This window comes from Carboxylicivirga sediminis (assembly GCF_018156225.1).
Classification (GTDB): Bacteria; Bacteroidota; Bacteroidia; order Bacteroidales; family Marinilabiliaceae; genus Carboxylicivirga; species Carboxylicivirga sediminis.
The window spans coordinates 1-57,671 of the sequence record NZ_JAGTAR010000030.1 but is presented as its reverse complement, the minus strand read 5'-3'; the positions used below and the strand labels follow the sequence as shown (position 1 = coordinate 57,671).

General features: G+C 40.7%; 49 protein-coding genes and 2 tRNA genes (1 of these 51 running past the window's edge). 23 read left to right on the top strand and 28 right to left on the bottom strand.

Annotation, left to right across the window (positions count from 1 at the left end; genetic code table 11):
* Positions 1-64, bottom strand: the start of a protein-coding gene (locus tag KDU71_RS17400) for an SPFH domain-containing protein (RefSeq protein WP_212192372.1). Its footprint begins 1,265 nt before the window's first position; 64 of the gene's 1,329 nt are visible here — the first part of the coding sequence; it begins with the start codon at positions 62-64; the stop codon falls past the left edge of the window.
* A 195-nt stretch (positions 65-259) separates the two neighbouring features.
* Positions 260-2,395, bottom strand: coding sequence for a glycoside hydrolase family 97 protein (locus KDU71_RS17395; RefSeq protein WP_212192371.1), 2,136 nt, complete (start codon positions 2,393-2,395; stop codon positions 260-262).
* 326 nt (positions 2,396-2,721) lie between these two features.
* Here KDU71_RS17395 and KDU71_RS17390 point away from each other — a divergent pair, with 326 nt between their 5' ends.
* The 4 genes from KDU71_RS17390 to KDU71_RS17375 all read left to right on the top strand — a co-directional run bounded on the left by KDU71_RS17390 (position 2,722) and on the right by KDU71_RS17375 (position 8,322).
* The gene (locus KDU71_RS17390; RefSeq protein ID WP_212192370.1) at positions 2,722-3,396 is read left to right on the top strand and encodes a hypothetical protein; all 675 of its coding nucleotides are present in this window, start codon (positions 2,722-2,724) and stop codon (positions 3,394-3,396) included.
* 1 nt (position 3,397) lies between these two features.
* The gene (locus KDU71_RS17385) at positions 3,398-4,177 is read left to right on the top strand and encodes a patatin-like phospholipase family protein (RefSeq protein WP_212192369.1); all 780 of its coding nucleotides are present in this window, start codon (positions 3,398-3,400) and stop codon (positions 4,175-4,177) included.
* 22 nt (positions 4,178-4,199) lie between these two features.
* On the top strand, positions 4,200-4,964 hold the full coding sequence (locus tag KDU71_RS17380; protein WP_212192368.1) for a TIGR00266 family protein: 765 nt from the start codon (positions 4,200-4,202) through the stop codon (positions 4,962-4,964).
* 430 nt (positions 4,965-5,394) lie between these two features.
* Positions 5,395-8,322 carry a M16 family metallopeptidase gene (locus KDU71_RS17375; RefSeq protein ID WP_212192367.1) on the top strand — a complete coding sequence of 976 codons (2,928 nt, stop codon included), beginning with the start codon at positions 5,395-5,397 and terminating at the stop codon, positions 8,320-8,322.
* Positions 8,323-8,366: 44 nt separating this feature from the next.
* Here KDU71_RS17375 and KDU71_RS17370 read toward each other — a convergent pair whose 3' ends face one another.
* The 5 genes from KDU71_RS17370 to KDU71_RS17350 form a co-directional block, all read right to left on the bottom strand.
* Complete coding sequence (locus tag KDU71_RS17370) at positions 8,367-9,173, bottom strand: tRNA threonylcarbamoyladenosine dehydratase (protein ID WP_212192366.1); 807 nt, start codon at positions 9,171-9,173, stop codon at positions 8,367-8,369.
* A gap of 104 nt (positions 9,174-9,277) precedes the next feature.
* Positions 9,278-10,501, bottom strand: coding sequence for a phosphoserine phosphatase SerB (serB, locus tag KDU71_RS17365; protein ID WP_212192365.1), 1,224 nt, complete (start codon positions 10,499-10,501; stop codon positions 9,278-9,280).
* Positions 10,502-10,714: 213 nt separating this feature from the next.
* Positions 10,715-12,418, bottom strand: a complete 1,704-nt coding sequence (locus tag KDU71_RS17360; RefSeq protein ID WP_212192364.1) for an alpha-L-fucosidase — start codon at positions 12,416-12,418, stop codon at positions 10,715-10,717.
* 94 nt (positions 12,419-12,512) lie between these two features.
* Complete coding sequence (locus KDU71_RS17355; RefSeq protein ID WP_212192363.1) at positions 12,513-13,610, bottom strand: carbohydrate-binding family 9-like protein; 1,098 nt, start codon at positions 13,608-13,610, stop codon at positions 12,513-12,515.
* Positions 13,611-13,684: 74 nt separating this feature from the next.
* The gene (locus KDU71_RS17350; RefSeq protein ID WP_212192362.1) at positions 13,685-15,940 is read right to left on the bottom strand and encodes a family 20 glycosylhydrolase; all 2,256 of its coding nucleotides are present in this window, start codon (positions 15,938-15,940) and stop codon (positions 13,685-13,687) included.
* Positions 15,941-16,228: 288 nt separating this feature from the next.
* Here KDU71_RS17350 and KDU71_RS17345 point away from each other — a divergent pair.
* A tRNA-Gly gene (locus KDU71_RS17345) sits at positions 16,229-16,301 on the top strand.
* A 58-nt stretch (positions 16,302-16,359) separates the two neighbouring features.
* A tRNA-Thr gene (locus KDU71_RS17340) sits at positions 16,360-16,431 on the top strand.
* Between the two features lie 42 nt (positions 16,432-16,473).
* Here the strand turns inward: KDU71_RS17340 and KDU71_RS17335 are convergent.
* From KDU71_RS17335 to KDU71_RS17310, 6 genes are all read right to left on the bottom strand, one after another.
* Positions 16,474-16,911: an HvfX family Cu-binding RiPP maturation protein gene (locus KDU71_RS17335; RefSeq protein ID WP_212192361.1), complete on the bottom strand. Its 438-nt coding sequence runs from the start codon at positions 16,909-16,911 to the stop codon at positions 16,474-16,476.
* Positions 16,912-16,971: 60 nt separating this feature from the next.
* Positions 16,972-17,718 carry an HvfC/BufC N-terminal domain-containing protein gene (locus KDU71_RS17330; protein ID WP_212192360.1) on the bottom strand — a complete coding sequence of 249 codons (747 nt, stop codon included), beginning with the start codon at positions 17,716-17,718 and terminating at the stop codon, positions 16,972-16,974.
* Complete coding sequence (locus tag KDU71_RS17325) at positions 17,702-18,541, bottom strand: HvfB family MNIO-type RiPP peptide maturase (protein WP_212192359.1); 840 nt, start codon at positions 18,539-18,541, stop codon at positions 17,702-17,704. The genes KDU71_RS17330 and KDU71_RS17325 overlap by 17 nt, the downstream gene beginning before the upstream one ends.
* A gap of 72 nt (positions 18,542-18,613) precedes the next feature.
* Positions 18,614-19,057, bottom strand: coding sequence for an HvfA family oxazolone/thioamide-modified RiPP metallophore (locus KDU71_RS17320; protein WP_212192358.1), 444 nt, complete (start codon positions 19,055-19,057; stop codon positions 18,614-18,616).
* 87 nt (positions 19,058-19,144) lie between these two features.
* Positions 19,145-19,423: an anti-sigma factor family protein gene (locus KDU71_RS17315; RefSeq protein WP_212192357.1), complete on the bottom strand. Its 279-nt coding sequence runs from the start codon at positions 19,421-19,423 to the stop codon at positions 19,145-19,147.
* A gap of 9 nt (positions 19,424-19,432) precedes the next feature.
* Positions 19,433-19,987 (bottom strand): sigma-70 family RNA polymerase sigma factor, encoded by a 555-nt coding sequence (locus tag KDU71_RS17310; protein ID WP_212192356.1) that lies wholly within the window; start codon positions 19,985-19,987, stop codon positions 19,433-19,435.
* Positions 19,988-20,112: 125 nt separating this feature from the next.
* Between KDU71_RS17310 and KDU71_RS17305 the strand changes: the two genes are divergently transcribed.
* Positions 20,113-21,396 (top strand): Na+/H+ antiporter NhaC family protein, encoded by a 1,284-nt coding sequence (locus tag KDU71_RS17305; protein ID WP_212192355.1) that lies wholly within the window; start codon positions 20,113-20,115, stop codon positions 21,394-21,396.
* 37 nt (positions 21,397-21,433) lie between these two features.
* On the opposite strand, the gene hflC is transcribed toward KDU71_RS17305, so the two are convergent.
* From hflC to KDU71_RS17280, 5 genes are all read right to left on the bottom strand, one after another.
* Positions 21,434-22,378 (bottom strand): protease modulator HflC, encoded by a 945-nt coding sequence (hflC, locus tag KDU71_RS17300; RefSeq protein ID WP_244828550.1) that lies wholly within the window; start codon positions 22,376-22,378, stop codon positions 21,434-21,436.
* A complete protein-coding gene (gene hflK / locus KDU71_RS17295) occupies positions 22,368-23,363 on the bottom strand; it encodes an FtsH protease activity modulator HflK (protein WP_212192354.1) in 996 nt (331 codons plus the stop codon). The genes hflC and hflK overlap by 11 nt, the downstream gene beginning before the upstream one ends.
* 163 nt (positions 23,364-23,526) lie before the next feature.
* The gene (locus tag KDU71_RS17290; protein ID WP_212192353.1) at positions 23,527-25,236 is read right to left on the bottom strand and encodes a M56 family metallopeptidase; all 1,710 of its coding nucleotides are present in this window, start codon (positions 25,234-25,236) and stop codon (positions 23,527-23,529) included.
* A complete protein-coding gene (locus KDU71_RS17285) occupies positions 25,233-25,604 on the bottom strand; it encodes a BlaI/MecI/CopY family transcriptional regulator (protein ID WP_212192352.1) in 372 nt (123 codons plus the stop codon). Before KDU71_RS17285 ends, KDU71_RS17290 begins: the two co-directional genes overlap by 4 nt.
* Positions 25,605-25,798: 194 nt before the next feature.
* Positions 25,799-26,380 (bottom strand): DUF4136 domain-containing protein, encoded by a 582-nt coding sequence (locus tag KDU71_RS17280; protein ID WP_212192351.1) that lies wholly within the window; start codon positions 26,378-26,380, stop codon positions 25,799-25,801.
* Between the two features lie 185 nt (positions 26,381-26,565).
* On the opposite strand from KDU71_RS17280, the gene KDU71_RS17275 reads away from it, so the two are divergent.
* Together KDU71_RS17275 and KDU71_RS17270 are read left to right on the top strand one after the other, a co-directional pair.
* Positions 26,566-29,127, top strand: coding sequence for a M1 family metallopeptidase (locus KDU71_RS17275; protein ID WP_212192350.1), 2,562 nt, complete (start codon positions 26,566-26,568; stop codon positions 29,125-29,127).
* 198 nt (positions 29,128-29,325) lie between these two features.
* Positions 29,326-31,506 (top strand): B12-binding domain-containing radical SAM protein, encoded by a 2,181-nt coding sequence (locus KDU71_RS17270; protein WP_212192349.1) that lies wholly within the window; start codon positions 29,326-29,328, stop codon positions 31,504-31,506.
* Positions 31,507-31,509: 3 nt separating this feature from the next.
* On the opposite strand, the gene KDU71_RS17265 is transcribed toward KDU71_RS17270, so the two are convergent.
* Positions 31,510-32,247 (bottom strand): acyl-[acyl-carrier-protein] thioesterase, encoded by a 738-nt coding sequence (locus KDU71_RS17265; protein WP_212192348.1) that lies wholly within the window; start codon positions 32,245-32,247, stop codon positions 31,510-31,512.
* A gap of 245 nt (positions 32,248-32,492) precedes the next feature.
* Here KDU71_RS17265 and KDU71_RS17260 point away from each other — a divergent pair, with 245 nt between their 5' ends.
* Positions 32,493-34,163 (top strand): alpha-amylase family glycosyl hydrolase, encoded by a 1,671-nt coding sequence (locus KDU71_RS17260; protein ID WP_212192347.1) that lies wholly within the window; start codon positions 32,493-32,495, stop codon positions 34,161-34,163.
* Positions 34,164-34,229: 66 nt separating this feature from the next.
* On the opposite strand, the gene KDU71_RS17255 is transcribed toward KDU71_RS17260, so the two are convergent.
* Positions 34,230-34,751: a DUF4251 domain-containing protein gene (locus KDU71_RS17255; RefSeq protein ID WP_212192346.1), complete on the bottom strand. Its 522-nt coding sequence runs from the start codon at positions 34,749-34,751 to the stop codon at positions 34,230-34,232.
* A 141-nt stretch (positions 34,752-34,892) separates the two neighbouring features.
* On the opposite strand from KDU71_RS17255, the gene KDU71_RS17250 reads away from it, so the two are divergent.
* Together KDU71_RS17250 and KDU71_RS17245 are read left to right on the top strand one after the other, a co-directional pair.
* Positions 34,893-35,090, top strand: a complete 198-nt coding sequence (locus KDU71_RS17250; RefSeq protein ID WP_212192345.1) for a hypothetical protein — start codon at positions 34,893-34,895, stop codon at positions 35,088-35,090.
* Positions 35,091-35,101: 11 nt separating this feature from the next.
* The gene (locus tag KDU71_RS17245; RefSeq protein WP_212192344.1) at positions 35,102-35,647 is read left to right on the top strand and encodes a hypothetical protein; all 546 of its coding nucleotides are present in this window, start codon (positions 35,102-35,104) and stop codon (positions 35,645-35,647) included.
* Between the two features lie 40 nt (positions 35,648-35,687).
* Here the strand turns inward: KDU71_RS17245 and KDU71_RS17240 are convergent, their stop codons facing one another.
* Positions 35,688-36,383: a YdcF family protein gene (locus tag KDU71_RS17240; RefSeq protein ID WP_212192343.1), complete on the bottom strand. Its 696-nt coding sequence runs from the start codon at positions 36,381-36,383 to the stop codon at positions 35,688-35,690.
* A 159-nt stretch (positions 36,384-36,542) separates the two neighbouring features.
* Between KDU71_RS17240 and KDU71_RS17235 the strand changes: the two genes are divergently transcribed.
* Positions 36,543-37,076: a nitroreductase family protein gene (locus tag KDU71_RS17235; RefSeq protein ID WP_212192342.1), complete on the top strand. Its 534-nt coding sequence runs from the start codon at positions 36,543-36,545 to the stop codon at positions 37,074-37,076.
* 58 nt (positions 37,077-37,134) lie between these two features.
* On the opposite strand, the gene KDU71_RS17230 is transcribed toward KDU71_RS17235, so the two are convergent.
* Positions 37,135-38,109 carry a DUF6588 family protein gene (locus KDU71_RS17230; protein ID WP_212192341.1) on the bottom strand — a complete coding sequence of 325 codons (975 nt, stop codon included), beginning with the start codon at positions 38,107-38,109 and terminating at the stop codon, positions 37,135-37,137.
* A 27-nt stretch (positions 38,110-38,136) separates the two neighbouring features.
* A complete protein-coding gene (locus tag KDU71_RS17225) occupies positions 38,137-39,252 on the bottom strand; it encodes a hypothetical protein (protein ID WP_212192340.1) in 1,116 nt (371 codons plus the stop codon).
* A gap of 218 nt (positions 39,253-39,470) precedes the next feature.
* Here KDU71_RS17225 and KDU71_RS17220 point away from each other — a divergent pair, with 218 nt between their 5' ends.
* A complete protein-coding gene (locus tag KDU71_RS17220) occupies positions 39,471-41,507 on the top strand; it encodes a M3 family metallopeptidase (protein WP_212192339.1) in 2,037 nt (678 codons plus the stop codon).
* A gap of 38 nt (positions 41,508-41,545) precedes the next feature.
* Here the strand turns inward: KDU71_RS17220 and KDU71_RS17215 are convergent, their stop codons facing one another.
* Complete coding sequence (locus KDU71_RS17215; RefSeq protein ID WP_212192338.1) at positions 41,546-42,952, bottom strand: adenylate/guanylate cyclase domain-containing protein; 1,407 nt, start codon at positions 42,950-42,952, stop codon at positions 41,546-41,548.
* Between the two features lie 182 nt (positions 42,953-43,134).
* On the opposite strand from KDU71_RS17215, the gene KDU71_RS17210 reads away from it, so the two are divergent.
* Positions 43,135-43,953, top strand: coding sequence for an SMP-30/gluconolactonase/LRE family protein (locus tag KDU71_RS17210; protein ID WP_212192337.1), 819 nt, complete (start codon positions 43,135-43,137; stop codon positions 43,951-43,953).
* Here KDU71_RS17210 and miaA read toward each other — a convergent pair.
* Together miaA and KDU71_RS17200 are read right to left on the bottom strand one after the other, a co-directional pair.
* Positions 43,950-44,879, bottom strand: a complete 930-nt coding sequence (gene miaA, locus KDU71_RS17205; RefSeq protein WP_212192336.1) for a tRNA (adenosine(37)-N6)-dimethylallyltransferase MiaA — start codon at positions 44,877-44,879, stop codon at positions 43,950-43,952. The two genes, KDU71_RS17210 and miaA, sit on opposite strands and share 4 nt — an antisense overlap.
* A gap of 50 nt (positions 44,880-44,929) precedes the next feature.
* Positions 44,930-46,840, bottom strand: a complete 1,911-nt coding sequence (locus KDU71_RS17200; protein ID WP_212192335.1) for a RecQ family ATP-dependent DNA helicase — start codon at positions 46,838-46,840, stop codon at positions 44,930-44,932.
* A 202-nt stretch (positions 46,841-47,042) separates the two neighbouring features.
* On the opposite strand from KDU71_RS17200, the gene guaB reads away from it, so the two are divergent.
* Positions 47,043-48,512 (top strand): IMP dehydrogenase, encoded by a 1,470-nt coding sequence (gene guaB, locus KDU71_RS17195; RefSeq protein WP_212192334.1) that lies wholly within the window; start codon positions 47,043-47,045, stop codon positions 48,510-48,512.
* A gap of 88 nt (positions 48,513-48,600) precedes the next feature.
* On the opposite strand, the gene KDU71_RS17190 is transcribed toward guaB, so the two are convergent.
* Together KDU71_RS17190 and KDU71_RS17185 are read right to left on the bottom strand one after the other, a co-directional pair.
* The gene (locus KDU71_RS17190) at positions 48,601-49,698 is read right to left on the bottom strand and encodes a phosphotransferase enzyme family protein (RefSeq protein ID WP_212192333.1); all 1,098 of its coding nucleotides are present in this window, start codon (positions 49,696-49,698) and stop codon (positions 48,601-48,603) included.
* 133 nt (positions 49,699-49,831) lie between these two features.
* Positions 49,832-50,947 (bottom strand): AI-2E family transporter, encoded by a 1,116-nt coding sequence (locus KDU71_RS17185; protein WP_212192332.1) that lies wholly within the window; start codon positions 50,945-50,947, stop codon positions 49,832-49,834.
* A gap of 257 nt (positions 50,948-51,204) precedes the next feature.
* On the opposite strand from KDU71_RS17185, the gene KDU71_RS17180 reads away from it, so the two are divergent.
* The 7 genes from KDU71_RS17180 (at position 51,205) to KDU71_RS17150 (ending at position 57,539) form a co-directional block, all read left to right on the top strand.
* A complete protein-coding gene (locus tag KDU71_RS17180; RefSeq protein WP_212192331.1) occupies positions 51,205-52,629 on the top strand; it encodes a hypothetical protein in 1,425 nt (474 codons plus the stop codon).
* A complete protein-coding gene (locus KDU71_RS17175) occupies positions 52,629-53,633 on the top strand; it encodes an endonuclease/exonuclease/phosphatase family protein (protein ID WP_212192330.1) in 1,005 nt (334 codons plus the stop codon). The genes KDU71_RS17180 and KDU71_RS17175 overlap by 1 nt, the downstream gene beginning before the upstream one ends.
* A gap of 82 nt (positions 53,634-53,715) precedes the next feature.
* Positions 53,716-54,291 carry an RNA polymerase sigma factor gene (locus tag KDU71_RS17170; protein ID WP_212192329.1) on the top strand — a complete coding sequence of 192 codons (576 nt, stop codon included), beginning with the start codon at positions 53,716-53,718 and terminating at the stop codon, positions 54,289-54,291.
* A 46-nt stretch (positions 54,292-54,337) separates the two neighbouring features.
* The gene (locus tag KDU71_RS17165; RefSeq protein WP_212192328.1) at positions 54,338-54,676 is read left to right on the top strand and encodes a hypothetical protein; all 339 of its coding nucleotides are present in this window, start codon (positions 54,338-54,340) and stop codon (positions 54,674-54,676) included.
* A gap of 1 nt (position 54,677) precedes the next feature.
* Positions 54,678-55,187, top strand: a complete 510-nt coding sequence (locus KDU71_RS17160) for a Spy/CpxP family protein refolding chaperone (RefSeq protein WP_212192327.1) — start codon at positions 54,678-54,680, stop codon at positions 55,185-55,187.
* A gap of 94 nt (positions 55,188-55,281) precedes the next feature.
* Complete coding sequence (locus KDU71_RS17155; protein ID WP_212192326.1) at positions 55,282-56,184, top strand: periplasmic heavy metal sensor; 903 nt, start codon at positions 55,282-55,284, stop codon at positions 56,182-56,184.
* A 233-nt stretch (positions 56,185-56,417) separates the two neighbouring features.
* On the top strand, positions 56,418-57,539 hold the full coding sequence (locus KDU71_RS17150; protein ID WP_212192325.1) for a PLP-dependent cysteine synthase family protein: 1,122 nt from the start codon (positions 56,418-56,420) through the stop codon (positions 57,537-57,539).
* Positions 57,540-57,671: the final 132 nt, after the last annotated feature.

The window sequence follows — 57,671 nt, the reverse complement described above, 5'->3', positions numbered from 1 at the left end:
GTTTAGATATTATAAACGCTACAATACCGGCAAAAACAACCAATACTCCTAAAAATACAATCATTGTTTTACGAATTAAGTTTAAAGATTTTTTTCATTTACCCTTTAAACATAATCTATAGCCTTCATTACACAAAGTGTATTCCCAAATATTTTTACCAATACCAATATTATTTACATTAACGGTGTGTAACAGCAACAAAAAAAGCCACCTCTGCAAAAGCAAAGGTGGCCGCGTTTAACCAAAATTAAACCCCTTTTACAGGCGCTTAACGCCTCTAATATCACTCTTTTCTTTTACTTCTACAATACTAATGGCATAACCACCGCCTGGCGCACAGTACTGCGACAGTTTTGACTTACTGGTTACCACATACTTCTCAATTTGATAAGCTTTCGGATTTGTCTCCCAATGTGCATCCTTAGCATCGGCATACACGGTGGCAACATATTTTTTACCGGGCTCCAAAAAGTCAAATTGAATGTGTGAGGTACGACCTTGTTCATCATTCGTACGGCCCACAAACCAACGATGGCCATCTTTCTCTTTTCGGGCATAGGTGATGTAGTCACCTGGTTCAGCTTCCAATACTTGAGTATCCTCCCAATCGATGGCCACATCTTTAATAAACTGGAAAGCATCCATGTGTTTAGCGTATGTTTCAGGCAGGTCGGCCGCCATCTGCAGTGGGCTGTACATGGTTACATACAAGGCCAGCTGACGCGCAATGGTGGTGCGCACGTGTGAGCCATTATCAGGATTATACTGGCTTACATCCGGCTCAAATATACCCGGGGTATAATCCATTGGTCCGCCAATCAGGCGCGTAAATGGCAAAATGGTGGTGTGGTTCACATTGTTACCTCCAAAGGCCTCGTATTCGGTTCCCCGGGCACTTTCATTACCAATCAGGTTAGGATAGGTACGGCTCAAACCCGTTGGACGCACTGCCTCATGGGCGTTAACCATCACCTTGTACTCGGCTGCTTTTTCAACGGCATACTGGTAATGGTTCACCATCCATTGGCCATAGTGGTATTCGCCGCGTGGAATAATATCACCCACATAGCCACTCTTAACTGAATTATAGTTGTTATCAGCCATAAACTGATAGGCTTTATCCATATGACGTTCGTAGTTACGCACTGAGCCTGATGTTTCGTGGTGCATCATTATTCTTACGCCTTTAGCGTTGGCATAGTCGCGCAGCATCTCCACATCAAAATCCGGATAAGGCGTTACAAAATCGAACACATAGTCTTTTGATTTGCCAAACCAGTCTTCCCAGCCTTCGTTCCAGCCCTCAACCAATACTGCATCAAAGCCATGCTCTGCCGCAAAATCAATGTAGCGTTTCACTTTATCGTTATTAGCCGAATGTGTGTCGTTAGGTATTGTTTTTGAGTAGTCAGTCTCGCCCAGCTTTACACTTGGCAAATCGGTGTACGACCAGCTTCCTTTACCGGTAATCATCTCCCACCAAACGCCAATGTATTTAACCGGTTTAATCCACGATACATCGTCGTAGGCACATGGTTCATTCAGATTTAAGGTAATGTTCGACATCAATATATCAGCTGCATCATCACTGGCAATAACCGTACGCCATGGCGTGGTGCAGGGTACCTGCATATAGCCTTTATCGCCACGTGCATCAGGTGTCAGGTGTGATTCAAACACCAGGTTTCTGTCATCCAAATTCAGATGCATGCATGCATAATCCACCAAAGCAGCTTCGTGGAGGTTGATATATAAACCATCATCACTTTTCATCATCAGCGCTGTTTGCACACCAGTGTCTGAAAAGGGTGTTTGTGAAGCATTGGGCGTAACGGCTTTCTCCATCAATCCGCGTATCTCGCTTAGTTTTGACTCAGTATAATCATACTCCTGTGTATCGTAATCGCCGGGAATCCAAAATGCCTTATGATCGCCTGCCATAGCAAATTGCGTGCGCTCTTCTTTAATCACAAAATAGGTCAGAAGCTCTTGCTCAGGAAATTCGTAGCGAAAACCTAAGCCATCATCAAACAGTCGAAAACGAATCAACATCTTTCGTTGACTCTCAGTTTGTGTTAAAGTCACTGCCATTTCGTTGTAATGATTGCGAATATCTTTCCACTCACCCCAAACTGGCTGCCAGGTAGCATCGAAGGATGTATGCTCAACACCTGATACTTCAAAGCCGCTCAACAACGATTCGGCATCTTTTAACTCCAATCCCAATTGACTTTCTTTGATGACTGCTTTATCATGCAAAGCCAGCTTGTAGGCAGGAACACCATCCTTCAGTTCAAAAACCATTTTAAAGGCGCCGTTGGGTGATTTTAACTCTTCACCAAACATCATCAGCCCCATCCATACCATAAGCTGCAAAACGAATAACTTCTTCATATACTTGTATATTTTAATACGCACTTAGCTTTGAATAAGCTCATTAATAACCTATTAACTTGTGCCAAAAATAATCAGATTAGAGGGAATTCATTTTCAGCGCCCTACATGCTGTGCGACATAAAACACATTTAAGCGACTAATAAGAGGCATACAGTCAACTAAACCACAACACTTTGCAACAATCATCAACAGGCTCCTGAGCACTAACTTTTACTGTCAAAATAATTTCGCACATGATTAGCAAACGTTTGCAAAACAATCATCCGACAGATAAGCCTATATCCCGCAGGATTTCTATCTTTAAGCAATAAAACTTAAGCACAATGAAGCATCTCTTTATTCTACTTATCCTGTTGACTGCCACATGTGCAGCCTCAGCCCAAACAATAAAAGCCATTACTCAATACGGAGAAACGGTTGTTTTGTATGAGAATGGCACCTGGAAATACGAGAAAGATCTTGAAAACAAAGCCTCGCAAAGTCAGGTGGATACGCCTGTTACTGTGGCACCTGTTGCAACTACTCCTAAGGTTATTTCCGTTGACGACACTAAAAATACCACCTCAGAAAAGGTTGAGATAATGAATGCCGTGAGCAAAAAACTGGCTCGCTTCTTTGGTGAAGAAAAAGGCAGAATACGCTGTTCAGCATCTGCCACCAATAATAATGGTGAGGTTTTCATTAACTTTGAATTTATGATGCCTTTAGGTGATGCCAACCGATACTTTGGCTATACTGCTGAGGAACGCACTGTGCATTTAATCCTTTCCAATGGTGCAGAACTTACCAATACCTTCACGCACAATATCGAAGAAAAGTTTATCGATAAGTGGAATGTGTCCTATTATAAAGCCAGCATCTTATTAAGCAAGGAAGACATCGCTCAGCTATTAATTAACAATACCATGCGCCTGAAGGTGGATTGGAAAAAAATAGAAGAAGAATATACGATTGACAATATAGAAGGCATTAAAACCATCCTAACCGAAGTTATCTGACATGAAACAGCTAGGAAAAACAGGACTGGCACTTGGCGGTGGCGGAGCCAAAGGTTTTGCCCATATCGGTGTTATAAAAGCCCTTGAAGAGTTTTCCATCCCCATTCACAGTGTTGCCGGAACCAGTATGGGAGCCATCATTGGTGTACTCTACAGCGCCGGCTTTAATGCTGATACAATTATCAGTAAACTGAAGGAAGAAAAGGTATGGAATTGGTTTAACATTGATATTCTGAAAGGTGGCTTGGTCAATCTGAATGGTGTTAAAGAGGCACTACTGGAACATCTGGGGCACGAAGATTTCTCGCAATTGAAAAAGCCATTCTGCGTAACAGCCAGTAACCTTAACACAGGTAAAGTAAAAGTGGTGAGTGAAGGTCAGCAATTATTTGACTGGGTAATTGCCAGCGCCAGCGTGCCGGTAGCATTTACACCAACCGTTATTGATGGTTATACCTATGTTGATGGCGGTTTGTTTATGAACCTGCCAGCCGAACCACTGATGTTTGATTGCGATACCGTGATTGGTTCCAGCGTGGTAGCCGATAAAAAGATGGACAAGATTAAGAACACCAAGGATGTAGCCGAACGCGTGTTTAATTTATCCATACTGCAGAACGAACGCATCAGCCGCCTGCATTGTGATTTTTTTATCGAAACTAAAAAACTGACCAAATATTCAATGTGGGATTTTAATAAGTTTGATGAAATTATTGAACACGGCTATAACTCAGCCAAAAAGAAGATAGAAAACGAAATATTACCCAACATAACTAATTAAATAACACTTAAACTTAACAACTATGAACTCTCACGAGATAGATTATGAAATTAAAGGCCATGATGTTCAGTTTGTAGAGATTGAACTGGATCCGCATGAAACGGTTATTGCAGAGGCAGGTGCCATGCTATACATGGAAGAAGGCATTGACTTTGAAACTAAAATGGGTGATGGCTCTAATCCTTCGCAGGGCTTTCTGGGCAAGCTGGCAGCTGGTGCATCACGACTAATTACCGGTGAGTCACTTTTTATTACGCATTTTACCCATCGTGGTTATGGCAAAAAACGGGTGGCTTTTTCGGCCCCATACCCGGGAACCATCGTACCAATTGACCTGAGCCAAATAGGCGGTCGTGTTATTGTGCAGAAAGATGCCTTCTTATGTGCTGCATTAGGCACTAAATTATCCATGCATTTCAACAAACGTATAGGCGCCGGCTTTTTTGGTGGCGAAGGTTTTATCCTTCAAAAACTGCAAGGTGATGGCAAGGCCTTTATTCACGCCGGTGGTACATTGGTTGAAAAAGAGTTGAACGGCGAAACGCTCCGCGTTGATACGGGTTGTGTGGTTGGTTTCACAGATGGTATCGACTTTAGCATTGAACGAGCAGGAGGCCTTAAATCCATGGTGTTTGGTGGCGAAGGGCTGTTCCTGGCCACTCTACGCGGGACAGGTAAGGTGTGGTTGCAATCAATGCCAATCAATAAGCTGATAAGGGCTATTTCTCCCATGGGAAAAAACAGCGGTAAAGAAAGCAGCGGCCTGTTAAATGAGCTGTTTGAATAAATACCTCAAAGCATATGATGAAGCCGCACAGCCAATATCTGTGCGGCTTTTTTATGGCGTTTAGACAGTTGAAATTGGTAGCAGCAACTGAAACACAACATTCGTATAAATGTTATGCCTTTACTGCATAAAACGCGCATATCAAGCTCCCTTTGGGCACCTGTTATATTAGGTTACAACAATCATTCTATAGAGGTGAATAGCACAGATGCAGCTCCTTGCTCACAAAAACATATTTAACCATAAATTCTGCCAGCTAATTCGGTATAAACTTTATTGAAATGCCTGATACACCTCTGTTTCACCTCAATCATTGCTAATTAACAATTCAACCTACCAACTAAAACTTTAGTAGAATTATTTAACAAGTGTCTATATATTAATTATAAATAACTATCTTCAAATATTCTTAACATCAAAAACTAAACTTATGAAACAACTATCATGCCTGCTGCTTACAGGCTTTCTGGCACTTTTTTCGTGTCAACAACCTACCTACCAAACTCAACAACATACTGATAGTAATGGCTACAGTTACGAATCAGTTACCAACGACCCCTACAATGCCCGTATTTACACCCTTGACAATGGCTTAAAGGTCTATTTAACGCGTAACCTTGACGAACCGCGCGTGGCTGCTCTCATTGGTGTTAAAGCCGGTTCTACCTTCGAAGATCCCAATGCTACCGGTCTGGCGCACTACATGGAACACATGATGTTTAAAGGCACCAGCAAAGTAGGAACAGTTGACTGGGAAAAGGAAAGTGCCCTGTTGGAGCAAATATCTGACCTATTTGAAAAGCATCGCGCAACCGAAGATGTTGAAGCTAAAAAAGCCATCTATGCTCAAATCGATAGCCTGTCGCAAATTGCTGCCACTTATGTTGCTACCAATGAATTCGACAAGCTTAATACAGCAATGGGTTCATCTCGTGTAAATGCCGGTACCTCCTACGAATCGACTGTATACATGTGTGAAGTTCCAAAAAATGAATTGGAACGCTGGGCCAAGCTCGAACACGAGCGTTTTACCGGATTGGTGCTTCGCTTATTTCATACCGAGCTTGAAACCGTTTATGAAGAATTTAACATGTATCAGGATATGGACGGTCAGCGTGCTTTCCAAACCATGATGGAAGGTTTATTTACCAACCACCCATATGGACGCGATGTAATTGGCTTCCCTGAGCATCTGAAGAATCCTTCAATGGAAGAAATATACAAGTTCAAGGATAAGTTCTACATTCCCAACAACATGGCAATTGCACTGGCTGGCGACCTGGATTTCGAACCTACCATTCAATTGATTGACCAGTATTTTGGTAAGATGGAGAAAAAAGAATTTGCTGAACCACAATTACCAAAAGAAGAACCAATCACTGCCCCTGTGGTAAAAGAAGTTGTTGGACCTGATGCCGAAAGCATGCAAATGGCATTCCGTTTTAATGGTATTGGCAGCGATGACGAAATTATGGTGGACCTTATCAGCTCTATCCTATCAAATGGTCAAGCCGGATTAATCGATTTGGATCTTGTACAAAAGCAAAAGGTATTAAGCGCCTCATCTGGCTCATGGTTCATGCGCGACTATGGTATTCACATCTTTAATGGTAAACCAAGAGAAGGACAAACGCTTGAGGAAGTGAGAGACCTGCTGTTAGCCGAGTTGGATAAAGTGAAAAACGGCGAATTTGAAGATTGGATCATTGAGGCCATCGTGAACAAAGCACGTTTGGACTTTATGAATGCCCTTGAGTATCCGTTCTATTCGGCCTATTCGCTGATGAATGAGTTTACTTCGGGTCAGTCACACGCCGATGTGTTGGCGAGCCTGGATAAGATGAAGCAAATTACCAAAGAACAGGTAATGGCATATGCCAAAGAGAAATATGGCGACAACTATGTAATTGTTTATAAACGAACCGGCGACAACAGCGCACTTGTTAAAGTGGATAAGCCAGAAATTACAGCTGTGCCTGTGAACAGGGATTTACAATCGGACTTTGCCCAGTCATTTCTTGCCGAGGAAATCAGTGATATCAACCCGGTATTTGTTGATTTCAACAGTAAACTTCACAAAGAAGAGCTTAAACCTGGTTTGGAATTCTTCCACTCAACTAACGAAAACAATGGCTTATTCCGCCTTAACTACGTGATTGATCTAGGTAAAAATAACAACCTGCAGTTTCCACTGGCGGTTGATTACCTGCCTCTTTTAGGAACTGACCAGTACTCACCTGAAGACCTGCGCAAGGAGCTTTTCCGCTATGGATTGAGCCTATCGGTTAATGCTGGTAACGATCGTTGCTATGTGACCATTGCAGGACTGGATGAAAAACTGGAGAAAGGTATTGAATTGCTTGAGCACATTATCCATAATGCTAAAGCCGAGCAAGAGTCGTACGATGAATTTGTTAAAGGTATCGTCAAAAAGCGCAGTGATGCCAAGAAAAGTCAGGGGCGTATCTTTGGTGCCATGGTTGATTACGGTATTTATGGCAAAAAATCACCTGGAAAATACCTACTTAGCACCGATGAACTGACAGCCATAAATCCGGAAGACTTAACCCGCCAGCTGAATGAAATGACCTATTATGAACACAAGGTATACTATTATGGGCCTTCATCAGCTGAAACAGTTACTGCATTGCTGAATCAGCATCATAAAACACCTGAGCAGCTGGCAGCTATACCAGAGGCCATAGATTACAAAATGCGCGAAAACGAAAGCTCACAGGTGTATGTGGTTGATTATGACATTAACCAGGCCAACATTTTACTGTTGGTTAAAGACACACCTTTCGATGCAGAAATAATACCTTATGCTGAGGTATTTAATAACTACTTTGGTTCTGGTTTATCATCAGTCGTATTCCAGGAAATCAGAGAATCCAAGGCTTTAGCCTATTCGGCAGGTGCAGGTTATGTTACTGCCCGAAAAGCGGATAAAGATAACTTTATATACGGCCGCCTTGGTACACAAGCTGATAAGTTAAGTATTGCCACATCCACCTTAACAGAGTTGATGAATGAGATGCCAAGAGCTGAAATGCAATTTAAACAGGCCTGCGAAGGTATTGTTAAGCAGATTAACACCGAACGCATTACCAATAAAGATATGTTTTGGGAGTACCTGAGCAATAACGATCGTGGCATTGACTATGATGTGCGCAAGGATGTTTATGAAAAGGCAAAAGTTATTTCTTTAGATGACTTCGAGTCCTTTTTTAACGAGCACATTAAAGGCAAAAACTATACTTACATGGTGCTAGGCCGCAAATCTGATTTAGACAAGAAAGCTTTATCGCAACTTGGTAAGGTGAACGAATTGGCTTTAGAAGATATTTTTGGTTATTAAAAACCAAAGGATAAAAGAAATCCCGGCCTGCAGGCCGGGATTTTTTATGCTTCATTTATTACTTCATCTCGTATTTGTTGTATCACCAGTCCGGCCAGTGTCATCCCGAATATACCAGTTATATGTGCTAAGCTTCCATTAATAGCCGCTTTTAAGCTGCACCACTCATGGTTAACCAAATCAGGATCGCCCGGTCCGTTCTCTGCCTTTGGGCATAAGCATTTTTCAGTGCCGCAAGTAGCATCAGCACCTGCATTTTCAAGTAACTCATCACTATATACGCAAAGAAAATCACGCGAAGGTTCACCCACCTTTCGCACCATTTTACGAATTTTTCGAGCCAGGGGGCATCCTTTAACATTCCAGAATGAATCAACTCTTACCCGCGTTGGATCAACCTTAAGAGCTGCTCCCATTGATGAAACAAATAAGGCATTTGTTTCGGTAGCACGGCGAATCAGGTGTACTTTACTGCCCAGACTGTCTATAGCATCAATAATCACATCATAATCATCGAGCTTAAAGTCATCTGATGTTTCTTTACTATAGATTTTCTGCAATGCTGTAATTTCAGCCTTTGGATTAATCTCCAGCAAACGTTCCTTAAGCGCCTCTGTTTTGACCTGTCCCACCGTTTTTGAGGTAGCCATCAATTGGCGATTGACATTAGTGACACACACGCGGTCGCTATCCACAATGGTCAATTTCGTGATACCTGTGCGAATCAGACTCTCGGCACACCAACTGCCTACACCTCCAATACCAAATAATATCGCATTTTTCCCGGCCAATGCCTGCATCACTTCCTTGCCCATTAACAGCTCCGAGCGATGAAAAATTCCTTTCCCCATACTTAACTCAAATCATTGGGCGGCAAAAATAATAAATTTCTACTTTTCAGAAGTGCGAAATAAACGCTAAAAAAACATAAATTACTCCACTACAAATCAGAAGCTTATAGGTTTATCTCTCTATCCCTGAAACCCAATAAATAGAGTATGGCATCCAGACCAATGGTAGAAATGTGATGCTTGGCCGATGCTTTTACCTTAGGCTTGGCATGAAAAGCGATACCTAAACCTGCCAGCTTTAACATGGGTAAATCATTGGAACCATCACCTACAGCAATGACCTGCTCAAGATGAATATCTTCTTTAAAGGCAAGTAATTTAAGCAGTTCTGCTTTCTTCTCTCCATTCACAATCTCACCTTTGTGCTTACCCGTCAGTTTTCCGTCTTCAATCTCCAATTCATTGGCAAACACATAATCGATATCAAGCTTACTCTTCAGGTAATTACCAAAATAGGTAAATCCTCCTGACAAGATAGCAGTTTTGTAGCCATATTTTTTCAGTGTTTTAAACAGACGCTCTGCCCCTTCGGTAATTGGGAGGTTTTCTGCGATATCCTTCATAACGCTTTCATCCAATCCTTTTAACAATGCCACACGCTGTATAAAACTCTCGTTAAAATCAATTTCGCCGCGCATGGCAGCCTCTGTAATGGCCTTCACCTCTTCGCCAATACCAGCTTTAATGGCTAATTCGTCAATTACCTCGGTTTGAATAAGGGTCGAGTCCATGTCGAAACATACTAAACGGCGGTTTCTGCGGAAAATATTATCGGCCTGGAAGGCAATATCTACCTCCGCTTTTTTGGCAATATCGATAAACTCCTGTTTCATTCCTTCGGCACTTTTGGGTGTACCACGCACCGAAAATTCAACAACCGACTTATCATTCCCTTCATGATCATCCAATAAAACACGGCCGCTAAGACGGGATATATAGTCAATGTTTAAGCCCTGATTTGAAATAATACTGGTCACCTGCGACAGCTGCTCAGCACTTAACTTGCGTGACAATAGTGTGACAATAAAACGCTCCTTACCTTGCTGCCCCACCCACTCTTTGTACTTCTCCTCTGTTACAGGTGTAAATTTAAGGTTAAGCCCTAATTCATATGATTTAAACAACAGTTCTTTTAGCACTGGTGCTGACTCCGCTGCTTCAGGTACTTCAAATAAAATACCCAATCCTAAGTCCTCGTGTATAACTGCCTGACCAATATCCAGAATATTAACGCCGTAATGCGACAAGATACCTGTTAATATGGCGGTTAACCCTGGCTTATCCTCACCGGATATATTCAGCAATATAATTTCTTTGCTCTTATTCATGATATTAATTTGCAGTTAAAAGATTTGCAAAAATAACAATCTATAAGGAAACGACTTCAAATATGTGTTACTTTTCCACCAAAGAAGCCTTCTTTAACAACTTTTGATGATCGTATCCCTCTGAATAATGGTTCTCAATTGGCGGAAATTAAAGAGCCGCCTTTATCCAACGGACAAAGGCGGCTCCCATTACAATATAAATGCAAAATCAAACTAATTACTTTCTATAACATGCCCCTTTCCTCTGTAGAGATCTAATTCGCCATCCAATAATACGGCTATAACTGTCATCTCCTTATCCAGCACTTTTTCTGGCAAATCAATATAGGTAATGCCTGGCACATCGCTCCAATATTGCTTACCTATTACCTTATGACTTAGTTTTGTACCATTACCAACTACCCAAATGCGGTTAATTTTATTCTTCAGACCGCGTACAATCAAAGGTCCGTTGTTTTTACCATCTACCATCAGGTAAAGTATGTTTTTATCTTTCGACAGTGCTGTTGCCCCATTGTAATGACCACCGGGAATTGGTTCGGTCATATCATCCAATGCAATCTGGTGCTTCTTGCCCCAGGCCTCATCCTCTTTAACCTTGCCCAAGGCAAGTTCTTCCAATCGAACAGCAGGCGTCACCAGTTTAATGCTTCTCTTCAACTCAACAGCCAATACAGTCATGATTGGATCAGCCATTGCATTATCCATATTAATAGACAATACCTTATCGCCATAATCGAACGACAATTCCTTTCCCTGACCAACAACACGTACTTTCTCAACATCTGCATCTAAACCATTTACTAATATGGGGTGATTTGGTTGATTATCTACATACAAATAAAGCGTGTTACCATCCTTAGATAATGCCGTTGGTCCGTTAAAGTGTTTCTTATCTATACCAGCCAGAGTTCCGTAAATGGCTTCCTCATGCTTTGAAGTCCAACGGCCAAACTCTTTAAGAATATCCAATTGTTCTTGTGGAATACTTCCGTCGGCATGTGGGCCAATATCCAATAACAGGTTGCCTCCCATACTGATACAATCCACAAAAATACGAATCAACTGATAGGGAGTTTTGTAGTTATGATCGTTATGCTGATAACCCCATGAGTCATTCATGGTCATGCACAACTCCCAGTAAGGATTATTGGGTTTCTTGATGGGTACTCCCTGCTCCGGCGTATCATAATCGCCATACCCTTGCAGGCGGCTGTTCAATATGATGTTCTTATTGTATTTAAGCATCAGTTCACGCAGTTCCTTCGATTTCCACTCTTCGGCCGAGTGCTCCCAATCACCGTCAAACCAATATAAATCGGGATTGAAACGCCCCGATAGCTCATTCATTTGAGCGAAGTAAAAGTCAGTGAACTTATTCCAGCGCTCATCATCATTCTGGTAGCGATTCTCGTTACGTAAGTGCGCCGGATAATCTGGGTATGACCAATCGATTAAGGAGTAATACAAGCCTACCTTAAGTTTTTCTTTACGAAGTGCTTTCACAAATGGCTCAACTATATCGCGCTTAGCAGGCGTATTATCAACCGTATTAAAGTGCTCTGTTTTGGTGTCCCAAAGTGCCACGCCATCGTGATGTTTAGTGGTTAACACGGCATATTTAGCACCACTGGCCTTTATGATTTTGGCCCATTCGCCTGCATCATATTTGGCGGCAGTAAAGCCATCAAGCTGTTTCATGTAATCGTCATAATTAATGTACCCATTAAAAAACGACCAGGATTCATCAATACCGTTCACCGCATAAATACCATAATGGATAAAAATGCCCAGCTTGGCATCTTTAAACCACTGCATGCGCTTTTCCTTTCCTTTTTCTGTTTCGGTAACATCTGGCTGCGCCATAAGCGATGTAGCCATCAGGCAGGTCAGAATAAATACTACGTGTTTTTTCATATACTTAAATTTATACTTTCAGCTTATTAGTCGATTGCCACAATACCCGTAAACCATTTATATGACCTAACAGGCAAGGTGCAATAATCTTGTTCTACTTTTTCATTTTCCAGGTACGCCCCTCATTATTAATGTGCCAGTTAAATTCACTTTCTGCGCGAGATGCTTCCGCCTCAAACAAAGAACCTGTTGTAGCTATTTTATTGACATATTGGAGCTCTGGCAAGTGCACGGCCGATAACTCATGGACTGATTTGGCGTATGCCCCTGTATGGTTTTTAAACAAGCGTTGAGCGTGATAGATGGTATAAAGTTCCCACTTAACCAACTCATCCTGGTTGAATACAAAAGCTTCTTCACCTTCACCGGCAACAACATCAGAAAATTGTAAGAATCCCCATGTTTCAGGACGATGCATATCAATAACTCCTTGCGGCGACCACACCCAGTTATCTTCATGGTAGTGTTTTCCTGTTTCAGGATTTATTTTCTTTTTATACTGACCTTCAATCACATCATATTGCCATTGTACTCGGCTGAAATTAATACGCCACTGATTACCTGCTTTAGCATCCACACCTCCACAATACTCACGTAATACATCCAGTGGGAATGCCAATTCAACAAACCAGCCTTCATCGATATCATCGGGCTGATTAATGGTACCTTTCAAGCTAACAGCAGACTTAAGGCCGTTAATGTCCCAGTTATTGATTGGCGGTCCACCATCGCGATATGGTTTCACTAAAAGCAGATCCCAAACAGTGTTAAATGCATTCATTTCAAACTCATAGTAACCATGCGTATCTCCATTAGGATCGATAAACACCTCAAAATCATTATCATAAAAAATCACAGCATCACGTTCTGTTAAGCTGGCACATAAATGTGGTTCTTCAAGGTAAGCGCCAATGTAAAGATACTCATCATCCCAGAGCATTTTGGCCCTTGTCGACAAGGCGGGTGCCGACTTTTTATCCCCTTCTATATCTACAAATAAATCTGTCCAGGGCGCATTTTGCCAGGCCGCTTCATTCAACTCACCATCTATATTCAGTGGCTCTGATGCACGATAGCAAATATAATGTCTGGGTGCAAAGGCCGGCAAATTCAGCTGTCCAACATCCTTAGGTGGCGCTGATTGGCAGGCCGCCACAATCACAATCAACAATATTGGTATTAATCTCTTCATCCTCTTATTTTTTTCTCTTGTTCACCCGATAACAGTCAAGAGAAATTTATATTTATCCTATTTGTTCTTTCGTGTTAATTAAAAAGCTCATCTGAGGTTACTTTCCTTTTCTTCTGACCAGGCACCTGAACATACACCTCTTGCAAAGCTCCTCCTCCAATCTGACAATATATCAGACGTAAAGGATGCAATCCTGCTTTTAAAGCAATAGCTCCTTTTCGTCCGCGCGGCCCATGACTGGGATCATTATCAACAACCAATTGCTCATGTATAAAAAGCTGATCGCCGTCGTCGGACTTGGTATAAAAAGTATAAACCCCATCGAAGGAAGCCTTAAAATAGCCGTCAAATACCAAGGCATAGTTCTCCTGCCCATCGTACTGACCTAAACCAAAATCAGCAACCACAACTTCGGCATCAGCACTCTTGCCAACTGGCACATCTTTACTTTTCCAATAACGCCCCTTATAAAACCTTCTTTTAAGACCTGATTTCGCATCAACAACAACCGGTTGTGCCGGGCTTTGCTTAATGTAATCAGCACTGTAAATTTTACTAAACACCTTCCCTTTATAGGCTCTAAACCTGATGGTGCACGACTTGTCAATTTCAATAGCACCTGTATACTTAATACTTTGGCGGTCGGGTGCTGTTCCATCTAATGTATAATACACCTCTATTTCGCTATCAGGTATAGTTAGCTGAAATGATGAAACATTGGTAAACACAGTCTTATCCTCAAAACCGGTAATTTCAGGCAAGTGATAAAACAGCCCTTGCGATTCGAAATAAGTATAATGGCTTTTTAACCTCTCCTCAAACGCCTCAAAATTTTTCAACTCCTGATTGGTCCACCCGGACTCGGCCATCGCCAACATACGTGGCAGCACCTGGTAGGCCAATCGCTTGGTATTTGGAATACGCTCCGTCCACACGTTACCCTGCACACCAATAATCCTGTTTGCCATATCAACCGTAAAATCATCGGGCACCGGCTCAAAATTATAAACCTTGCTGGTAGGCGTTGCTGAGTATGGAAAATCGAAATAGTACTCAAAATCAGGGGTTACAATGATATCATTACCACCTTTAGCGGCATCACGAATGGTGTTAGGTGCCCAGTTGCGCCACCACATAACGGTTGCGTTATCGCTCAAACCACCTTCCACAATTTCGTCCCAGCCTAATAGTTTTTTACCTTTCGAAGCTAAAAAGTCTTCTATCTCATGATTAAAATGCGATTGCAATTCGTGTTCATCCTTTAATTTTAATTTTTTGATAGCAGCCTGACAACTTGGACACTTTTTCCACTCATCCTTATTCACCTCATCACCTCCAATGTGGATGTATTCTGATGGAAATAATTCGGCCACCTCAGTTAAAACATCCTCAATAAAGGTGTAAGTTGATGCTTTGCCCAGACAAGCAGGGTAAGAAAAATGCGCACCCCATCCGGCTTTGCCTGTACATGACAGGTGAGGGTAATTTTCAATAGCCGCCTTAAAATGCCCAGGCACATCAATCTCAGGAATTATTTCAATATTTCGTTGAGCGCAATAATCAATCAAGTGTTTCAAATCGGCCTTTGTATAAAAACCGCCATATAGTTTTTTCCCCTCTTTGATGGCATAGTAATGATCGGGTATAGCAAAGGTTGCATCGTCAATTGAGCGCTCCAGACAAAGACTATCCTGATTATTATGCTCGCGCCAGGCTCCATTTTCTGTCAGTAAAGGGTATTTTTCTATTTCAATACGCCAGCCCTGATCATCTGTTAAGTGCAGGTGTAGCTTATTGAGTTTGTAGTATACCATCTGATCAACTAATGCCTTTACTTCATCCAGGGTAAAAAAGTGGCGCGATACATCAAGGTGCAATCCACGATAGGCAAATCTTGGCATATCATTAATTTCGCCGCATCTAATCTGAATATTATCGTATTCACCAACAGGCCACATTTGCAAAAAAGATTGATAGCCATTTATCCACCCGGCTTTTGATGAACTATATATTACTATTCTATCTGTTTTGATTTGCAATTGATACGCTTCTTCATCCAAATCGGGATTATATACTAACAAAAAAGGAGTGGCTCCCTGGCTATCGAAGGTCAATCCTGGTTTATTGGATTGTTTTTTCAGCAATTCTATCAATTCCATTCCATCCGGATAATTGCTTTCAATGGCAATACCATGATTGATTGATAAAAAATCATCGTTATAGCTTATTGAGTTAGGCTGTGGAATAATCGCATACTTATCAACTATGGTGCTATTTTGACAGCCAATTAATAAAAGAATTAGTGAGAGTGTAAATAACGTTTTGCTCATTATTATCTAAATAAGTTATGCTACAAAATTACAATGGCGCTTTCTTAGGTGCTTCGTTCATTTGTTCTGAAAGGGTAACTAAATGTTCCTTCATTTACTCTTTTAGCTGATATTTCGGCAAATAACATCACAAATCGACACACCCCTTGATGGGTGGGCAATATCGCAACTAAAGAAAAGTGCAGTCAAGTGTAAAAAAATGCCTTTTGAGATTTGTGAACTTTAGAAAAAGTTTTACTTTTGCAGCGCTGTTGAGAAAAACAGCCACCTGTTAAACGAACAGGCAACGCGAAAATAGCTCAGTTGGTAGAGCACGACCTTGCCAAGGTCGGGGTCGCGGGTTCGAGTCCCGTTTTTCGCTCAGGGTTTAATAGTAATTAAAATTGGATGTGATTCTGCGGTCGATTCAATTTTAGTTTGCCGATGTAGCTCAGGGGTAGAGCGCTTCCTTGGTAAGGAAGAGGTCACGAGTTCAATTCTCGTCATTGGCTCAAAAAAAAAGAGGGTAATCATTAATGACTACCCTCTTTTTTTTATTTTGAGATTTTGTTTACAACTGCTTCATCAATACTAAAGCGCCCAGGCCCTTTACTAAATATCAGGAATAACATTACCAGGTAATAAAACGGAATTTCAATGCCATTATCAGCCGAAGAGAAACCGTTACCCAAATGCACCATCAGAATAGCCATGAGCATCACAAACATTAAAGGTATTGTAATGTATCTCGTTAATAATCCTAACATTAACAGAAAAAAACCAGCAAACTCAACAGTTGCTGCCAGCAATACACTAACTGTAGGCAGCGGAAAATGCAGCGAAGCAAACCACTCAGCTGTACCTCGTATGTTTTCAAACTTTTTAACAGCCGGCTCAAACAAACCAAAAGCAAGTGTCAGGCGCATAGCCAGTAAGGCCCAGTCACCCGTTCGTTCAGCTGCATTGTTAATAAATTTAATTACATCTTTCATTTAATTGGATTTAGTTAATAAACGATAAAGGAGGGGCGAGTTTGGCGATTAATTCACTGCCTAAGTTATAATTAATATTTTTTTGTCAACTAAATCCGAGCAAAAAAATGCAAGATATTTTTGAATGGCTTCTTCATTATCAAAATTAAATTGCGAAAGAACACCCGGCACTATTTCAGGAAGGCTTTGCGGACCTTCAATGATATTTTGCAAGATAAATACATGAACAGGAGATATTTCTATAAATCGCACATCTCCCGAATCCATCACCCTATAAGTCAGAACATAATAATCCCCAGGCTCAGCAGCAGCTTCATCAGCATGCATTTTATGCACCGGATATGTCAGGTTGATTATCCGATGGTAAGGATTCATTATTAGAGAATCATTGAGCTGATAAATAGTTTTCATGATAGGAGGTTCCTCCACATCGCGCATAGTATGTACCTCAATCTCGTACCACTCAAGCCATAATAAATCATTAAGGGCGGGTTTATTGAGTGTTGCAGCATAGATATTTTCAGTCACAAATTCAACAAACTCACGGGGCATCTGCCATACCGCAGGTGTTTGCGCAGCATGTTTCGCCATAAACTCGCTCACCAGGTACTGCCAATCATCAACAGTTAACCATTCATTGGTAATCGGGAAGGCTGTTATAAGCGTATTATTAAAGATATTCCGAATTAAGCGCTGATAGTGCACTAAAGCCTCCGGGCGACTGAGTTGGAGTTTTACAATATTCTGCTTACGACACACAGCACCAAATTGCTCCTGTATTTTCCGTGTATCAGCTTTCAATAACATGCTCAACCTCCCATATTTTTTTAACGATACCCTTTAGCCGCTCCATCTCTCCTATTAGTTCCTGAGTTTCAGGAATGTTAAAATCACGCTCTAACAATACCGGCACAGGCTTATTTAGTAGCTTCACTGTATACTCAAAAAGTGTATATACAGGATCTATAATTGCCTGACCATGTGTGTCAATAATCAAATCATCACTCACCTTGTCATGACCAGCCATATGGATGTAAGCCACCTTATCGAGGGGTAATTGTGAGATGAACTCCTCTGCGTTGTAGCCATGATTGAAGGCATTGACATACACATTATTTACATCCAGCAGCAGCTGACATCCTGATTCTTCAACTACTCTACTTACAAATTCTTGTTCGGTCATTTGTGCAGCCACAGAAGTATAGTATGATACATTCTCCAACACGAGCGGACGCTCCAGGTAATCTTGCACCATCTTAATACGCTTTACAATGTGCTTGATAGCATCGTCTCTGAAAGGAATCGGCAATAAATCATACAAATGGGCATTATCGGCTTTGGCAAATGAAAGGTGCTCCGAGTAGATAGAAACATTGTATCGCTTAAGGAACTCCTTAAGCTGCTTCAGGAATGTCCAATCAAGGTCATCCGGACTACCAATAGACAATGACAAACCATGACAAGTTACAGGATAGCGACCGGCCACAGCATCCAGTTTTTTCTTCCAGTAGCCACCCATGCCTATCCAGTTCTCGGGAGCCAACTCTATAAAATCTGGCTTAAAAGCTTCATTATCGATGAATTCATCGGCAAAATCGCGTCTAAAACCCATTCCAACCTGATATCTCATTGCTAATCTTTCTAATTAATAACCAAGCTGAGTAAGCTTCCTGTTTAAAGACTACTCAGCATCATTTTCGCATTAACTTCCACATTTCCCCTCACCACACTTTCCTTCTGTTGTTTTTGTTTCTGACTTTTTAGCCTCTTTAGTGGTTGTTTTGGCTTTTTCACCTTTCTTTTCGCCACACTTACCTTCTCCACACTTTGCCTCTGTAGTTTTGGTCTCAGCTTTTTTGGCTTCTTTGGTACCTTCAGCTTTCTTTTCTTCACCGCACTTGCCTTCGCCACATTTTCCTTCGCCGCATTTAGCTTCACCCGATTTATAGGTATCTGGCAAATTAGCTGTGTGCACCGGTGAACCGTATTGCTCCAGTAAGTTCGTTCTCAGCTCGGCTCCTGAGCCTAAATCACCGTAATTCAACAAGTTTTCGGCATTAGCACTTAAGCTTGATGCGCCAGCAATCATTCCACCAATAATTACGGTTTTGAGCAAACCATTCGAATTGTTTTTCTTCGTTTTCATAATGATATAATTAATAGTAAATGATATACATTTCTTTTATTATTTGTCAAGTTAGACGCACTACCAATTATATCCTTACAAATAGCCTCAATTATTTTTCAGATCGTTTAAACGCTTATTCATTCGCTGTTTTTGTTCATCGGTTAGCTTAACTTCTACCCCTTGCTGTTCTATACGTTTTTTCATTCGTCCAATGGCCTTGGTCATAAAACTAACTTGGGCTGAGAATCGCCGACAATATTTACACATCAGCAAATGCAGCTTCAATTGAAATCGTTCACTCAACCTTAACTTATCTTGTTGCTCTTTCGAAATCAGAAAGGTGGCTTCCTTACAGGTAATCATCATTTTTCCTTGTGTTTCCATACCATAGTCTTACTGATTAAACCAACCTTTTTCGAGGCAATCACGCAATTGAAGTCTTGCGCGGTGCAACATCACCCACATATTAGACGGCGAAATATTTAATTCTTTACAAACCACCTCACCTTTCATTTCTTCCATAACACGCAGTATAAAGCAGGATGCCCATTTTTCGGGCAAATGTCTGATGCATGCCTGCAGGATTTTTTTCAACTCATCATTCTCAAGTAATTCATCACTGTTAACCTGCCATCGATCAGGCGCATGCTTTTCAAGCCAATGATCCTGCATGTTTCCATTCGGCCCAAATCGTTCTTCAACGTAAAACTCCTCACTGATTACCGAACGTTTGCGATAGTAGTCAATTATCTTTCTTTTTAAGATGGCTACCAGCCATGTTTGTACACTGCTCTTATGCTCAAAAGAGGCAAGAGACCTTATACCGGCTAAAAACGTTTCCTGCACCAAATCTTCTGCCACTTCCGGTCTACTAACGCGCACCAAAGCATAGTTATACAGATAGTCGCCATGGTCTTCCACCCAATTATCAGCGTTTATTTCTGGCATATTTTTTATATGTTGTTAGCTATATGCCACTTAAAACATGTTAACAGACCAATAAGTTTTATAATTAACAACAATGGTTATTGGGCATTTTTATAGTTTTGCACCGCAAAACAAAAACCATATACATGAAAACCAAGCAATCACTGGCACTATTGCCCATTATCGTCTTTTTATTTGTTTACCTAATACCAGGTTGGATTAGTGGGGATTTTTATAAGCTACCTATACTAATTCCATTTATTATAGCTTCCGTCATCGCTATTGTAATGGCTCCCGGACAAAAAACAGTTCAAAAAATTGATGTATTTACCAAAGGCATGGGGCAGTCAGGCATAATGCTGATGTGCGGTATCTTTATCCTGGCCGGTGCTTTTGCCAATGTGGCTAAAGAAATTGGCGCAGTGGATGCAACGGTGGACATCGGATTACATTTCTTACCGCAAGAAATTCTGCTGGCCGGCCTGTTCATAATCGGCTGTTTTATTTCATTAGCTGTTGGTACTTCTGTTGGCACTGTAGTTGCACTCACTCCTGTAGCTATAGGTTTAGCCGAAGCTATTGAAGTAAACGCTGCCATAGCCGTTGGAGCAGCCATAGGCGGTGCTATGTTTGGTGATAACCTGTCAATGATATCAGACACCACCATAGCAGCTGCGCGAACACAGAACTGTAGTATGAAAGACAAGTTTAAGGCCAATATCAAACTGGTATTGCCGGCAGCCTTAATATCCATAACGGCTTATATTTTAATACCTTCTTCAGACGCTCAACACACCGCCACTATCACATGGATAGATTATTTAAAAGTGACTCCTTACTTAGCTGTTCTTATAGCTGCTATTATGGGAATGAATGTGTTTTTAGTACTGTCCATTGGTATTTTGCTGGCAGGAGGTATTGGCATGGCTATTGGTGATTACAACGCATGGTCTTTCTTTTCTTCGGCCAGTGATGGCATGCTGGGTATGGCCGAAATTGTATTAGTGTCTTTGCTGGTAGGGGGTATTGTTGAAGTTGTGCGAACCAATGGAGGCATCGACTATATTATCAGTCACATTGGCAAACGCACGAAAAGTACAAAAGGCGCCGAATTTAGCATCACACTGCTTACTGGGGTGGTGAATATTTTTACAGCCAACAATACCATCGCCATTTTAATGGCTGGTCCATTGGTCAAAAAAATTGCTGACAAATTCAATATTAAAGGCAAACGCTCAGCGAGCTTGATGGATACTGCCTCATGCTTTGTGCAGGGAAGTTTACCCTATGGCGCCCAAATATTAGCAGCTGTCGGCCTTGCAGCAGGCGCACTAAGTCCTTTCGATATTATGGGCTATTTGTTCTACCCCTACCTGATGGGCGCAACGGTACTTATATCTATCTTAATAAAAAAGCCTGCCAGAGATTAATCAAAGCAGGCTTCTATCAGTTATTAAATACTTAACGCTATTTCATTTCTCGCAGATATTTATAAAATTCACTATCTGTTGAAAGTATAATGTGCGTTTGATTATCAAAGGTCTTTTCGTAGGCTTCCATTGACTTAATGAAGCTATACAACTGGCGCGATTGAGCGGACTTATCGTAGGCGGCTGAATAGATGGCAGCAGCCTGAGCATCGGCCTTACCTTTAATTTCCTCTGCTGTTTTATAAGCCTCGGAAACAATGGTTTTCAGCTCCCTGTCTTTTTCTCCGTTGATGCGGGATGCTTCTCCCTGCCCTTCTGACTTAAATTTATCGGCAATTCGGTAGCGCTCACTTTTCATGCGCTCATACACCTGTGTTTGTACCTCTTCCACATAGTTGATACGTTTAATGCGGAAATCCAGTATAGCAATACCCAACTCCTTGGCTTGTTCGTTAGAGGCCTTTTGAATCATTTCCTGGATCTTATCACGACCAATAGAAATAGTCATTAAGCTATCACCAATCATTTCGCCAACAACACCTGATGAAACAGGCGTACGATTACTTGAGCGAACTGCCTCTTCAATATTATGCTTGGCTATGAAATTACGTGTTTCGCCATCCAATATATCATCAAGGCGAGAGTAGGCACTGCGCTCATTAGTCATACGCTTATAAAACTGCAATGGATCAGTTATCTGCCAGCGTGCATATGTATCCACAAATATAAACTTCTTGTCCTTGGTAGGCACCTGATTAGGGTCGCCATCCCACTCCAGGTAACGCTTATCAAAGAAATGTGTTGTTTGGATAAACGGTATTTTAAATTTCATGCCGGGCGTGGTAATGGCATCACCCACCGGTTTACCAAACTGAGTGACTACAACCTGCTCGGTTTCATTAACTATGTATGCTCCTTGTGAAAAGAAAAACAAAGCTATAGCACCGAGAATTATAAATATGATGGTTTTCTTATTGTCCATTGTTAGCTGATTTTTGTTGTGAAAGCTGCATTTGCAAAAGTGGTAATACATTGCTACCATTCTGATCAGTAATAATTTTTTGACCTAAACGCGGAATAACGTCTTCCATTGTCTCCAAATATATGCGACGACGTGTTACTTCCGGCGCTTTTACATATTCTTCGTACAAAGCATTGAAACGCGCCACATCACCTTTTGCATTATTCACACGCTCAGTAGCGTAGCCTTCAGCCATCTGTATCGTTTCCTTTGCCTGACCCGCAGCCTTTGGAATCACCTTATTATATTCAGCCTTTGCCTGATTGATTAAGGTTTCCTTTTCCTGTTGCGCTTCATTCACCGCATTAAATGCTGCTTTAACGGGCTCTGGCGGATTAACATCCTGCAACACCACCTGCTCTATTTTTACGCCAATTGAATACTCGCGACAGATGCGCTGCATTAATTCCTGCAACCTGGCGCTAATTTCGGCACGACCAACAGTTAAAACCTCATTTACAGTTCGGTCACCAACAATCTGCCTCATAGCTGATTCTGAAATATCTCTTAGAGTCACCTCGGGATTTCTTACCTTAAACAGGTAATTGTACGGATTATCAATCCGATATTGTACCACCCATTCCACATCTGCCAGATTCAGGTCTCCAGTTAGCATTAATGATTCTTCAATACTGCCTTTACTGGAGTAAGATGTTTTAACTCCTGCCCTGGCTGTGCGGAATCCAAACTCCATCTTCTGCTGACGCTCCACAGCCACTTTATAAACCGACTCTGCCAAAGGAATTTTGTAATTCAGGCCCGGCTCAACAGTTCTTACATATTTACCAAAACGCACAATTACGCCGACTTCCTCCGGGTCGACCGTGAAGAAAGCTGTCCAGGCGACAAAGGCTACAAGAAGGATAAGCCCCACCGACCGGATGTTTTTTAGTAGTTTCTCAAGCAGTCCACTGGAGGAGTTGAGATCAAATTGGTTAGATGCCATAAATTATGATGTATTAATTAATTATTCGCTCCGAATAGTTTTTTTAGTCAAGTCATCTCAAATGTAATAAAATCGCACTGCCTAAGGAAGAAATAAGCTCTAATTCTAATAAATAAAAAGCCCGGCATTACACCGGGCCAACATTTCTTACAAATCATTATGATTATTCTTCATCCACGTTCTTCATGGTCAAAGTTAAAGGGAATTTCTTGCGCAGCATTATTTCTTGCTCCTTGGTTAACGAATCATAATTCAGGCCTTCAAAAAAAGCGTGCTCTTTGCGTATATTCCAAATGGTGGAATAAACCATGTCCAGCGTCTGAATGTATTCATTGTAGGTGGTTGCATTACTGTATTCGTATAGCATTACGTACTTCTTATTTGTCATTACATGCTTATGCAACTGCTTGGCCGTTTCTTTCAAACTGGCACTCGACGAATATTTTATCTTAAACAGCTTAATTCCTTGCCTATCCAAATCTTCCGACTCAAACATCTTTGCCTCTTTAGGCGGCAACAAGTTAAACAAGGCTGTTTCACTGCCTTCTATTCCGGTTGACTCATCGGCTTTAGCCAAATAGCCAATCTTTAATAAATCATTTTCACGAAGAGCGGTTTTAAGCTTGTCCACTTCTTTCATCTTTGCTGACTTATCAATCTCTAGCAGAATAGACATCTTGTTTACATCTTTGGATGCCGGAGCCTGCATATGAGCTAGTTTCGTTCCGAGTTTATCAATATTCGTTTTTTGACCTTTTACAAAACACCCCTTATCAGACAATTGTATATTAAAACGAACAAATGAATAGTCATAAACTTTTACTGATTTGGCAACCGGAATATCAATTCCCTGACGCTCAAGTGCAAACTCTGAATCAGATGATTCAGTAATAACAGGTATTTTCTCCTGCCTGTGCGTCATATTGGCAAAAAAGAAAAATGCAACAATAAGCAATGGAAATACTAACAGTGCTTTTAATTGTGCCCTTAGTCCGGATTTTATTTTATTCATCATGGCAATTCGTTTTTTAATTGATAATAAATTAAAGTTATTGACCAGCTCTACTGAGCGAATGCTGATTAACTGACTCAGTAATAGAGACTGATAATCGAATAACTCATGCCCCTGGTCAATTACTTGCCGGTCGGCAATGTACTCGTGACATGTCTTAATCGATTTCTGTATGCGCCATGTGAGTGGATTAAACCATTGAAATATCGTGATGATATGCGCCAATAGTAAGTCCACGGTATGTTTATGCTTCACATGAACTTTTTCATGTGCTATAACTTGCTCAAATTCTTCTTCCTTCAGTACCTCTTTATTCACAAAAATCCATCTGAGAAACGAAAAGGATGGGCTTTCTTCATTAATCAACACAATGGAAAAACCTTCGTATTGAACCACTTTGTTTCTGCGTATAATCAGGTAAAGGTTAATTAGTAACATCAAAAGACGTATCGCAAAGAAGAGCAAACCGATAATGTAAGTGTAAAATATCAGGCTTGACCAACTAAAAGAAGACTCAACAACTCCGGCAGTTCCAACTGGCATCGGAGTAGCTGGGGCAATGGTATTATTTAAAACTTCAGGTTCTGCAACTCTAAAGGCAGGTTCTGTCATTAAAATAAGTTCTTCATAATAGTTTCTGAATTCACTTATTCTATTAAGTGTTATCCCAAAGAAATCCGAATTATCAACCGAAAACTGCACCGGCGTTAATGGCAGCAATAAGGCTAAAATCATTGACAGCATTAAATAAATGCGGTTGAAGGTAAAGTAGGTTTCCTTTCGGAAGAAAAGAATGTAGCCTGAATAAAACAAAGTAAGGCACAAACCACTCTCGAACAGATATATCAGAAAACGTGTCATTGTTGCTTCTTTTTAAGCTCTTCAAGCATTTTTATTGCTTCATTAACTTCTTCGATTTTCAGATTTTTATTTTCAGAAAAGAAATTCACCACCTGCGACAATGAGTTATTAAAGTAGCCTTTCACCAGACTCCCCAACTGGCTTTTACGATATTCTTCTTTCGAAATTAAAGGATAATACTCGTATGTGCCACCGTACTTGTTGAATCCAACCACTTCTTTTTTTACCAAAACCCTTACAATGGTCGAAACACTATTATAAGGCGGTTTAGGTTCAGGCATTTGGGCAATAATATCTTTAATAAAACCTTTCTCCAGCTCCCAAAGAAGCTTCATTATTTTCTCTTCTGCTTTTGTTAAAGTAATCATCGATATACCAAGTTAGTTAATCAGCATTTCAAACCTACAACTTATATTTAAGTTTATCAACTTATTTTTACGTTTTATTATTTAAAAATAAGTTTAAAACCACCATATTACTCATATACAAGAATATAACACAATAAAAAAGGAGCATTAAAAAAATGCTCCTTCTTATTAATTATATCACTTAAAAACAATACTTACTTGGGATACTTACGCATAATTGCCCTTACTACGTATGGAATACTTTTTTTGCGTAACTGCGGATTTTCATCAATCGTTTTGCTAGCAGCACTCTCCCATATCAATTGTTTCTTCTCTGCATCGTAGATCGAGCAAATTAGGGTGCCTACCTGATAATCAGTTTCAGTGACATAGGTGGTAGAGTAGCCTCCCCAACCCGGACCATAGCCCCATCCTGGGCCGTAGCCATAATAGCCTCCAAACCCTACATACACACTCACATTAGGATTAACTGTGTTGGTTGTTGTGCGTTGCTTTCGCTCTTCGTTGACCAGATACAAACTAACAATTAAATCGGCTCCCTGTCCTTTTTCAATCTCCTGCAGTCCGCGCTTGGCGAATTCATCGGCAAAGGCCGCTTCGATACGCTTCCGATCCAGCGAGTTTAAATCCTCTGTGGTATTTTTATCCCATCCATAAAAAGAATAGCTTGAAAACTGCTTAAAATCAACAGATGTATCGTAATCGTGTGTGGTTTTTATACCGGAACATCCACTAACCAACAAGGCCACAAGAGCAATGCTTAACCAATATTTCATAGGCTTAGTTTTATTAATTTCAATCATACTTATCCAAATGTAATTATAATAAATTATTCAGTTGTCTTAGGTATATTTTCTTCAAACTCCGGGCCATTATTTTGGCTTTTTTAACTGAGTTTTGTCAAACCCTCAGTTAATTCCGTAGCGATTGTTTATTTTTAGATGCAATAATTCGTTACAACATGAAACACGCCATCCTACTATTAAGTTTGAGTTTAGTATTAACCAATTGTAACATCTACCAAAAACCTGCACCCGAAGCTGGTGTTAGTCAGCGCTTAGCCAAACAGCGCAAAGCGCATATATCCGATTTGAATTATACACTCTCAATAATTGTACCCGAAGATAAGGATGAGCCAATTGACGGACATTCAATCATCCGTTTCAACCTCAATTCAAGAACGACTACCTATCTGGATTTTAAAGCAGACGACCAACAACTCTTGCAATTAATTATAAATGAGGATACCATTCCTTCGCCAGTAATTGAGAACGAGCATATCCAACTCCATAAGTCATCGTTAATAAAAGGTGCCAACACAGTACAAGTGAAATACATACTGGGTGATGGAGCACTGAATCGCAACACCGACTATTTTTATGCACTTTTTGTACCTGACCGTGCGCGCACAGCTATACCATGCTTTGACCAGCCTGACATTAAAGGCACATTTGAAGTTAAAATGGACCTGCCCGAAGGCTGGACTGGTGTTGCCAACGGACAAGCAACCACCAAACAAGCTACTGAGGGACGTATTCAGCTTGAGTTTGCCACTTCACAACCTATAAGCACATACCTTTGGGCATTCACTGCCGGCCAATACCAGTTCGATTCGGTTAATTGGAAGGACAAGACTATTGGCCTGTTTCACATGGTGGATGACAGCACAAAGTACAACAGAAACATTGAAGAGGTATTCAGGCAAACCCTGGCTTCACTTGACTGGCTGGAAGACTATACCGACTTCAACTACCCGTTTGACACATATAACCTGGTGGCCATTCCATCCTTTCAGTTTGGCGGCATGGAACACCCGGGAGCCACCTACTACCGTTCAGAAAAACTGTTTCTGGACGAAAATCCTACACGCAACGAAGAACTTGCCCGTGCCAACCTCATTGCCCACGAAACAGCCCACATGTGGTTTGGTGACTTGGTAACCATGCCCTGGTTCGATGAAGTTTGGCTTAAAGAGGTATTTGCCAATTACATGGCTGATAAAATCACAGAACCATGGTTTCCGGAGATGAATCATCAGCTTCGCTTTTTACTGGCTCATTTCCCTGCTGCCTATGCGGTTGACAGAACAGCAGGTACCAACCCCATCGGTCAACAGCTGAAAAACCTGCAAAACGCAGGAACACTTTATGGTGGCATCATCTACCATAAATCGCCCATCGTCATGAAACAGCTGGAAAAAATGGCTGGTGAAGCTCAACTGCAGCAAGGCATTCGCGAATATGTTAAAACCAATGCCTTTAGCAATGCATCGTGGAATAATTTAATAGCCTGCATAGACAAATACACTGAAACCGACCTAAAAGTATGGAGCAATGCCTGGGTATTCGAAGCCGGAAGACCCATTATTCATTTTGAACCATCTGCAGAGGAAAAAACCATCTGGCAACTAAACCAGGTAGCCGAACATCCTGAGTTGGCATCCCCAAAAACATATTGGCCACAAGCCATTAATATTATCCAGAAGGACTCCATCAGGCTTGAGTACGAAATGTTTGATGCCAGCATAAATCTCGACACAGATCCGGAAGAGCTCAACACCTTGTTTCTGGCAGACGAGAAAGGCTATGGACTCGTTCGCTTAACAGCGCCTCAAATCAACTATTGGCTCAATAACTCGCATATGGTAGAAGATGAATTACTGAGAGGTCGAATAGTCATCAACCTCTATGAGAACTTTCTGGATGGCAGCATTCACCCTGATAAATTCCTAAATTACCTATTGGAGTCCATCAAAAAGGAAATAAATCCGCTGATGCTAAGTCAATATGCCAATCAGCTGCAAACTGTATTCTGGCAATTTATCCCAGAAACATCGTGGGATACTTTATCAGCAAAAATTGAGAATGAATTATGGGTCTTGGTGGAAACTCAACAGACCATTGCTAACAAAAAAACGCTTTTCAGGCTGTGGAGTAACATTTCAATGAGTGAAGACGCAAACGAACAATTGGCACAGATACTTACTGGCAAATACAATATAGAAGGTATTACATTGAGTGATAATGATAAAATTCGCATTATCTCGCAACTAAGCATCAAGGAATACCAGGATTCCAAAGAACTTCAAGCTGAAACGGTGGAACTGTTGAATAGCCAACACAACAAAGAAAAACTGAGTTTTATGTTGCCTTCACTATCGCCTAATGCTGCCGATCGGGATGCATTTTTTCTTTCTCTTTCGAAAATTGAAAACAGAAGTAAAGAGGCCTGGGTGCAAAGTGCATTGGCCAACCTGCATCATCCGTTGCGCACCAACCATTCGGTTCATTACCTGCCAACCACTTTGCAACTGCTGGAAGAGATACAACAAACCGGTGATATCTTCTTCCCCATCGGCTGGCTAGGCAGTAGTTTCGGTAAGCACTCATCTGAAGAAGCCTACAATGTTGCTCATCGTTTTTTAAACAACCACCCTAACTATCCTGAACACTTAAAACTTAAAATATTACAAAACATAGATATGACACAACGAGCTTATACAATCAAAGAAAAATACTATTAACCTGAGTTCGACGTAAAATTTTGAACTCAGAACGCTTACAAATAGCGAGTTTCAAGTGTATATTGACGAAAGAATAGCGGGCTATTTTGAGTCGATTACAAGAAGAAAATTGCTGTTTGTAAGAGGGATTAACAAACTGAAAATCCACAACATACTTCAACTCTCATCAGCTAAAGCAATAAGATAATTCAGCAAACAATGGTTCTATTAATTACACCTCCTTTTACTCAGTTAAATACACCATATCCTGCTACTGCCTATCTAAAAGGATACCTAAATACTCTAGATGTTCCTTCTGCTCAAGTTGATCTGGGAATTAGGGTGATTAATCGAATTTTCTCTGAAAAAGGACTGAGCGAGCTGTTTGCCTGCGTTGACGACAATCATATGCAAACAGAAAATGCCGTCAGAATATTTCAGTTACGACATGAATATGTGTATGCTATTACCAGGGTAATGGCATTTCTTAAACACCCTACATTCATTGAGGCGCAAAACATTTGTCAGGGCACCTTATTACCCGAAGCATCAAGATTTAACCAGTTAGAAGATGAACATACCGCTTTTGGCACAATGGGACTTGTTGATAAGGCCAAGCATTATTGCACCTTGTTTCTTGAAGATTTATCAGATTTTATAGTTGAAGCCGTTGATAGCAGGTTTGGTTTTAGCCGTTATGCTGAGCGCCTGGGACGATCAGCATCATCGTTTAATGAATTATACGATCAGCTGCAGCAGCCACGCTCCTTTATCGAAAACATTTTAACCGAAGAGTTGGCTGTTGTCATGGAACAGTACCAGCCACAGCTGGTGTTGATAACAGTTCCCTTCCCAGGCAATTTATTCGGAGCATTAAGAATTGGTCAATGGTTCAAACAGTACCATCCCGATATTAATATTTCTTTGGGAGGTGGCTATGTGAATACCGAATTGCGTGCACTAAAGGACATTAGGCTGTTTGAATTTTGCGACTTTATAACCCTTGATGATGGGGAGAAGCCCGTGCAATGCATCCTCGAATACCTGCAAGGGGTGCGAAAACTCGATCAATTAAAACGCACTTATATCTGTCAGGATAATGCCGTACGCTACTTAAATGGTGCTGCTGAAGGTGATGTTTTACAGAAACACCTTGGCATACCCGATTATTCAGATGTTGAATGGGATAAATATTTTCCGGTTGTTGAAGTAGCCAATCCTATGTTTCGTCTGTGGTCGGATGGGCACTGGCTAAAACTCACACTTGCACACGGTTGCTACTGGGGTAAGTGCACATTCTGTGATGGTTCGCTCGATTATATAAAACGCTATGAGCCCAGTCCTGTTGGTATGGTGGTAGATCGGATGGAAGCCTTAATGGCACAAACAGGTATCCGGGGCTTTCATTTTGTTGATGAGGCAGCACCGCCAGTATTGCTTAAAGAGCTGGCATTAGAAATACTAAAGCGTCAGTTAAAGGTTGTTTGGTGGACGAACATCCGGTTTGAAAAGAGTTTTACCGCCGATTTATGTTTATTGCTAAAACAAAGTGGTTGTATTGCAGTGGCAGGCGGGCTCGAGGTTGCCTCACCCAGGGTACTCAAATTGATAAACAAAGGAGTCACCCTTGAGCAGGTCAGTAATGTGGCTGCCAATTTAACCCATGCAGGCATAATGGTGCATGCCTACCTGATGTATGGTTTCCCCAGTCAAACAGCACAGGAAACAATTGATGCTCTGGAGGTGGTGCGCCAACTGTTTGAAATGGGCATTATTGAATCTGGTTTCTGGCATCAGTTTGCCCTAACCGCACATAGCCCGGTAGGACTTCAGCCGGCAGCTTATGATATTGAAATAACGGGCGGTTTACAAGGCTCATTTGCCAATAATGATCTTGAATTTATTGATAAGCAAGGTGCTATTCACGAAACATTTGGTGATGGACTTAAAAAGGCGTTGTTTAATTATATGCATGGCCTTGGTTTTGATTTTCAACTGGGCGAATGGTTCAACTTTAAGGTACCAAAAACACAATTACCACCTAACTATGTTGCCACAATGATAAATGATGATGTAGTACTGAAGCCAAACAGTCAATTGCTCTGGATAGCTCATGAACCAATTAGCAAAAACATTGTGAAAACAAAAGGTAAGAAAACGGTTGAAATGTCAGAATTAACATTGCTAAGCGCTAAAACGCATATTACGATCAATGTTAAGGCTAAGCTTGGGCAATGGCTATGTCAATGCCTGAGCGAAATGGCAGTAACAGCCGAAAAGCGTATTACTTTTAGCGATTTCCAGAATAAATACGAGACAGCCTCATTGGGTGATTTCAACAAGTTTATCAATAGCTATACCTTTTTGCAGCTTCGTGAGGCAGGCTTAATAATACTATAAATCTCAGAATATGATTTTCCCTCTGAAGGCAACTTTGTCCTGTTCCATATTAAACCCTTCAAAATGATGAGTGGGGTCCTGGGCATCGTGCATCACCCCTAATTGTTCACCTTGCATGGTTTCTTTCATATAGTTAATTGAAAGAAATGACGGATAATTGACCGTATGAAAAGAACTGAAAAAGCAGTCCATCATCCAGTCGACATAGCGCGTTGAGGTAACATGCTTATTGAGGTCAATATCAAAATAGCTGGGCACAACTTCTCTTTCATAGCCCTTATTGATGGTCGAACCAAGCTTTTCAGGTGAGTATTCCAGACTATGTACATCCTTTAATCGTGTAAAAAGCTCCATTTTCTCTTTATTGAAGTTGCCCGGACGTTTAGAGACAAGATCGATGGCCAACCAGGCCGAACTGGCTTTGGCAATGACCTGCTTTTGAGCGTCACGCACAATAAAATCGCGTATATAGAAAATACGTTCGATGTCTTTTGGCCACGTTTCTACCTCTATCGTTTCATTCCATTTTATCGGGCGATAAATCTCCACCGTTAAACGATTAAGCACCCAGAATAAATGTTCTTTCTTTAGTTCGGAGAAACCAAATCCAAGCAACTCTGCAGAATCAATCGCCGACTGTATCAAATAATTAACCAAAGCACTTAGCTTTAGTCTGGCATGCATATCTGTATCGGCAGATGTTACTCTGTACCTGGTTCTAAGTTGAAGCGTTTCGTTCATTATTGTAAGGTTATGAGCTTGCCAAAAGTAAGTAATTTAACTAAAAATGGGGGCTGTTGACATAGGACATTCTGCTTTTGCAAACCTTTTCGGAAATCTCTGTGGAGAAAAAACAAAGAAGCAAAACAACCGTAACACTCACGCCTTGTGCAAAATAGAACCATCTATCCAATAAAGCTTAAGCCATAATCAAGCATGTATCAGGAGGCTTTCTTAATTTTACATACAAACTAAATTCAAAGCATATGAAAAGCATTTTCTTCTTTGCATTACTACTGACTTTGGGTATGGTGTCGTGTGTTACAAAAGAAACAAGCACCAAAGAAACCAAAGCCGATGTCCCGTTTATGTGGGAGAACGCCAACGTGTATTTCCTATTGACCGATCGTTTCAACAATGGCGATACCAATAATGATGTCAACTTTAACCGGACTAAAGAAACCGGTGTGCTACGAGGTTTTATGGGCGGCGATATAAAAGGCATCACCAAAAAAATTAATGACGGATATTTCACCAAATTGGGTATCAATGCTATTTGGTTCAGCCCTGTGGTTGAACAAATTCATGGTTCGGTGGATGAAGGAACCGGTGAAACTTATGGGTTTCATGGGTATTGGGCGAAGGACTGGACAGCTTTAGAACCTAATTTTGGGACTGAAGCGGAATTAGCTGAGTTGGTACAAACAGCCCACAAGCATGGCATTCGCATTGTGCTTGATGTGGTGATTAATCACACGGGGCCGGTGACCGCAAAGGACCCGCTATGGGGAGATGAGTGGGTGCGTACTTCACCGCAATGTCGCTACCAGGATTACGAATCAACAGTGACATGTACCTTGGTGGAAAACCTACCCGATATCAGGACTGAAAGCACACAGGAAGTGGAGTTGCCCAAAGCTTTGATGGATAAATGGGCCGATGAAGGACGTCTGGAAAAAGAGATGAATGAGTTGAATGATTTCTTTAGCACCACAGGCTATCCGCGTACACCACGCTATTACATCATCAAATGGCTAACTGATTATATTCGAAAATATGGCATTGATGCGTTTCGCTTGGATACCGTAAAGCATACTGAAGAGGATGTTTGGGCCGATTTATGGCAGGAAGCCACTAAAGCATTTGCCGAATGGAAAGCTGCCAACCCTGATTTAGTGATGGATGATAATGACTTTTTTATGGTGGGTGAAGTATATAACTATGGTGTGTCGGGTGGTCGCTGGTTTGATTTTGGCGATCGCAAGGTCGACTATTTTGCCAATGGGATGCAGAGCCTTATCAACTTTGAGTTTAAATACGATGCCAATAATAGCTACGAAGAGCTCTTTTCGAAGTATAGCCAAGCATTAAATGGGCCACTAAAAGGATTAAGTGTAATGAATTATGCAACCTCTCATGACGATGGCGGACCGTTTGACAAGGAGCGAAAAAGGGTGATTGAAACAGGTACCAAATTGCTGTTATGCCCGGGCTCTTCGCAGGTTTATTATGGCGATGAAACAGGACGTAATCTTCAAATTGAAGGCGCCGTAGGTGATGCTACCCTGCGTTCATTTATGAATTGGGATGAACTCGAAAGTAATCAATCCATCAATGGTGTTGCCACTAAAGATATTCTGCTACATTGGCAGAAGCTGGGGCAGTTTCGTGCGGCACACCCTGCTGTTGGAGCCGGTTTACATCAACAGCTTAGCGCCGAACCATATTATTTTAAAAGGGAATTTGCCAATGAAAGCTACACGGATAAAGTGGTGGTTGGACTTGATTTAGCTGCAGGACATAAAAAAGTGGATGTAAGCGGAGTTTTTAGTAATGGCGATCAACTAATGGACTATTATTCAGGCAACGCGGCAATTGTAAAAAACAATAGCGTGGAAATTGATACCCCATTTGATATTGTGCTGCTAGGTTACTAGTTACCAACTATAATTAAAAATGGACTTACTGTTTCTCTAGTAAGTCCATTTTTAATTTATCTACAATTAGTTTTTCTTGTCTTCTTCAATTTCTGATATTTCGCCATTGTAGCTTATCGGGCTTCGATTGTTGCATGTAACGTTCACCGACGCATTGCCACTGTATCCAATATCCATACTTACCCTGTAATGGTCATCTTTACCTTTAGCTTCAAAGCTATAAGTTATTCGTAGCTTTTTTTCATTTATTTGCACTTGCTCATTTTCAATGGTGGTTTTATCAAATTTAATTCCACCGCCTCCGCCATAAGGCACAGTGAAACCTCTGCCAAAAAAGGGCATATCACCTTCCGTTTCTTCCCCCATTATTTTAATAAACCCATAGTTGGTGGTCAAATCAATGGAACGGCCACCTTGCGGGAAAGCTCTATCGGGTACAAAAATAAATTGTTTGCTATCGACTAACTTTTGAGTCTCTACGAACTGCTCTGCCCTGCGCTCTTTTTTTGTCTTTTTTTGTGACGAAGCTTCTGTTGTTGTCACCAGCAGCATAGATGATAGAAGGAAAATACTAACTATTGCTTTCATAATTCCTAGGATTAATTGTTGTTCAAAATTACAAACCTGTTTGAAGCAATTAATTTTCTGCTTCATTATAATATTAATAAATTTCGTACAATAACGCTAATTGTTATATTTTTGTAATTAGTTTATTTGCAAACAAATAGTATGCCACACAAGAATTACAATACCAAACCACTAAAGTGCTTTGTTTGTGAAAAATCACTTCAGGTTATTGATATAGAGTACAATAACAGAGTAAACCTACCTGTATGTAATACCTGTTCTGGCTCTGCAGCTGAGGTTGATAAAGAGAAAGAGTTACTGGAGGGTTTGGCCGATGGATTTGTGTGTGGCTGCATTTAATACCTGATCCTATGAATAGAATTAAAACTGTTTTTGCACTGGTTATTTTTATCAGTATTAGCATGCTGGCAATGGCCCAGGATTCTGCGGAATCAAAAAAAGTTCCTTTGAAAGATAAACTGTTTACGGGCGGTAGTGTGGGTTTAACGTTTGGCGATTACACCAATGTGATGATTAGCCCGGTTGTTGGTGCCCGTTTAAATCCTAAAGTATATGCAGGCCTGGGCATCGAGTATCAGTATACGAAGGATAAGCGGTATAATCCAGCTTTAACCTATAATCAGTTTGGTGGACGCATTTTTGCCCAATATAATATTGTACCCAATCTGTTTGCCCATGGTGAGTTGGCAGGCTATAGTATGGAACGATACACGACCTTGTCTAAAAAAGAACGAAACTTTGTGCCGTTCATCTATTTTGGTGGCGGCTATCGTCAAATGATTTCAGAACGCAGTTTTGTCTCTGTTCAGGTACTTTTCGATGTATTACAACATAAGTACTCGCCTTATAAAGCCTGGGAGCCCATTTTCAGCATAGGCTTTGGTGTAGGTATTTAATGGCCAGACAAGTTACCTGATTAGTCACCAGAAAGTAGCTTTAAATATAGCCCTTGAGTTTGTAAACCATTATACCCATCCATTCTTTCAACAGTATTGGCCATGATTGCAATGTTTCAAGGGATGGCATAAAATAATCGGCAGGCTTTAATGGCTGATGCTTGCTGTACGCGTTAGTTGCTATCGGATAAACCCTAAAACCTTGTTGCTTAAAACAGCTGGTTGCTCGTTTGACATGAAAAGCCGATGTTATCAGGGTGATGTCTTTATCCATATGCAGGCTATCAAATAATGCTGCCGTATAAAAGGCGTTTTCATGCGTATTTCGCGATTTTGTTTCAAAAAGCATCTTGTCAGATTCAATACCTATTGCCAGCAGATAGTCCTTCAGGTATTCGGCCTCTGGCTTTTCTTTAAAGTATATTTCGGCTGAACCACCGCTGATCACAATTTTCTGGCTTGTGTCTTTTTTATGTATAAGTAAAACTTGCATCAGGCGATCAGTAGCCTCATTAAAATAGATGCGATCTGTTTTGTCGTCGTAACTCGATAAACCTCCTAAAACAGCAACCGGTCGGTTATTCGTTACAGTAACTTCAACGTTCTCTACCGGATATTCCCAGGATGATATAATTGCCTGAAATAGCAATGTATTTGAGAATATGAGAAAGATAATACAAGCACCGGCAAAGAAGTAGGTTCTTCGTTTTTTACGCTTAAAAATAATGCCTGCCAAAACTAATATTAGGCACCAATTAAATGGAACTAATAGGAAAGTTAAGATTTTAGATAGTAAGAAAAACATTTGTTTCTGTTAAAATTTGGAAGTTACACCAGTCCTTTTAATTTTGTTGTAAAGAAATACAAAGTTAGCAACTGAGCAAAATCCTGTTTTATGCATTTTAACCAACTTCTTCGAGAGCGTTATTCGGTGAGAGAATATAAACCGCTCAAGGTGTCCAAAGCACTGCTAATTGAAGTACTTGAAGCTGGCCGAATGGCTCCTTCAGCAGCCAACCGTCAACCCTGGAGCTTTATTTTGGTATCAGACGATGCGAATCTGGAGAAAATTAAAGAATGCTACGACAGGGAATGGTTTAAGGCTGCTCCACAGGTGATTGTTATTTGTGGCAATCATGAAATGGCCTGGAAACGCTCTTTCGATCAAAAAGATCACACGGATGTGGATGCTTCAATAGCCATCGACCATATGACTTTACGCGCCACAGAGCTGGGTTTAGGGACCTGTTGGATTTGCCATTTTGACCCGGAGAAGGTGCGAAAAGTAATGCAATTGCCTGAACATATTGAACCAATTGCACTACTACCCATAGGTTACCCACAGGAAAGTAAAGCTCCCCAAAAGAAACGGAAACCATTTTCGGAAGTTGCTTTTGACGAGGTGTATGGTAAACCTCTTATGAAATAAGGATGTAAAAAAAGCCCTGATGACTATTCATCAGGGCTCTGTATTTGAGCTATTGTTTTTATCTGAAATTAATACCAACACCTCCGGTAATCACTGCATACTCTCCAATGCTGTAGTCACCATGTATTGAGAAAATACCCAATCGAATGCGCATACCAGCATTAAAATCAAAACCGTCAGTTTTGTATTCCAACGCAACAGGGTCTGTTAATTCACCTTCATCACCTGCATTAAAAGTTCCTTTCAAATCGAAGTTACTGGTAGTAGTACCGTAACCAAGTCCTGTATAAAAGGATACAACAGGTACATTAACACCAAGCAATAGGCGCGATGTAAATGCTCCGGCTGAAGTCTCAAGTTTACCTGCACCAACACCAGGTTCATCAACACTCAGGTCAGCGGTAAAGTCTGTATAGGCAGCCAATACTGATGCTTCGAGGAATGGAACGCGCTTGACAAATGGTATATACTCTTTAATTTCATGCTTTACACCAAGCCCCCATAAACCTGCTTTCCCAAAATCGCCATAAGTAGTTTTTGGCATAAAGCGCCCCATGATTTCGGTATGAAAAGGTAAACCAACTGCTGCCTGTATCATCGGACTAACAAAAAAGTCTGCATTGGCACCTTCAACATTTAATACAGTCTCTTTAAACGGGTCATCCTTAAAATGAAAACCCATGCTTTCCTTATCACTACCAGCCATAGTTGGTGCCATACCTGGTGTATTTTGCTCCAGAACTGTTAATGGAAGCTTTTGCGGATCAAAACTTTTTTTACTGTTTGGAGCCGTGGTATAGCTGGCGGTTATTGTAAAATCAAATCCACCAACCTTATGCACTTTAGCTGAATTGTACCAACCACTATTCAGGTTAACGCCCAGCATTTCGCCATATGGCAGCAAGTAGGCCTGCGATAGTGTATTGGCATCCGCTTGTCCTGCCTTCAAAAAATCAATTATCTGTCCCTGACCAAACAGTGCATGTGCGCTTGCAATAAACGCAATAAATAAAATAAACCGAATCTTCTTCATGATGCAATTTGTATAGGTTGTTTTCTATTAGTTTCCGTTGAGTAATGTTTCTGCTTCTTTAACCGAAATACGCTCGTTTTTGTTGTAGGCCACAATAAATCCTTTAATGTTTTCGACTTGCATGTCAGCTTTCGCATTATCCAGGTTTTGGTATCGACCCACAGAATATTTGTACCAATCATTGATATTCATCTCAATCACCTCCTTTTGACCACTGTAAATAGCTTTTAACTGCTCATTGCTGGCTGGTTTTTTATCGGCCATTATCTGTATGGTAAAAAATACATCTGGGTACAACGCTGGTGTTTCTTCTGGCACTTCTGCTTCAATTTGCTCAGCCACAACCATTTCGGCAACCAAGGCCGAATCGGCCGCAAGAGCATCTGTGGAGACCCCTGCTGTTGAAATAACCACAGGAACCGTCAACGGAGCTGGCGGCCCCTCACCTTCAGGCAGATCACTGATTACAGACTGAGCAACGGTTTGCGTCTCAAGAGTGTCAATTGTTGCTATTACTAACTCGTCTACTGGCATTTCTGCTGTAGCAACTGTATCCTGCATAGCCACCTCTTCAACTACCACTAATTCTTCTGCATCAACTGCTACTTCACTTAAATTAATGATGCATTTGCTATGAATATCAATGGCTTTTTTTTGGTTGTCCTGCGCCAACTCAATAAACTCAATCATTTTTTCAGCCGAAGGCTTGTTTTCAGCTTTATTGTAAAGTTTGCGGGCTTTCTTTTCTAATGCTCTAACATCGTCGCGTGCCTGGCTGGCTTGTGAGTTGCCCGATTTGTCATAGTCCCTGATGTGATCGTCTAAGACATCAATATAGCGCTTGTATCCATCCTGGTAATACAATGAAGCTTTGACCTTTATCTCTGCCACCTTCTTGTTACGCTTATTTATCTTGCCAGTTTTAATGCGACCCTCAGCATCTTTAAGCGTATTAATTTCGTCTTCAATCTCCTGGGTTTCCTTAAGCAACGCATCGCCTTTGGCAATTAGCTTTTCTGCCGATTCGATGCGCTTGATTTCTTTACTGCTAAGTATCTTTTTCAGTTCATTATTGTCGGCCTTTACCGAAGAGGAAAATATATATACCAATGTGCAAATGGCAATAAAAACTGGTTTGTTCATCTTAATTAATTGTAAATGAATTTATTTTATAAAGCTTTTGATGTTGATAATAAACTAACATCTGCCTGTTAAGGATTTTTAACGAACGTTATTCAAAAAGGTTTGTTGTTACTTAATGAAATTTAATGCAATTGATGTTTACTTTTGCTGACTGGCTGTGTTAAAGAAATGACCTTAGACAGCCCATTGATTGATAATTAAAAAACTAAAAAGACATAATGGCACAAAATATTTTACAACACCGATTTGACACACTTCATCAAACACCTCCCTTTGAGCAAATTAGTGAAGAAAGCTACCTGCCTTCTTTCAAAGCATTAATTGAAGAAGCAAAAAAGGAAATTGACCGGATTGTTAACGACACGTCTATCCCTGATTTTTACAATACCATTGTGTCACTTGAAAAATCAGGTAGCCAATTGGGCATTGTCAGCCATATCTTCTTTAATCTCAATCATGCCGAGACGAATGAACGTATTCAGGGTATTGCCAGGGAAGTTTCTCCATTATTAACCGAGTATTCCAATGATATATGGCTAAATGCCAGCTTATTCAGAAAAGTGAAGCAGGTGCACGATAGCCAAAACAGGGATGAGCTGAGCCATGAACAAAATCAGTTGCTGGATGAAACTTACAAGGGGTTTGTAAGAAAAGGTGCTTTACTCGAGAGGACCGCTCGCGAACGCTACCGTGAAATCACTACACAACTGTCCAAATTAACCTTGCAGTTTGGCGAAAACCTGCTGGCCGAGACCAATGCTTTTCAGTTGCATATTACCAATGCTGATGAGTTAGCTGGTTTGCCGGATGGTGTTATGGAAGCCGCTTCAGCTCTTGCCAAAGCACAAGGTAAAGACGGCTGGATTTTTACCTTACAGTTTCCCAGCTACATGCCGTTTATGAAATATGCTGAAAACAGGGCTTTGCGCAAGCAGATGTACATGGCGTATTCCAAACGAGGCAATAATGAAAATCAGCATGACAATAAAGATTTAATCAGACAGATAGTCAACCTGAGGGTAGAAAAGGCCCAGTTACTCGGTTATAAGAGTCACGCACATTTCGTATTGGAAGAGCATATGGCCTTGCATCCCGATAAGGTGAATAGCTTTCTAAAGGAATTGCTTGATGCCTCTTTGGATGTGGCTAAACAAGATGTAAAAGATGTAGAGAATTATGCACTCCAGCATGGTTTCGAAGGAACGCTTCAACGATGGGATTATGCATTCTACAGTGAGAAGTTAAAGGCCGTAAAGTATGGCTTGGATGACGAAGCAACAAGACCTTACTTCCAGTTGGAAAAAGTAGAGCAAGGCGTTCTGGGCCTAGCAACCAGGTTGTATGGTATTACATTTAAAGAAAGTAAGGCTATTTCAGTGTATCACAATGAAGTGAAAACCTACGAAGTATTTGATACTGACGGTACTTTTTTAAGTGTTTTCTATGTCGATTATTTTCCAAGAACAACCAAACAGGGAGGTGCCTGGATGACCAGCTTCAGGGATCAGCATCACGATGGTTCAGGCGATGTGCGTCCGCATATTTCCATTGTATGTAACTTCACACGACCAACCGATAAGAAGCCTTCCTTATTAACCTTTAATGAGGTACAAACATTTCTGCATGAATTTGGACACGCCTTGCACGGGATGTTTAGTAAAGTCACCTACGAGAGTCTGGCTGGCACAAATGTTTACCGCGATTTCGTGGAGTTGCCTTCACAGATTATGGAAAACTGGGCAACGCAAAAAGAATGGCTGAAAGATGTAGGCGTGCATTACCAAACAGACGAAGTTATCCCGGACGAACTGATTCAAAAAATTATAGATAGCGAGAACTATCAGAGTGGTTATGCAACAGTGCGTCAATTGAGTTTTGGAATGAATGATATGGCCTGGCATTCGCTAGAGGAGCCTTTTGAGGGTGATGTGATTGAGTTTGAAAAGCAAGCAATGGCGCCTACCGAGCTGTTTCCAACTGTGGAGGGGACGGCTTTTTCAACCGGTTTTGCGCACATCTTTGATGGTGGTTATGCTGCCGGCTATTATGGCTATAAATGGGCCGAAGTGTTGGATGCCGACGCTTTTGAAGCGTTTAAAGAAAATGGCATTTTTGATAAAGATACGGCACAGGCTTTTCGTAGGGAAATACTTGAAAAAGGAGGCACAGCTCATCCTATGTTGCTTTACAAGAACTTCAGAGGCCACGAGCCATCCATTGATCCATTATTAAAACGTTGTGGATTAAAGAAGTAAAAAAAATAAGGGCTGAGAGTTGATCTCAGCCCTTTGTTTTATGCTTTCTCGCTCAGCTGCAGAAGGCTCTCTAAGCGTTCAATCTGACTTTGTTTATTCACCTCTCGCAAGTTACGCGCTGTTTCGGTATGGTATTGATGCTTCCGGATAAAATCAAGCTGCATCTGGTTCCACTCATCAATGGTGCCAATCATATTACGTTCTTTCAGCTCCTGGAAAAGTGTATTTGATACGGGAATAAAATCACTTCTTCCCAGGTAGTCAAGGTCCGAATCACAAATAACCTGTTCTAATATGTCTTTGGGTTCCGGTGGAAATTTAGTAGATAATATCAGTCGACAAACAGTTTCTATCTGATCCTCGGGATAATGGTAATTGCTCAAAATATCACGCGCAATTTTAGCACCGTGCATTTCGTGCTCCTGGTAACCTATCGTATGTCCGCTATCGTGGAAGAGAGCCGCCAGTTTTAGCAATAATATTTCTTCCTCATTAAGCCCTTCGGCCCAGCCAATTAACTCCACCTCGGTTATGACATCAATGGTGTGCTTAATGTTATGATAGTATAGATTTTCAGGCAGTTTTTGCTCCAGGATGTCTAATAAATCTTCCTGGATGTCCATAAACTGAATCAGACTATATTTGGTATTAAATCGGCGATTGGGAACCCTCCCCTCGCTTTCTTTCGAAAGGTCAGGTAATATACCTTTAACTTTAAACATATCAAGAAAACCTTTGTACTTGGCAGGCATCTTGCCATTATCTGTCAGGCTGAAGAATTCTTTGATAAGCTCATAGGTCATTACCGATATGTTGATTTCACCTTCTTTACAGGCCATACCCATGCGCGATGCAATATTTACACTCTCGCCGGTTAAAGTATAGGGTGAGCTCTTTTTGCCGGTTGGTTCACCAAGTACCGGCCCTGTATGGATGCCAATGCTGACTTTCCAGAAAGGCTCTGTGTCACCATTAATAAGGCATGCGTCAGCTGCAGCTTGCATTTCCAATGCAGTATTGACCACGTCAATGGGGTTGGTTCTGTTTTCTTCAAGTACGCCACCTGCAAATAAAAATGTGTCGCCTATTGTTTTAACCTTTAATACCCCGTATTTCTTTGCAATATCATCAAACTGCAGGTATAGCTCATCCAATGCATCAATCAGTTTTTGTGAATGGGCATTACCATTTATCCGATCAAATCCTTTAATGGTGGCATGAAGCACCGAAACCATCCTGAAACGTTTTACCCGTTTTTTGGAAGGTACCTTCAAACGCTCTTCAATCTCCTCATAGGAATATTCCGAAAGTAAATTGAGGTACTTTTCATTTTGCTTCTGAATGATTTCATACCGCCCAACGAGTCCTTGCAATTGATCGTTCAACTCCTTATTTCTATTGGCCAACTTCGTAATTCTCAAGATATAGTCTTCAATGCTTTCCATTGTTTGGGTATTTAGATCGCGTACTAAAATAATGCATTACCATCGGGATAAAAACCCTTTACAGCACGCTATTGAACACACTCATTCGTAAATCGTCTATACACAGTACGTTGAAACCTCGAAAAATGTTATTTATATTTATCATCAGACTAAAAAATTCCATAAACGAATAAAAAATGATTATGAATAAACTTTTAATCGCATTAATCCTCATTCCTAATCTCGCAATCGGCCAAGTTAGCAAGGTGTGGGAAACCAGTGTAGACCTTGAAGTACCAGAGTCAGTAAAATATTATGACAAGGAAAACTGCATTTTCGTTTCTAATGTTTCCGGAAAGCCTTCCGAAATAGATGGAAACGGCTTTATTTCCAAACTATCGGCTGATGGAAAAGTAATTGAATTAAAGTGGGTAGATGAATTAAATGCTCCAAAGGGGATGGCTATAAAAGAAGGGCTGCTTTATGTGTCTGATATTGATTATTTGGTGATTATTGACATTAAAAAGGCAGCGATAGTCAGAAAAATACATCAGCCTCAGGCAAAATTTTTAAATGATGTAACCATTACGCATTCTGGTGATATTCTCATATCTGATTCCAGCACATCTGTTATCTATAAATTGGATGGAGATGAACTTACGGTATGGTTGAAAAATACTGATTGGGGTCGAATCAACGGTCTTTATGCAGAAAAGAAGCATGTGCTATTGGGCACCAATAACAATATTGTCAAGATTGATGTTGCTACAAAACAGACTGAAATATTTCTGGAAACAGGCGGTCAGGCGGATGGCATTGAAGCTGACGGACAAGGCGGCTACTATTATTCCTTCTGGAAAGGTGAATTGTATCGTTATGTTCCCGGAAAAGAACCGGTTCAGCTACTAAATACTACTGAGCAAAATGTACAGTGTGCAGATATTGGTTTTAATCCGCATACCAATGAAATACTGGTTCCTACCTTTTTTGCTAATCAGGTAGTATCCTACAAAGCCCGTTAACCTTTAAGCAGGTCAGTTACGTTGGCTATGCGATCATTCATTGAATCAAAGGCGTCAATCCAGTGTATATTGGCGCCTTTTCGTTCCATGCCTCTGAACCAGGTCATCTGACGTTTGGCAAACTGATGAATGGCCACATTCAGCTTATCAAACATCTGTTTGTAGCTAAGCTGCCCCATTACATGCATAGTCAGGTATTTATATTCTAAACCATAATAAATAAGGTCTTCGGGTTCAACACCGCTGTCCAGCAGTTGCTTTACTTCATCAATCATGCCTTCATCGAGGCGTTTCTTTAAGCGTGAGGTTATTTTCCGGCGTCTTGCTTCGCGGTCAATGTTAACGCCTATTATAAGCGGATTAACATCCGGTAACTCAACCTCTATCTCCGGATTCTCCTTATAGTACTCTTCTATTTCAATGGCGCGAATGGCTCGCTTCACAGTATCTGTATCCGTTTGGTTATGTAATGATTTGTATGTGGATAGTATGCCGCTCAGTTCCTGTAAATTTTTACCTTGCAGGCTGTCTCGTAACTCCTGATTAACCGGCACATTAATCAGTTTGTATTTCTTGAGTACAGATTCGATATACATACCAGTACCACCACACATAATTGGCCAATGCTTATTGGCTTGCACCTGCTCAAAGGCTTTAAAAAAGTCGGCCTGATATTCGAATACATTGTACTTATAGCCTGCATCTACAATGTCGATAAGGTGATGCGGAATGGTGTAGCCATCAATGGTGTAATCCTCAATATCTTTGCCGGTTCCCAAATCCATGCCGCGGTATAATTGTCGCGAGTCGGCACTGATTATTTCTCCATCCAGATATTTAGCTAAATGAGCTGCAAAGGTCGTTTTGCCAGAGGCGGTTGGCCCCAGCACGACGATGAGGTTGTATGGAGAATTAGAGTATACCATGTTAAGTAATTTTGCTCAAAGCTAAGACAAATAATTCGATTTCTGGTGACTTATGGTATGCGTATAATTTCCAACAAGCCGGCTTGGTTCTCACTAACCACCTCATATTCTTCCAACCATCTCAGCACTTTTGAAAAGTCTTCCTGTTTGGCGTTGAGTTTAATCAGTAATTGATCAAAAGCTAAAGGTTGAGATGAAAGCTCTTTAATGATCTGCTCCTGCAAGGCATCAAATGTTTGAACCGACAGGTCTGTTTTCTTCATGCTCTGACATACATCGCACATGCCGCAGTTTTCGCCACCTTGCTGACCAAAATATCTGAGCAACTGCTTGCTTCTGCAGATATGATTGATAGTACCATACTCAATAACACTTTGTATGCGTTGCTCATACTTTGCTTTCCGGTCTTTATATACTTCCTTGCGCAGCTCAATATACTTGCTGTCTTCCCGCGACGTGGTATAGGTGATAAGCGGTGTTTTTTTCTGGGGGATGTATTTGATAACACGCAACTGACTGAGTTTAACAAGAAATTGATAAATGGTGTTGCGCTCTACGCCCATACGTTTAGCCAGCAATTCCTCATTAATGGCTACATATTCAGTAAATAGCCCGGTATATGAACGGAGTAATAGCTTTATAAAGCTGTCAAAATCTTCGTTGGCCACCTGAAACTTATACAGGTCGTCACGCCGTATGATAAAGTGAACTTTTGCTGACAGTTGCAGCTCTTCGGTGAACTCGATATAGCCAGCACGTTGTAATAACTTCAGACTGTTAAAAACCGTCATAAGGTTCATACGATAGTTTTTGCAGAAAAGAGTCAGGTTAAAATCATACACCATACCAAACCCACTACCAACAGCCACCTGCAGAAAATTACCCAGAGCTTCATAAACAGCCAGTATCTTCTCCTTTTCAGGGAAGCTTACGGATATTGATCGCTTCAATCGTACCTTATCGTTGTTGGACCACAACAGCACTGCGAAGGCTTTCTTCCCGTCACGTCCGGCACGTCCGGCTTCCTGAAAATAGGCTTCCAGTGAGTCGGGCGCATCCATGTGCACAACCAGTCGTACATCGGGTTTGTCAATACCCATTCCAAATGCATTAGTGGAAACAATAACCCGTATCTCGCCGTCGGTCCAGCGTTTTTGCCTCAGGTCCTTGGCTTCCTGAGGCATACCGGCATGAAACGAGCTGGCAGAAATGCCATTTTTAATCAGTAGCTCGGCGTATTCCTGTGTTTTCTTGCGATTGCGAACATACACAACAGCACTGCCGGGCACCTTATTAATGATGTTGAGTAATTGCTGCTCTTTATCTTCTGCCTGTCTGACTACATATACGAGGTTGTCGCGCTTAAAGCTTTTTTGAAACAGGTTCTTCTCCTTAAACAAAAGCCGTTCCTGTATGTCATCAACCACCTCAGGAGTGGCTGTGGCTGTTAATGCTAGCACAGGTGTATCGGGAAGTAATTCTCTTATGATGGCAATCTTAAGGTAAGATGGCCTGAAATCATAACCCCATTGCGAGATGCAGTGTGCCTCATCCACAGCCAGCAAATTAACTGGCATTTGCTGTATCTTCTCCTGGAAAATCTCTGTTCCTAGTCGCTCAGGAGAAATATACAGAAACTTAACACCTCCAAAAATACAATTGTCAAGTAGGGTGTTTATTTCATCTCTGGATAGTCCGGAGTGAATGGCGGCTGCTTTAATACCTTTGCTTTTGAGGTTGTTCACCTGATCTTTCATCAAAGCAATTAGTGGTGTAATAACAATGCAGATACCCTCAGTGGCTAGAGCGGGCACCTGAAATGTCAGCGACTTTCCGCCACCCGTTGGCATCAGGCCAATGGTGTCTTTACCATCGGCTACCGACTGAATAATATCTTCTTGCAAGGGGCGGAAGGAATCATAGCCCCAGTATTGTTTAAGTATATGATGAAAGATGTTCATGCAAAAGCAAAGGTAATATTATGACTCTTGAGGTGCATCAGGTCCTCCGAAAAAATATGCATTTAAACTTGTAAGCAGCCGACAATTAATAGATTACTGTTGACTATCAGAAATTAACTTTGTAATATTTCACAATTAACGCTAGTGAGTGTTTTTTTTTACTACTTTTGCCAAAATTTTTAAATCCCAAAAACAAGGTTCCATGTCATTTAATGAGGATAAAATCGTTTCTGAAGGTTTAACATTCGATGATGTTTTACTCATTCCTGCCTTTTCGCAGGTGTTACCACGCGATGTCAAGTTAAACGGTCGTTTTTCAAAGAATATTGAATTGAAAACACCAATTGTATCAGCTGCAATGGATACAGTAACTGAAGCGCGTTTGGCAATAGCGATTGCTCGCGAAGGAGGAATTGGTGTAATTCATAAAAACATGCCAATTAAAGATCAGGCTAAGCAGGTAGAGATGGTTAAACGTGCTGAAAACGGAATGATCTATCACCCTGTTACAATTCTTCAGGGAAGCACTGTTGGTCAGGCGCTTGATTTAATGAAAGAGTATAAGATTGGAGGTATTCCTGTAGTTGATCAATATGGCTATCTGGTAGGAATTGTTACCAACCGTGACTTGCGTTTCGAGCCAGACATGAATCGTTCGATTGATGAGGTAATGACTACTGAAAACCTTGTGACCACTAATCAAACTACTAATTTGGAGAAAGCAGCAGCTATTCTTCAGCAGTACAAGATTGAGAAGTTGCCCGTTGTGGATGCTAACAATAAGTTGGTTGGACTGGTAACTTACAAAGATATTACCAAGGCAAAAGATAAGCCATTTGCCTGTAAAGATGAAAAAGGTCGTTTGCGCGTAGCAGCTGGTGTTGGTATTACCGCTGATACATTTGAGCGTATCGATGCATTGGTAGAAGCAAATGTGGATGCCATTGTAATTGACACTGCACACGGACACAGTGTTGGAGTTCTGGAAACTTTGAAAAAGGCCAAGGAAAAGTATCCAGACCTTGAAGTGGTAGTTGGTAACATTGCTACAGCTCAGGCTGCACTTGATTTGGTGAAGGCTGGTGCCGATGGCGTTAAAGTAGGTATCGGTCCGGGTTCGATTTGTACAACTCGTGTAATTGCAGGTGTTGGTGTACCTCAGTTATCTGCCATTTATGATGTATCAAAAGCCCTTGAAGGAACTGGCGTACCAGTAATTGCTGATGGTGGTATTCGTTACTCAGGTGATATTGTAAAAGCCCTGGCTGCTGGTGGTCATGCAGTAATGCTTGGCGGATTATTTGCCGGTGTTGATGAGTCGCCAGGTGATACCATTATTTATAATGGTCGTAAGTTTAAAGCCTACCGTGGCATGGGTTCTGTTGAAGCGATGCAGCAAGGTTCTAAAGACCGTTACTTCCAGGATGTGGAAGATGATATTAAGAAGTTGGTGCCAGAAGGTATTTCAGCTCGTGTGCCATACAAAGGAACTTTGTATGAAGTAATTTATCAGTTGATTGGTGGATTGCGTGCCGGAATGGGCTATTGTGGAGCAGCTACAATTGAAGATCTGCACAACGCGAAATTTACAAAGATTTCGAATGCAGGTATGAACGAGAGCCACCCACACGATGTAACCATTACTCGTGAAGCACCAAACTATTCTCGCTAATAAAGACAAACATACAATAAGAAAAGGGGCTCATGGCCCCTTTTTTATTTTCAAAACCTTATCCTGTAATTTAAGTTAGGTCTTTTAATTACGATGCATACTTCTTCACAATTGCTTCCATCTGCTCAAATTGATCTTCCATGCTTTGTAGAAGTTTAATTTGAGCCCTGGTTCTTACGATATTGTGATTAGGCGAATTAACTTTGTAGTAATTATCTCCATCAATATAATCATCTAAAAAGCGAACAGCTTGCTCATAAGTCAATAGTTTGGCACCAAAAGCCAGTGTATCAATTTCAGCTGGTGTCAAAACTGCTTTTGTTTCTTCGAGAAAGCCTTTTATAAACCCTTCGAATAATTCGATATTCATGCTCACATTATCCAGATTAGGATCATCTTCCAAGCCAGTATTAGCGCCATTTCTGATAGCATCACCAATATCATAACACACATAACCTGGCATCACTGTATCCAAATCAATAACACACAAAATATCATCCTTCTCATCGAGCAATACATTATTAAACTTTGTATCCTGGTGAACAATTCTTTCTGGCAACAATCCTTCACGCCCCATTTGTACAATTTTCTTATACTCTTCTGAACGTTCCATCAAAAAGTCCACTTCAGTCTGAACTTCTTTTAATCGTCCTACCGGATCCTGCTTTACACGCTCGATAAAATTGAGGATGCGCATTTCTGTATTATGGAAATCTGGCAGAACAGGATAAAGAGGATCACCTGGCAAGTCGGCCAAACGGCTTTGAAATTGCCCAAATGCTTTACCCCCTACGTATGCTTGATTAGCATTGGAAAGTTGATTGTACGAGCGGGCATTTTCAATGAATAAAAATACACGCCAGTAATTACCGTCTTCATCCGTCACAAAACCAGTGTCATCAAACGTATCAATAGGCGTTAGCACCTGTCGCTTTATATCACTACCCGGAATTTGCTCTAGTTTCGAACGAAGATGATCGGTTACCCGCTTTATATTTTTGGTTAACTCAGGTACATTTTTAAAAATATGGTGATTCACTATCTGCAACAGATAGTTTGGCTGATCAGCTTCTTTAGTCTTGACCTTATAAGTCGTATTGATTAATCCGTCACCAAATATCTTGGCCTCTTCAAAAGTGCCTTCAATCTTAAATTGATTAACTATTGCTTCTATATTATTTGCCATAACATCAAGTATTAATATGGCAACAAATTTAACTTTTACTTTTGAAAATCCTACGTTTTGTTGTTTTTAATTAGATTAACTTTCCTTTCCTTTCGAATATGCCTGTTGATATTAGCTCCATGCTTCACTAAAGCTATTCATCATTAAGCATATTTGAAATCTCTCCAGCCTCCTCATGCAAAACAAAACGCTTATAATAAGAAACAATTACAGAGGTTAGTGGTAAAGCCAATAATAAGCCCATTAAACCCATTAAACTGCCCCATATTGATAATGCCAATAGCACAATCGCAGGATTCATACCATATGTTTTACCCATAATCCGTGGCACCAGAACAGTTTCTTGTATCAGCTGAACAATACCTAAGACCAATAATACTAAAAAGGCGACATGCCAGAAGCTCTGCTGCGATTCCATAGCTTTTAGTAAAGCTAGCAATAATGCCGGAATCAGGCCAACCAGCTGCAAATACGGAACGATATTTAAGGCACCGATAAATAAGCCAATAATAATGGCCATTGGCAAGCCTATTATTTTAAATCCTACCGCCAATAGTATACCAACAATTAAAGCAATTAAACCCTGCGAGCGAAAATACAAATGCATTGAATGCCCCAGATCATCAAATATTTCAGAAGTTACCTCCCGATATCGGGCAGGTATCAAACCTAAACCAAATTGCCCAATTTTTTGAAAATCCATTAGAATAAAGATGGTGTATAATATAACAACCAGTAATCCAACAATACCGGCAATAACTCTCATAGAGCCAGAAAATAAATTCCAGAAACCAGGCAGTACTTTTTTAAAGAACTCTGTCAGGTTCTCAAAACTGAGGTAATTGACCAACTCCATTTCCTTGATCAACTCCCTTAAACTTTTCTCCATCTCAAATGGCAGCACCTCTCGCACATCTACAGCCTGCAGGTAAACCTTTATCAAGTATACCATCTTATTCATTTCATCAATAAAAGCAGGAACGAGGTATAAAAGAATTACAACCACCACAACCCCTACACTTAGCACAGTTAACAAAACAGATGCGCCCCGATGCCTGACCCTCATTTTATTCTGTACAAAATTGACTAAAGGATCCAGTAAATAGGCAATAAACAGAGCTATAATAAAAGGACCCAGTACATTCTTCAAGAGGTTAATAACGTATAAAGCTGCTCCTAAAGCCAATGCAGAAAGTAGCATTCTGACAACACGGTCGAATGTATAAGGGCGGGGTTGATTATTTTCCATAGTCAATAAATTTGTGTCGAATGTAGCAAAATAGAGAACAATTTCTAAACAAAATAAAATAATTGCACTTAAGGTACGTTCATATTTATTGAATAAACATTTTTATCATTAATTAGTTAAAATTTGTAAATATTTTTGGTCAAATTGTAAAAATATGTATTGTTTTTTGGGCAATGTTTTATTACTTTGCATACAGTAATAAACCTTTCCGGACCTTTAGCAATTTGGGCTATAAAATTTGATTGAGTACGAGGGAGATGAATTGGATTGAACGGACCATATTAGTAGTGTTCTGCACAATAGCGTTTGCAGCTTGCGAGCGGGAGTTTGTGTTCAGAGGCGGTGAAGAGGGACTTACCTTTTCGGCCGATACACTCATGTTCGATACCATTTTTACTTCTATTGGCTCAACTACCAAAAACTTCAGAGTGTATAATCCTTACAGTGAAGATATGGCTATTGAGTCAATTGAACTGGCTGGTGGTGATGACTCTGATTTTCGTCTTAATATTGATGGTTCTTCAGACAATTACGCCGAAGATGTTCGAATAAGATCCAGAGATAGTCTATACATTTTTGTGGAAGTCACCATAGATCCCGTTGGCAGCAACACCCCTTATGTTGTTACTGACTCAATTTATTTTCGAACTAAAAACAAGGTGCAAACCGTTCAACTTGTTGCCTATGGGCAAGATGTAATACTGATGCGAAAAGAGTGGCTGAATAGCCAGACACTAACAAATGAAAAACCATATCTGATTTACGATTACATTGTAGTAGATTCGGCGCAAACGGTTAATATTGACCCGGGAGCCCGCCTATACTTCTACAAAGATGCCAGCATGCTGGTACTTGGTACACTACATGTGAATGGCAGCATTGAAGAACCGGTAGTGTTTGCCGGGCACAGACAAGAAGATTGGTATGCCGATAAGCCCGGCCAATGGGGCTACATCCACTTGCTACCTGGTTCCGGCCAGTCAACTATCAATAATTGCATCATCAAAAATGGCATGATGGGTATCTTAGCTGATTCTGTAGGCCTTAACGACACTCCTATTACGATTAACAACACTAAAATTGAACACATAAGTACATTTGGTCTGCTGGCTCAAACCTCAAACCTCAATGTGTCAAATAGTGTTTTTGGAGATTGTGGTAACAGCTCGGCTGCCCTGACAGTTGGTGGTAATTACCAGTTTACACATTGTACATTTGCCAACTATTTCGATTGGACCTACCGTAGTAATCCTGCTGTATTCCTTAATAATTACTACATCGATCAAAATGATAAAGAACAGATCATTCCATTAAAAGAAGCCACATTCAACAACTGCATTATATACGGTAACAGCGTATCTGAAATTGGTTTTGATTTAAAATACAACAATGCTGAATTTCCAGAAATAGACGCATCATATCAATTCAACCATGCCATCATTAAAGCACAGGGTGATTTTGATATTTCGGATAATTCGAAGTTTATCAATGTACAATTGAACGTCGATCCATCTTTCATTAACATCCCTGATTACAATTACCAACTCGATACACTATCAGCAGCCAAAGATATTGGTTCATACGGACTTGCAGAGCCCTACCCCATCGACATACACGGCGTTAACAGACTGCAGGATGATGGACCTGACTTAGGAGCTTATGAACGCTATGAGAAAAAGTAATGTGCCAGACGATTACCCTTATTCTGTTACTCTCCACCTGCCCTTTGCTTTCCCAAAGCAATAATGACAATAGTTATAGTGTTCTTTTCTACAATGTCGAAAACCTTTTCGATTGCAAAAATGACTCGCTTAAAAATGATGAAGAGTTTTTGTATAATGGCGATAAAAGGTGGTCGCACAATCGGATGTACAAAAAATTAACAGATGTAAGTAAAACCATATTAGCAAGCAATGGATGGAATGCTCCAGCTCTTATAGGTCTTTGTGAGATTGAAAATGAATGGGTAATCAAACAACTAATCTACAATACCGGACTTTCCTCACTGAAGTACAATTACATTCATTTTGAGTGTGATGATCATCGGGGCATTGACGTTGCATTATTATTCAAACGCGAGGTATTTACTCCACTTCTTTCAGCGCCAATCAAACTATCAGAACCTGGCAGTGAGTTTTTCACAAGAGATGCCTTATACGTTAAAGGGGTGATTGCAACAGATACCATACACCTTGTTATAAACCATTGGCCATCCAAGCGCGGAGGCAGCCTGCAGTCAACACACAAAAGAACAAGAGTAGCCCAAGGAATAACAGCACACATTGATTCTATAAAACAGATTGAGACAAATCCCAAACTAATGATCATAGGAGACTTTAACGCAGAATATACATCCGATGTGCTGCAGTCTTTTATTACAAAAAACGATATTGAGTCTCAATTAAAACCTAATGATATCAGTAATCATCGCATTGGCGGCTCCTATAAATATCAAGGGCAATGGTCGTTGATTGATCACATATTTCTATCCAAAAACTGGCTAGAAAACCGAAATTATAACATCAGTCACCGAATCGTATCATTACCATTTCTACTTGAAGATGACTTAACCTTCAGTGGGGTAAAACCATACAGAACCTATGTTGGTCCGCGGTACAATGGCGGCGTTAGCGACCACCTACCAGTCTTACTCAACATTAAACGTCTACCACCTCCAAATCACTAAACTTTAGAGAGCTTTCATTTTTTTTGAGATAAGCACAGGATTATTTTTCATTTAGCGTCTATAGATTTGTAGAGAGAAATTAATGATAAACGAGATACAACTAATTGAACAAATCAACCAGGGTGATACAGCTGCATTCAGGCAACTGTTGGAGCTGCATCACAGAAAGGTTATTCATATCTGTTTGTCATTTGTAAACGACCCGCACGATGCCGAAGATATAGCACAAGAGGTATTTATAGAGATGTTTCGTTCATTGAAGAACTTTAGAAAGGATGCATCTGTTTCAACCTGGCTTTACCGGTTATCGGTTAACAAATCGCTTGACTTCATCCGCCAATCGAAACGCCAAAAAAGAGGAAGTGGAAAAGTTGGGCTGATGGAGAAAACAGATCTGGAACGGCTAAGTATTAGCAACTGGCAAATGCCTAGCGACAGTATGGAGGAGGATGATAAAAAGAAATTACTGTACATGGCCATAGAACAGCTACCAGAGCGACAAAAGAAAGCCATCATCCTCTCCCAAATTAAAGAGCTGAAACAGCAGGAGGTGGCCGAAATAATGGAAACAACAATTGCCTCTGTTGAGTCGTTACTGGTAAGAGCCAAACGAAAATTAAAAGAAACATTGATTCGCCATAAAGAAGAATTCATATAAGCGCAGGAAACTGAAAGGCTTATCGTCATATAAAGTGAGTGTTATTATGAAAGAGAATAAAAAACATATAGACGAAATTGACCAGCTGCTGAATCAGATGCTGGTTACCAATTACGAACCATCTGACGGTTTTATCGACAAAGTGATGGTTAAGGTACAGATGGAACGTCCGGCATCGAAGTATATTAAAATGCTATTACAAGTTGCTGCAGCGGCTGCAATTATTGTATTTACAAGCAATCTTTTTATTTTAACAACTGCCACTAAAAACATTGAATCAAACGAGAGCGACTGGGCAACTGTGTATCAGTTGGAAACCACAACCAACTGGTATGAATATAATAGTGAAAACACTTTTATTGCTAACAATCAAACACTGAAGTAATATGAGATATTCGTGTAAGCTTTGCTGGATTATACTGAGCCTCTTTTTACTGGGCAACCTCGTATTACTGGGTATATGGTGGTATGAAAAGGAGCCAGAGCAAAATGAGGATGTGCGACGCTTTAATAAAGAAGAATACCGCGATCAAATGCGAGGCATGCTCCTGCAGAACACTTCCATAAACGAAGAACAATTTGAGGAAATGTATCAGCTTTGGCAAGACCACTCAAAACAGATGTATAAAAGCCACATAGAATTAGATAGTCTGCGCCAGTTATTGATGAATGAAACATTCAGTAATAATACTGACACGATAAAAATCCGTAATTTGATGAACCAGCTAGCCTTCGGGCAGCAACAAATTGAAGAGATTAACTACCAACATTTCCGAAAACTAAGAAATGTATGCGAAACAGATGAGCAACGTGAGATGCTGGATAAGCTATTGCGTTCGAGAATAATGAAAGACGGTCACCGAAAACGCTTCAGAGGTCGTAGAAAAAACCACTAATTCATAACACTTTAAATATCTAACACTTAGCAAATGCGCGCTTGCTGAGATGTGATAACTATACCCTTTTGTTGAACATTTTAATAATAAACCGATGAAAAACAGATATTTTTTAGCTTTAGCATTAATAGCCATAACTATTGGCAATGCAACAGCGCAACGTAACAAAGGATTCAGGCAGTCAAACTGTCCGGTTAACGCTCCAAATCAGTATTGCATTATAGATGATTTGACAGATGAGCAACAAGACAAAATGAATGCTGAAAGAGTGAAGTTTCAGAAAGATGTGCAGGCCGACAGAAACCGTTTGGGTGAGCTACAGGCGAAAAGACGCACTATAGAAACCACTGAGCCGATTGACCAGCAAGCCCTTGACAACATTATGGCAGAGATGAATAAAGTGAAGACCTCCATCCAAAAACAACGTATCAGACACCAGCAAACTGTCAAATCGTTTTTAACTGATGACCAGATAGTAACATTTGATAGCTTTAATGGTAAACGAGGTCCCAAAAATGGCATGGGACCCAACCAAGGTCGGAACTTTAATAAGGGACAATGCGATAATCAGGCTTTAAGAGGCGGACGAGGGCAAGGTAAAAACAACCAGCCTGGTTATGGAAGAGGCAATGGCCAAGGAAAAGGAAACGGCAATGGCTATGGACGTGGTTATGGTTCAGCAAATTCCCCAGCAATGTTAAGTGATGAAATGCAACAGACTATCAAACAAGCTCATATTGACTTATTAAAACAACAGCAACCACTTACTAATCAGCTAAACGAGCTCGATGCGCAACTTAAAACCATGACCTCAGGTAAATCGGTTGATCTTAAGAAAGTTGATCAACTAATTGACAAGCAAGCTGCATTAAGGCTTGATATTGCCAAACTGCGTTCCTCTAAAATGCAGGCCATTAGAAGCCAGATGAGTGATGAAGAAAGAATATGGTTTGACAGGCACCATATGAACAGAGGCCGTCACCTCAATTTCAATTAGCATAACTACTCAGCTTATAAAGCGCCCAATTGATCATCATATTAATTGGGCGCTTTGCTATGCTAACCTGCTATCTTAGTAATTCATCTTTAAGAAATTCAATTATACTGAGTGCAAAAAATCATAAGTATAGTATACATTTTTCATGTATCATTGTCACCCTAAAGCTAAGTATAAGTGTCTTTAGAGCATATAACAAACTATAAGCAATCGATATATTTAATTCTTACACCATGAATGAAAAGCAATTTAAACGAATACAAGGCATATCAACTTTAGTTGGCAATACGCCATTGCTGGCCATAGAGTTTGAATACAAAGGCACAATACGAAAGATTTATGCTAAAGCTGAGTTTCTTAACTTAACCGGTAGCATTAAAGATCGTATGGCCTATCATATTCTGACCAAAGCCTATGAAAATGGCGAATTAAATTCGGGAGACCGAATCATAGAAGCCACAAGTGGTAATACTGGTATTGCGTTTTCTGGTGTGGGAAGAGCCATGGGACATCCAGTAACTATATTTATGCCTAACTGGATGAGTCAGGAACGAAAAAATCTAATAAAAAGCTTTGGCGCCAGCATCCGGTTAGTAACACCTGAAGAAGGCGGTTTCCTGGGAAGTATTGAAATGGCCAATCAACTGGCTGCTGATAATGACAACACATTTCTTCCACGTCAGTTTTCTAACTACGACAATTGCGAAGCACACTACACCACCACTGGTCCTGAACTATATTGGCAGTTAAAATTTCGTTCATTGGAGCCTGCTGCATTTGTAGCTGGTGTAGGCACAGGAGGTACCGTAATGGGCGTGGGTAAATACTTGCGAGAAAAGGTTGCTGGTATAAAAATCCATCCACTTGAACCATCGAATTCCCCTACGATGTCAACTGGCTATAAAGTAGGCAAGCACCGCATTCAGGGAATTTCAGATGAATTCATCCCTTCAATAGTAAAACTTGATGAACTGGATGAGATAGTTAGCGTTGATGATGGCGATGCTATAATAATGGCTCAAAAGCTGAGTGCTCAGTTAGGCTTAGGCGTTGGCATCTCCAGCGGGGCCAACTTCCTGGGAGCCCTTAAGATACAAGAAGAACTTGGACCGGATGCCGTGGTAGTTACGGTTTTTGCCGACGATAATAAGAAGTACCTGAGTACAGATTTAATGAAGGATGAGCCAGTTAAAGATGACTTCCTTGCTCCAGGTGTGGAACTGCTAAGCTACGCTGCTTTCAAAAGAGTTTGTCATACCTGCTGCGATCCGAGCGACTGCATGGAGTCATGCTACGAAGGACAGGATAATGAAGTAAAGCTACCTGCTTGTCCGCGACGCGAACCTGCACACTAATTACAATGATAATAGCTTGAGTAAAGTTTTGGTTTGGATAAAGAGGGTGTCCAAAAAACGGATGCCCTCTTTTGTATTCATAATCAATAGATTATTGCCTTGATTATTTGGTTAGATGCTTGATGTTTAGTA

Bases quoted from the DNA above. Each gene is read 5' to 3' on its own strand.
- guaB (WP_212192334.1), top strand. From the start codon at position 47,043: ATGTCATTTAATGAGGATAAAATCGTTTCTGAAGGTTTAACATTCGAT.
- KDU71_RS17250 (WP_212192345.1), top strand. From the start codon at position 34,893: ATGCCACACAAGAATTACAATACCAAACCACTAAAGTGCTTTGTTTGT.
- KDU71_RS17335 (WP_212192361.1), bottom strand. From the start codon at position 16,911: ATGAAAGATGTAATTAAATTTATTAACAATGCAGCTGAACGAACGGGT.
- KDU71_RS17330 (WP_212192360.1), bottom strand. From the start codon at position 17,718: ATGTTATTGAAAGCTGATACACGGAAAATACAGGAGCAATTTGGTGCT.
- hflC (WP_244828550.1), bottom strand. From the start codon at position 22,378: ATGGACAATAAGAAAACCATCATATTTATAATTCTCGGTGCTATAGCT.
- hflK (WP_212192354.1), bottom strand. From the start codon at position 23,363: ATGGCATCTAACCAATTTGATCTCAACTCCTCCAGTGGACTGCTTGAG.
- KDU71_RS17305 (WP_212192355.1), top strand. From the start codon at position 20,113: ATGAAAACCAAGCAATCACTGGCACTATTGCCCATTATCGTCTTTTTA.
- KDU71_RS17220 (WP_212192339.1), top strand. From the start codon at position 39,471: ATGGCACAAAATATTTTACAACACCGATTTGACACACTTCATCAAACA.
- KDU71_RS17270 (WP_212192349.1), top strand. From the start codon at position 29,326: ATGGTTCTATTAATTACACCTCCTTTTACTCAGTTAAATACACCATAT.
- KDU71_RS17390 (WP_212192370.1), top strand. From the start codon at position 2,722: ATGAAGCATCTCTTTATTCTACTTATCCTGTTGACTGCCACATGTGCA.
- KDU71_RS17315 (WP_212192357.1), bottom strand. From the start codon at position 19,423: ATGGAAACACAAGGAAAAATGATGATTACCTGTAAGGAAGCCACCTTT.
- KDU71_RS17175 (WP_212192330.1), top strand. From the start codon at position 52,629: ATGTGCCAGACGATTACCCTTATTCTGTTACTCTCCACCTGCCCTTTG.
- KDU71_RS17350 (WP_212192362.1), bottom strand. From the start codon at position 15,940: ATGAGCAAAACGTTATTTACACTCTCACTAATTCTTTTATTAATTGGC.
- KDU71_RS17290 (WP_212192353.1), bottom strand. From the start codon at position 25,236: ATGACACGTTTTCTGATATATCTGTTCGAGAGTGGTTTGTGCCTTACT.
- KDU71_RS17385 (WP_212192369.1), top strand. From the start codon at position 3,398: ATGAAACAGCTAGGAAAAACAGGACTGGCACTTGGCGGTGGCGGAGCC.
- KDU71_RS17320 (WP_212192358.1), bottom strand. From the start codon at position 19,057: ATGAAAACGAAGAAAAACAATTCGAATGGTTTGCTCAAAACCGTAATT.
- KDU71_RS17370 (WP_212192366.1), bottom strand. From the start codon at position 9,173: ATGGGGAAAGGAATTTTTCATCGCTCGGAGCTGTTAATGGGCAAGGAA.
- KDU71_RS17170 (WP_212192329.1), top strand. From the start codon at position 53,716: ATGATAAACGAGATACAACTAATTGAACAAATCAACCAGGGTGATACA.
- KDU71_RS17255 (WP_212192346.1), bottom strand. From the start codon at position 34,751: ATGAAAGCAATAGTTAGTATTTTCCTTCTATCATCTATGCTGCTGGTG.
- KDU71_RS17375 (WP_212192367.1), top strand. From the start codon at position 5,395: ATGAAACAACTATCATGCCTGCTGCTTACAGGCTTTCTGGCACTTTTT.
- KDU71_RS17325 (WP_212192359.1), bottom strand. From the start codon at position 18,541: ATGAGATATCAGGTTGGAATGGGTTTTAGACGCGATTTTGCCGATGAA.
- KDU71_RS17210 (WP_212192337.1), top strand. From the start codon at position 43,135: ATGAATAAACTTTTAATCGCATTAATCCTCATTCCTAATCTCGCAATC.
- KDU71_RS17260 (WP_212192347.1), top strand. From the start codon at position 32,493: ATGAAAAGCATTTTCTTCTTTGCATTACTACTGACTTTGGGTATGGTG.
- KDU71_RS17200 (WP_212192335.1), bottom strand. From the start codon at position 46,840: ATGAACATCTTTCATCATATACTTAAACAATACTGGGGCTATGATTCC.
- KDU71_RS17265 (WP_212192348.1), bottom strand. From the start codon at position 32,247: ATGAACGAAACGCTTCAACTTAGAACCAGGTACAGAGTAACATCTGCC.
- KDU71_RS17285 (WP_212192352.1), bottom strand. From the start codon at position 25,604: ATGATTACTTTAACAAAAGCAGAAGAGAAAATAATGAAGCTTCTTTGG.
- KDU71_RS17190 (WP_212192333.1), bottom strand. From the start codon at position 49,698: ATGGCAAATAATATAGAAGCAATAGTTAATCAATTTAAGATTGAAGGC.
- serB (WP_212192365.1), bottom strand. From the start codon at position 10,501: ATGAATAAGAGCAAAGAAATTATATTGCTGAATATATCCGGTGAGGAT.
- miaA (WP_212192336.1), bottom strand. From the start codon at position 44,879: ATGGTATACTCTAATTCTCCATACAACCTCATCGTCGTGCTGGGGCCA.
- KDU71_RS17230 (WP_212192341.1), bottom strand. From the start codon at position 38,109: ATGAAGAAGATTCGGTTTATTTTATTTATTGCGTTTATTGCAAGCGCA.
- KDU71_RS17395 (WP_212192371.1), bottom strand. From the start codon at position 2,395: ATGAAGAAGTTATTCGTTTTGCAGCTTATGGTATGGATGGGGCTGATG.
- KDU71_RS17360 (WP_212192364.1), bottom strand. From the start codon at position 12,418: ATGAAAAAACACGTAGTATTTATTCTGACCTGCCTGATGGCTACATCG.
- KDU71_RS17180 (WP_212192331.1), top strand. From the start codon at position 51,205: ATGAATTGGATTGAACGGACCATATTAGTAGTGTTCTGCACAATAGCG.
- KDU71_RS17310 (WP_212192356.1), bottom strand. From the start codon at position 19,987: ATGCCAGAAATAAACGCTGATAATTGGGTGGAAGACCATGGCGACTAT.
- KDU71_RS17275 (WP_212192350.1), top strand. From the start codon at position 26,566: ATGAAACACGCCATCCTACTATTAAGTTTGAGTTTAGTATTAACCAAT.
- KDU71_RS17235 (WP_212192342.1), top strand. From the start codon at position 36,543: ATGCATTTTAACCAACTTCTTCGAGAGCGTTATTCGGTGAGAGAATAT.
- KDU71_RS17280 (WP_212192351.1), bottom strand. From the start codon at position 26,380: ATGAAATATTGGTTAAGCATTGCTCTTGTGGCCTTGTTGGTTAGTGGA.
- KDU71_RS17165 (WP_212192328.1), top strand. From the start codon at position 54,338: ATGAAAGAGAATAAAAAACATATAGACGAAATTGACCAGCTGCTGAAT.
- KDU71_RS17225 (WP_212192340.1), bottom strand. From the start codon at position 39,252: ATGAACAAACCAGTTTTTATTGCCATTTGCACATTGGTATATATATTT.
- KDU71_RS17185 (WP_212192332.1), bottom strand. From the start codon at position 50,947: ATGGAAAATAATCAACCCCGCCCTTATACATTCGACCGTGTTGTCAGA.
- KDU71_RS17150 (WP_212192325.1), top strand. From the start codon at position 56,418: ATGAATGAAAAGCAATTTAAACGAATACAAGGCATATCAACTTTAGTT.
- KDU71_RS17355 (WP_212192363.1), bottom strand. From the start codon at position 13,610: ATGAAGAGATTAATACCAATATTGTTGATTGTGATTGTGGCGGCCTGC.
- KDU71_RS17245 (WP_212192344.1), top strand. From the start codon at position 35,102: ATGAATAGAATTAAAACTGTTTTTGCACTGGTTATTTTTATCAGTATT.
- KDU71_RS17155 (WP_212192326.1), top strand. From the start codon at position 55,282: ATGAAAAACAGATATTTTTTAGCTTTAGCATTAATAGCCATAACTATT.
- KDU71_RS17215 (WP_212192338.1), bottom strand. From the start codon at position 42,952: ATGGAAAGCATTGAAGACTATATCTTGAGAATTACGAAGTTGGCCAAT.
- KDU71_RS17160 (WP_212192327.1), top strand. From the start codon at position 54,678: ATGAGATATTCGTGTAAGCTTTGCTGGATTATACTGAGCCTCTTTTTA.
- KDU71_RS17380 (WP_212192368.1), top strand. From the start codon at position 4,200: ATGAACTCTCACGAGATAGATTATGAAATTAAAGGCCATGATGTTCAG.